Source organism: Streptococcus thoraltensis DSM 12221, from assembly GCF_000380145.1.
Lineage (GTDB): Bacteria > Bacillota > Bacilli > Lactobacillales > Streptococcaceae > Streptococcus > Streptococcus thoraltensis.
In genome coordinates this window covers 1-57,569 of record NZ_KB904590.1, presented here as the reverse complement: position 1 = coordinate 57,569, position 57,569 = coordinate 1, and the positions used below count along the sequence as shown (strand labels likewise).

At 38.4% G+C, this 57,569-nt stretch carries 51 protein-coding genes, 1 tRNA gene and 6 pseudogenes; 49 read left to right on the top strand and 9 right to left on the bottom strand.

The annotated features are described in order from the left end of the window. A pseudogene (locus A3IA_RS13395) lies at positions 1-365 on the top strand (transposase); the annotation flags it as partial. Here the strand turns inward: A3IA_RS13395 and A3IA_RS0103730 are convergent. After that, positions 354-653 (bottom strand): YbaB/EbfC family nucleoid-associated protein, encoded by a 300-nt coding sequence (locus tag A3IA_RS0103730; RefSeq protein ID WP_026217540.1) that lies wholly within the window; start codon positions 651-653, stop codon positions 354-356. The pseudogene A3IA_RS13395 and the gene A3IA_RS0103730 sit on opposite strands and share 12 nt — an antisense overlap. Positions 654-1,008: 355 nt before the next feature. Between A3IA_RS0103730 and A3IA_RS0103725 the strand changes: the two genes are divergently transcribed. After that, entirely contained in the window at positions 1,009-2,670 is a 1,662-nt protein-coding gene (locus A3IA_RS0103725) for a peptide ABC transporter substrate-binding protein (RefSeq protein ID WP_018380008.1), read from the top strand. Between the two features lie 93 nt (positions 2,671-2,763). Here the strand turns inward: A3IA_RS0103725 and A3IA_RS0103720 are convergent, their stop codons facing one another. From A3IA_RS0103720 to A3IA_RS11790, 3 genes and pseudogenes are all read right to left on the bottom strand, one after another. Then, a complete protein-coding gene (locus A3IA_RS0103720; protein WP_083902715.1) occupies positions 2,764-3,267 on the bottom strand; it encodes a DDE-type integrase/transposase/recombinase in 504 nt (167 codons plus the stop codon). A 30-nt stretch (positions 3,268-3,297) separates the two neighbouring features. Further along, positions 3,298-3,564: an IS3 family transposase gene (locus A3IA_RS13390; protein WP_018380006.1), complete on the bottom strand. Its 267-nt coding sequence runs from the start codon at positions 3,562-3,564 to the stop codon at positions 3,298-3,300. A 197-nt stretch (positions 3,565-3,761) separates the two neighbouring features. Then, a pseudogene (locus tag A3IA_RS11790) lies at positions 3,762-4,761 on the bottom strand (transposase). Positions 4,762-5,605: 844 nt separating this feature from the next. Between A3IA_RS11790 and A3IA_RS13660 the strand changes: the two are divergent. Beyond that, positions 5,606-5,755, top strand: a complete 150-nt coding sequence (locus A3IA_RS13660; RefSeq protein ID WP_156802393.1) for an IS3 family transposase — start codon at positions 5,606-5,608, stop codon at positions 5,753-5,755. Between the two features lie 755 nt (positions 5,756-6,510). Here the strand turns inward: A3IA_RS13660 and A3IA_RS0103705 are convergent. Beyond that, positions 6,511-7,857, bottom strand: a complete 1,347-nt coding sequence (locus A3IA_RS0103705; protein WP_018380003.1) for an aspartate kinase — start codon at positions 7,855-7,857, stop codon at positions 6,511-6,513. 733 nt (positions 7,858-8,590) lie between these two features. On the opposite strand from A3IA_RS0103705, the gene fabM reads away from it, so the two are divergent. The 13 genes from fabM to A3IA_RS0103640 all read left to right on the top strand — a co-directional run bounded on the left by fabM (position 8,591) and on the right by A3IA_RS0103640 (position 19,283). Further along, positions 8,591-9,397 carry a trans-2-decenoyl-ACP isomerase gene (gene fabM, locus A3IA_RS0103700; protein WP_018380002.1) on the top strand — a complete coding sequence of 269 codons (807 nt, stop codon included), beginning with the start codon at positions 8,591-8,593 and terminating at the stop codon, positions 9,395-9,397. An 81-nt stretch (positions 9,398-9,478) separates the two neighbouring features. Next, positions 9,479-9,913, top strand: a complete 435-nt coding sequence (fabT, locus tag A3IA_RS0103695) for a fatty acid biosynthesis transcriptional regulator FabT (RefSeq protein ID WP_018380001.1) — start codon at positions 9,479-9,481, stop codon at positions 9,911-9,913. Further along, positions 9,913-10,884, top strand: a complete 972-nt coding sequence (locus A3IA_RS0103690) for a beta-ketoacyl-ACP synthase III (RefSeq protein WP_018380000.1) — start codon at positions 9,913-9,915, stop codon at positions 10,882-10,884. Before fabT ends, A3IA_RS0103690 begins: the two co-directional genes overlap by 1 nt. Before the next feature lie 56 nt (positions 10,885-10,940). Further along, the gene (locus A3IA_RS0103685; RefSeq protein ID WP_018379999.1) at positions 10,941-11,165 is read left to right on the top strand and encodes an acyl carrier protein; all 225 of its coding nucleotides are present in this window, start codon (positions 10,941-10,943) and stop codon (positions 11,163-11,165) included. Positions 11,166-11,362: 197 nt separating this feature from the next. Continuing rightward, positions 11,363-12,328: an enoyl-[acyl-carrier-protein] reductase FabK gene (fabK, locus tag A3IA_RS0103680; protein ID WP_018379998.1), complete on the top strand. Its 966-nt coding sequence runs from the start codon at positions 11,363-11,365 to the stop codon at positions 12,326-12,328. A 14-nt stretch (positions 12,329-12,342) separates the two neighbouring features. Next, entirely contained in the window at positions 12,343-13,287 is a 945-nt protein-coding gene (gene fabD / locus A3IA_RS0103675) for an ACP S-malonyltransferase (protein WP_018379997.1), read from the top strand. Continuing rightward, complete coding sequence (gene fabG, locus A3IA_RS0103670) at positions 13,277-14,011, top strand: 3-oxoacyl-[acyl-carrier-protein] reductase (RefSeq protein ID WP_018379996.1); 735 nt, start codon at positions 13,277-13,279, stop codon at positions 14,009-14,011. Before fabD ends, fabG begins: the two co-directional genes overlap by 11 nt. A gap of 74 nt (positions 14,012-14,085) precedes the next feature. Further along, positions 14,086-15,318, top strand: coding sequence for a beta-ketoacyl-ACP synthase II (fabF, locus tag A3IA_RS0103665; RefSeq protein WP_018379995.1), 1,233 nt, complete (start codon positions 14,086-14,088; stop codon positions 15,316-15,318). 2 nt (positions 15,319-15,320) lie between these two features. Beyond that, positions 15,321-15,794 carry an acetyl-CoA carboxylase biotin carboxyl carrier protein gene (accB, locus tag A3IA_RS0103660; protein ID WP_018379994.1) on the top strand — a complete coding sequence of 158 codons (474 nt, stop codon included), beginning with the start codon at positions 15,321-15,323 and terminating at the stop codon, positions 15,792-15,794. Next, positions 15,791-16,213: a 3-hydroxyacyl-ACP dehydratase FabZ gene (gene fabZ / locus A3IA_RS0103655; RefSeq protein WP_018379993.1), complete on the top strand. Its 423-nt coding sequence runs from the start codon at positions 15,791-15,793 to the stop codon at positions 16,211-16,213. The genes accB and fabZ overlap by 4 nt, the downstream gene beginning before the upstream one ends. Before the next feature lie 49 nt (positions 16,214-16,262). Beyond that, complete coding sequence (accC, locus tag A3IA_RS0103650) at positions 16,263-17,642, top strand: acetyl-CoA carboxylase biotin carboxylase subunit (protein WP_018379992.1); 1,380 nt, start codon at positions 16,263-16,265, stop codon at positions 17,640-17,642. A gap of 11 nt (positions 17,643-17,653) precedes the next feature. Beyond that, positions 17,654-18,520, top strand: coding sequence for an acetyl-CoA carboxylase, carboxyltransferase subunit beta (accD, locus tag A3IA_RS0103645; RefSeq protein WP_018379991.1), 867 nt, complete (start codon positions 17,654-17,656; stop codon positions 18,518-18,520). Next, the gene (locus A3IA_RS0103640; protein WP_018379990.1) at positions 18,513-19,283 is read left to right on the top strand and encodes an acetyl-CoA carboxylase carboxyl transferase subunit alpha; all 771 of its coding nucleotides are present in this window, start codon (positions 18,513-18,515) and stop codon (positions 19,281-19,283) included. The genes accD and A3IA_RS0103640 overlap by 8 nt, the downstream gene beginning before the upstream one ends. A 445-nt stretch (positions 19,284-19,728) precedes the next feature. Here A3IA_RS0103640 and A3IA_RS13385 read toward each other — a convergent pair. Then, positions 19,729-20,302: pseudogene (locus A3IA_RS13385) on the bottom strand (DDE-type integrase/transposase/recombinase); the annotation flags it as partial. Between A3IA_RS13385 and A3IA_RS11785 the strand changes: the two are divergent. From A3IA_RS11785 to A3IA_RS0103535, 23 genes and pseudogenes are all read left to right on the top strand, one after another. Then, positions 20,302-20,493, top strand: coding sequence for a hypothetical protein (locus A3IA_RS11785; RefSeq protein WP_018379989.1), 192 nt, complete (start codon positions 20,302-20,304; stop codon positions 20,491-20,493). The pseudogene A3IA_RS13385 and the gene A3IA_RS11785 sit on opposite strands and share 1 nt — an antisense overlap. Before the next feature lie 99 nt (positions 20,494-20,592). Then, a pseudogene (locus A3IA_RS12505) lies at positions 20,593-20,799 on the top strand (transposase); the annotation flags it as partial. A gap of 228 nt (positions 20,800-21,027) precedes the next feature. Continuing rightward, positions 21,028-22,983, top strand: coding sequence for a BglG family transcription antiterminator (locus A3IA_RS0103630; RefSeq protein WP_018379988.1), 1,956 nt, complete (start codon positions 21,028-21,030; stop codon positions 22,981-22,983). A 23-nt stretch (positions 22,984-23,006) separates the two neighbouring features. After that, positions 23,007-23,480: a PTS sugar transporter subunit IIA gene (locus tag A3IA_RS0103625; RefSeq protein WP_018379987.1), complete on the top strand. Its 474-nt coding sequence runs from the start codon at positions 23,007-23,009 to the stop codon at positions 23,478-23,480. A gap of 18 nt (positions 23,481-23,498) precedes the next feature. Next, positions 23,499-23,798 (top strand): PTS sugar transporter subunit IIB, encoded by a 300-nt coding sequence (locus A3IA_RS0103620; protein ID WP_018379986.1) that lies wholly within the window; start codon positions 23,499-23,501, stop codon positions 23,796-23,798. Positions 23,799-23,826: 28 nt separating this feature from the next. Further along, the gene (locus A3IA_RS0103615) at positions 23,827-25,095 is read left to right on the top strand and encodes a PTS galactitol transporter subunit IIC (protein ID WP_018379985.1); all 1,269 of its coding nucleotides are present in this window, start codon (positions 23,827-23,829) and stop codon (positions 25,093-25,095) included. Between the two features lie 40 nt (positions 25,096-25,135). Beyond that, on the top strand, positions 25,136-26,197 hold the full coding sequence (locus A3IA_RS0103610) for a zinc-binding dehydrogenase (protein WP_018379984.1): 1,062 nt from the start codon (positions 25,136-25,138) through the stop codon (positions 26,195-26,197). Positions 26,198-26,291: 94 nt separating this feature from the next. Then, positions 26,292-28,673 carry a phosphoketolase family protein gene (locus A3IA_RS0103605; RefSeq protein ID WP_018379983.1) on the top strand — a complete coding sequence of 794 codons (2,382 nt, stop codon included), beginning with the start codon at positions 26,292-26,294 and terminating at the stop codon, positions 28,671-28,673. Positions 28,674-28,750: 77 nt separating this feature from the next. Then, positions 28,751-29,578: a rhamnulose-1-phosphate aldolase gene (rhaD, locus tag A3IA_RS0103600; protein ID WP_018379982.1), complete on the top strand. Its 828-nt coding sequence runs from the start codon at positions 28,751-28,753 to the stop codon at positions 29,576-29,578. Positions 29,579-29,609: 31 nt separating this feature from the next. Then, on the top strand, positions 29,610-30,443 hold the full coding sequence (locus A3IA_RS0103595) for a class II fructose-bisphosphate aldolase (RefSeq protein WP_018379981.1): 834 nt from the start codon (positions 29,610-29,612) through the stop codon (positions 30,441-30,443). 9 nt (positions 30,444-30,452) lie between these two features. Beyond that, the gene (locus A3IA_RS0103590; protein ID WP_018379980.1) at positions 30,453-31,145 is read left to right on the top strand and encodes a triose-phosphate isomerase; all 693 of its coding nucleotides are present in this window, start codon (positions 30,453-30,455) and stop codon (positions 31,143-31,145) included. An 11-nt stretch (positions 31,146-31,156) separates the two neighbouring features. Then, a complete protein-coding gene (locus A3IA_RS0103585; RefSeq protein ID WP_018379979.1) occupies positions 31,157-31,678 on the top strand; it encodes a YjbQ family protein in 522 nt (173 codons plus the stop codon). Positions 31,679-32,194: 516 nt separating this feature from the next. After that, positions 32,195-33,634 (top strand): PTS sugar transporter subunit IIC, encoded by a 1,440-nt coding sequence (locus A3IA_RS0103580; RefSeq protein WP_018379978.1) that lies wholly within the window; start codon positions 32,195-32,197, stop codon positions 33,632-33,634. Between the two features lie 37 nt (positions 33,635-33,671). Then, positions 33,672-33,950, top strand: coding sequence for a PTS sugar transporter subunit IIB (locus A3IA_RS0103575; RefSeq protein WP_018379977.1), 279 nt, complete (start codon positions 33,672-33,674; stop codon positions 33,948-33,950). Between the two features lie 56 nt (positions 33,951-34,006). Next, the gene (locus A3IA_RS0103570) at positions 34,007-34,492 is read left to right on the top strand and encodes a PTS sugar transporter subunit IIA (protein WP_018379976.1); all 486 of its coding nucleotides are present in this window, start codon (positions 34,007-34,009) and stop codon (positions 34,490-34,492) included. Positions 34,493-34,613: 121 nt separating this feature from the next. Then, positions 34,614-35,279, top strand: a complete 666-nt coding sequence (locus tag A3IA_RS0103565; protein WP_018379975.1) for a 3-keto-L-gulonate-6-phosphate decarboxylase UlaD — start codon at positions 34,614-34,616, stop codon at positions 35,277-35,279. Between the two features lie 4 nt (positions 35,280-35,283). Next, a complete protein-coding gene (locus A3IA_RS0103560; RefSeq protein WP_018379974.1) occupies positions 35,284-36,147 on the top strand; it encodes an L-ribulose-5-phosphate 3-epimerase in 864 nt (287 codons plus the stop codon). Beyond that, positions 36,147-36,863 (top strand): L-ribulose-5-phosphate 4-epimerase, encoded by a 717-nt coding sequence (locus A3IA_RS0103555; RefSeq protein ID WP_018379973.1) that lies wholly within the window; start codon positions 36,147-36,149, stop codon positions 36,861-36,863. Before A3IA_RS0103560 ends, A3IA_RS0103555 begins: the two co-directional genes overlap by 1 nt. A 152-nt stretch (positions 36,864-37,015) precedes the next feature. After that, positions 37,016-38,686, top strand: a complete 1,671-nt coding sequence (locus tag A3IA_RS0103550) for a BglG family transcription antiterminator (RefSeq protein ID WP_018379972.1) — start codon at positions 37,016-37,018, stop codon at positions 38,684-38,686. Between the two features lie 258 nt (positions 38,687-38,944). Continuing rightward, complete coding sequence (gene ulaG, locus A3IA_RS0103545; protein WP_018379971.1) at positions 38,945-40,036, top strand: L-ascorbate 6-phosphate lactonase; 1,092 nt, start codon at positions 38,945-38,947, stop codon at positions 40,034-40,036. A gap of 958 nt (positions 40,037-40,994) precedes the next feature. Beyond that, positions 40,995-41,345, top strand: coding sequence for a MurR/RpiR family transcriptional regulator (locus A3IA_RS12500; RefSeq protein ID WP_018379970.1), 351 nt, complete (start codon positions 40,995-40,997; stop codon positions 41,343-41,345). Then, positions 41,252-42,127, top strand: a pseudogene (locus A3IA_RS11780) (glycoside hydrolase family 1 protein); the annotation flags it as partial. The gene A3IA_RS12500 and the pseudogene A3IA_RS11780, both read left to right, overlap by 94 nt. A gap of 10 nt (positions 42,128-42,137) precedes the next feature. Next, complete coding sequence (locus A3IA_RS0103535) at positions 42,138-42,917, top strand: sulfite exporter TauE/SafE family protein (RefSeq protein WP_018379968.1); 780 nt, start codon at positions 42,138-42,140, stop codon at positions 42,915-42,917. A gap of 181 nt (positions 42,918-43,098) precedes the next feature. Here A3IA_RS0103535 and A3IA_RS12495 read toward each other — a convergent pair. Continuing rightward, a pseudogene (locus A3IA_RS12495) lies at positions 43,099-44,550 on the bottom strand (IS3 family transposase). A gap of 128 nt (positions 44,551-44,678) precedes the next feature. After that, entirely contained in the window at positions 44,679-45,929 is a 1,251-nt protein-coding gene (locus A3IA_RS0103515; protein ID WP_018379965.1) for a threonine/serine exporter family protein, read from the bottom strand. A gap of 264 nt (positions 45,930-46,193) precedes the next feature. Here A3IA_RS0103515 and A3IA_RS0103510 point away from each other — a divergent pair, with 264 nt between their 5' ends. The 10 genes from A3IA_RS0103510 to A3IA_RS0103465 all read left to right on the top strand — a co-directional run bounded on the left by A3IA_RS0103510 (position 46,194) and on the right by A3IA_RS0103465 (position 57,037). Continuing rightward, entirely contained in the window at positions 46,194-47,291 is a 1,098-nt protein-coding gene (locus A3IA_RS0103510) for an iron-containing alcohol dehydrogenase family protein (protein WP_018379964.1), read from the top strand. Between the two features lie 183 nt (positions 47,292-47,474). Then, positions 47,475-48,056 carry a DNA-directed RNA polymerase subunit delta gene (gene rpoE / locus A3IA_RS0103505; protein ID WP_018379963.1) on the top strand — a complete coding sequence of 194 codons (582 nt, stop codon included), beginning with the start codon at positions 47,475-47,477 and terminating at the stop codon, positions 48,054-48,056. Between the two features lie 784 nt (positions 48,057-48,840). Beyond that, complete coding sequence (locus tag A3IA_RS0103500) at positions 48,841-50,451, top strand: CTP synthase (RefSeq protein WP_018379962.1); 1,611 nt, start codon at positions 48,841-48,843, stop codon at positions 50,449-50,451. Positions 50,452-50,606: 155 nt separating this feature from the next. Further along, complete coding sequence (locus A3IA_RS0103495; protein WP_018379961.1) at positions 50,607-52,364, top strand: sensor histidine kinase; 1,758 nt, start codon at positions 50,607-50,609, stop codon at positions 52,362-52,364. Further along, the gene (locus A3IA_RS0103490) at positions 52,364-53,089 is read left to right on the top strand and encodes a LytR/AlgR family response regulator transcription factor (protein WP_018379960.1); all 726 of its coding nucleotides are present in this window, start codon (positions 52,364-52,366) and stop codon (positions 53,087-53,089) included. The genes A3IA_RS0103495 and A3IA_RS0103490 overlap by 1 nt, the downstream gene beginning before the upstream one ends. A 134-nt stretch (positions 53,090-53,223) precedes the next feature. Next, positions 53,224-53,676 (top strand): antiholin-like murein hydrolase modulator LrgA, encoded by a 453-nt coding sequence (lrgA, locus tag A3IA_RS0103485; protein ID WP_018379959.1) that lies wholly within the window; start codon positions 53,224-53,226, stop codon positions 53,674-53,676. Positions 53,677-53,688: 12 nt separating this feature from the next. Continuing rightward, positions 53,689-54,396 carry an antiholin-like protein LrgB gene (gene lrgB, locus A3IA_RS0103480; protein ID WP_018379958.1) on the top strand — a complete coding sequence of 236 codons (708 nt, stop codon included), beginning with the start codon at positions 53,689-53,691 and terminating at the stop codon, positions 54,394-54,396. A gap of 341 nt (positions 54,397-54,737) precedes the next feature. Beyond that, complete coding sequence (locus A3IA_RS0103475; RefSeq protein ID WP_018379957.1) at positions 54,738-55,658, top strand: alpha/beta hydrolase; 921 nt, start codon at positions 54,738-54,740, stop codon at positions 55,656-55,658. Between the two features lie 51 nt (positions 55,659-55,709). After that, positions 55,710-55,795: transfer RNA gene (locus A3IA_RS0103470), tRNA-Leu, on the top strand. 360 nt (positions 55,796-56,155) lie between these two features. After that, the gene (locus A3IA_RS0103465; protein ID WP_018379956.1) at positions 56,156-57,037 is read left to right on the top strand and encodes a class II fructose-bisphosphate aldolase; all 882 of its coding nucleotides are present in this window, start codon (positions 56,156-56,158) and stop codon (positions 57,035-57,037) included. A gap of 278 nt (positions 57,038-57,315) precedes the next feature. Here A3IA_RS0103465 and A3IA_RS11765 read toward each other — a convergent pair. After that, positions 57,316-57,569 (bottom strand): IS30 family transposase (locus A3IA_RS11765; RefSeq protein ID WP_018379955.1); only part of this gene is annotated, 254 nt, incomplete at its 5' end.

Here is a 57,569-nt window from a genome sequence, read left to right as displayed (position 1 = left end):
CACCCACCATATTTGGAAGCACTATCTAGAAATCTGTGAAGATATCCGCCATCAAAGAGGGATGAAAGAGCTTTACCAGAAACGTAAAGAGACAATAGAGCGCCTCTTTGGGACGGCTAAGGAGTATCACAATCTACGTTACACGAGAGAAAAAGGAAAGTCCAAAATGGAAGATAAGGTTGGGCTAACTTTGGCGTGTTTAAATATCAAAAAATTGGTTAAAATGATGGCAGGGAAGCCTTTTTATTTTGGTCAAATTCAGTTTGATTCCCCATTTTTCACTTCAAAAATAGGAGACATCAAAAAAGACAAACCTACAAAAGCAAGTTTGTCTTCAATCTGTTTTGTTAGCATTAGAATGGTAATTTATTGGCGAAAGCTCCCATTGTTTTTTGGGTAGCAGCATCAATTTGACTAAGGGCATCGTTGATAGCTTGTGCTGTCATATCTTGAAGTGTTTCTACGTCTTCAGGATCAACCACAGCTTCAGCGAAAGTGATATTGGTTAATTTTTTATCACCTGAAAACTCAACCACAACCAAGTCTTGAGCTGATTTACCAGTGAAAGTAGTAGCAGCAAGCTCCTCTTGTTTCTTCTCCATTTGCTTTTGGAGTTTCTGCGCTTGCTTCATCATGTTTTGCATGTTCATCATAAGATTTTCTAGATTCCTTTCTTATTAAGGGGTTAGACCTTATTTGTAAATTAATCCAATTAACGGTAAGTTTTAATGGATGTCCATCTGTTATTATATCATGTTTGGGCAGTAGCTCAAAATCGGTAGAAACCGCTTTGAAAAGTTTCTTTATTATAGATTATAAGTCTATATGAGTAGTTTATGTGATTATAGGTAATTTTAGTTTTTAAATATAAAATAGAAATAAAATTCAGAAAATTACTAAAAAAGTATTCCTTTTTAAAAAAAGTTGTGCTAAACTATCTAACATATTAATTTTTAGAAAATTTTGTCTGTTCAATGGTGGGATGGATAAATGATAGGAGTTATGAGTATGTCATTATTTAATAAACCTACTTGGAAACGCTTAAGATATGGAGCTGTAGCCTTTGCGTCTGCAGCAGTTTTGGTGGCCTGTGGTAACAGTAATGCTTCAAAGTCTGCTGATGGCGAAAAAGATACTATTAATTGGTATGTTCCAACTGATATTTCGACTTTGGATATTTCAAAAAATACAGACCAGTACTCAAATGTAGCTATTGGAAACTCTGGAGGTAATTTGTTACGTTTGGATGGAAAAAATGGTACTCGTCCAGACTTGGCTAAAAAAGTTGATGTCTCTAAAGATGGCTTAACTTACACGGCGACACTTCGTGATGGTCTCAAATGGTCGGATGGGAGTGATTTGACTGCGGAAGACTTTGTCTACTCATGGCAACGCATCGTGGATCCTAAAACAGCCTCAGAGTATGCTTATTTACCTGTGGAAGCTCACTTAGAGAATGCGGATAAGATTAACAATGGAGAGGAAAAAGACCTCAACAAACTTGGTGTCAAAGCAGATGGAAAGAAGGTTATCTTCACTTTAACTGATCCTTCACCGCAATTTATGAATTATCTTGCTTTCTCTAACTTCTTACCACAGAAAAAATCATTTGTAGAAGAAGCTGGTGAAAATTATGCAACAACCTCAAAAGATATGCTTTATTCTGGACCTTACAAAGTTGAGGGTTGGAACGGATCAAACGGTGGGTTCAAACTAGTGAAAAACAAAGAGTACTGGGATGCTAAAAATGTGGACACTGAAACTGTTAATGTTGATGTTATAAAGAAACCAGATACCGCAGTGCAAATGTATAAACAAGGTGACTTAGACTTTGCAGATATATCAGGAACTTCAGCTATTTACAATGCTAATAAGAAAAATAAAGATGTAGTTGATGTACCATCTGCTCGTACAACTTACATCGTTTATAATCAGACAGGCGAAGTAAAATCATTGATGAATGACAAAGTTCGTCAGGCGCTTAACTTAGCAACTGACCGTGAAGGCATCGTTGAAGCAGCAGTGGATACAGGATCAATTCCTGCGACAGCTCTTGCACCGACTGGGCTTCAAACGCTTACGAATGGGAAAGATTTGACAGAATTCGTAGCTCCCGGTTACAAGTATGATGCTAAAGAAGCAACAAAACTTTTCAAGGAAGGCTTGAGCGAACTTGGTCAGGATTCGTTGACATTGACATTGACAGCTGATTCAGATTCACCAGCAACTAAAAATGCAGTTGACTACCTCAAGAGTACATGGGAAGAAGCCCTTCCAGGCTTAACTGTTGAAGAAAAATTTGTGACTTTCAAACAACGTCTTGAAGATACAAAGAACCAAAACTTTGAGGTTGCTCTTGTTTCATGGGGCGGTGACTACCCAGAAGGTTCAACTTTTTACGGACTCTTCACTTCAGATGCAGCCTATAACTATGGGAAGTTCTCAAATGCTGATTATGACAAAGCTTACCAATCAGCAATTACTGAGAATGCCATGGATCCTAAAAAAGCAGCTGAAAACTATAAACAAGCAGAAAAAGTGTTGTATGACAATGCTCTTTACAACCCAATTTACTACCTCAATTCACAAGGTCTTCAAAATCCAAACGTGAAAGAATTGGTACGTAATTCAACTGGTTTGACAGTAGACTTTGTTCACGCGCATAAATAAAGTTAAAACGTTAGATTGAAAAATCTAACATTAGACCGAAGAACAAATATCTTTTTGGCATTGCGTCTCAGTAATGGGATAGGAGAAACATTTTTATGCGACCAGTTTTCTGTATTGAACAGAAGAGTGGTCATTTAATTGCTGTTGAATTCGAGTTTCATTATAAAGTGTGATGTACTTTTTAACAATATTTGTCATGCTATCTTTAGTTAAGTTTCTCCATTTATGGAGATAGAAGGTTTCAGACTTTAGGACGGAATGGAACCATTCAATACAGGCATTATCTGCTGGTGTTCCTTTACGGGACATGGAGCGGATGATGTCTTTTTCGATACACGTCTGATAATATGCTACTGAACCTTGGTCATTGTGTAAGAGTGCTCCTTGAAGCAAATCTAACTGATTTAAAGTGTCTAATATAACATTTGTGTCCTGAGTATCTGAAATGGTGCAATCTACAATCTCGCGGTTGTACAAATCCATAATGGACGAGAGATAGAGTTTACATTTTCCAAAATAGAGATAGGTAATATCTGTAACCAATCTTTGAAGAGGTTGGTTGGTTTGGGACTCTCTATTGAACTTGTTTTCTGTGATATAGTAAGGTTTACCAAGTTTTGGGACTTTCTATGTTTTCATACGGCAAAGCCAACTATTTTGTTTCATGACACGATAGACCTTTTTGTGATTAACTGTCAAACCATATCTGCTTTTGAGAAGTTGTGTAATAGTTCGATAACCATAGATATAACCGTTTTTCAAGGCATTAGTCACAATCTTCTCAGTGATATCACCAATCGTTTTGGCCTTTATTTGTTCAGATTTCCAGCGATAGTAGGTGGTTTTTGACACATCAAAACAATCCAAAATCATCGCGATTGGATAGTCATCCACAAGCTTGATAAGGGCTCTTTTCTACCATTTGTCAAGTTTATCAAGGATTTAAGAGAAAAATATTTTCCAGACAGTAGCTATTTCGAGGCTACTGTCTTATTTTTGACACTTATTTAGTTAAAAAAGGGAAGGCCAAAACAACACCTAATGTTGGAAATTTTCTGATAAGGTGTTACAATACTAGGGCATAGACGACTTTAATGATTTTGGGTCGAAGTATAATCGTAAAGTTTGTTATGCGTTATGAGGTAATACATTGTCCTGATGAGGCGATGTATAGAGGCAATTGCATGTGGCTTAGTTGAAGTCATCTGCGATTGTCTTTTTCATGTCTCATAGAAGTCTGCGATATGACAGGGCTTGGTGTGGCTAGGTGCAGCGATATTGTGAATACACTTGCACAAAATCTTTCTAGCGTAAGGGTTACCACGCTTGGTGATGTGCTCCTTGGCTAAAAAGTTCCCAGATTCATAGTGGCTAAGATCAATCCTGATAAAGGCGTTGATTTGATTGGCAGATTGAAAGCGGCGAATGTCACCGAGTTCACCAATAATACTTGTTGCAGTAGTTTTTGCGATACCAGGGATAGAAGGAAGAATCTCGTATTCTGGTAATGGTTGAGCGAATGTGACCATTTCGTCCAGAACAGTTTGTCTCCGATTAGATAGTCTGATCAGTTCTTGTGCATAGTAACGGACCTCTTCAATCATTGGTGAGGATTTCTTGACCGCAGAGTAAGACTGTTTGGCAAGTTCAGTAAGTTTTTCAACCAGATAAGCGACGCGCTTTTCAGAGATACGTTTTGAAGTCGACTGACAGATGCTGTGCATTAACTCATTGTTCGTTCGATTTAAGACAAAATCCTTGCACGGAAAAGCCATGACTAAGTTCCAGTATTGTTCACCGGTTGGTGTTGATAAGAGGCTTTCTAACTCTGGGAAAGTGACCTGCAACACCTTGTGTAGGCGGTTCTTGGTACGGACAATATTTTCTGTTAGGTTTTGATAGAAACGGCTTAAATTACGTAAAAGCTAATAGACTTCCTCTTGCACATAGGACGGTTTTCAAATCGTTTAGGAGAGGAGAAAAACCAGTCATGTCGTTTGACATAGTATAGCCATGAACCTCCTTACCATTGACCAAAATCGTCACTTCCAAAATTGCTTTACTGACATCACTTCCAAATACTGCTCGCATGATCTTACCACTTTTGTCTTGAATGATTTCTTGTTTTAGTGATGTCATTTTCAATACTCGACGTTTAGCGTCCCGCATACTTTGATAGGTGTCTTGCCAGTTTTTGTTACGGTGTCAAGCGTCAAAAAGCCCCACGACTTAACAAGACGCCTCTACTTTAACATAACGAAAAAGTAGTGGGTACTCTCTCCCGTCGGAGATTTCCTCACTACTAATCTTAATATGTTTGATGAAATTGAGTTATGACGATAAATTGAGAATCTCTGAGTAAAGAAAAAATGGGGTATCATGGCCTCAGATTAGTAAGACTTATGGTGTTAATCTTTCCGATTTTAAATACATGGTAAAACTCATAGATAGATATGGTACTGAAATTGTTAGAAAAAGATAAAATAACGATTATCCACCCGACTCCACCCGACTTAAAATAGGAAATGATAGATAAAGTTCTGCTTGAGGGGTAAACGCTGGTCAGGTCTATCTGGACTATGCTCTTCCAAATCGTGGTATGCTTCTAAACTGAATAGCGACATACAAGAAAAACGGGCATACTATTCTTGAAAAGACAAGAGGGAGACCAAAGGAATGGAGATGTCGGTGCAAGAAAATCTGGGAAGAAATAACTGAATTGGAACGTCTCCAGCACGAAAATGAGTATCTTAGAGCGGAGATTACCGTGATAAAAAAGATGAGAGAATATCGCCTGAGGGACGAAGCAATGCACAAAGAGCGGCATAAATTATTCAAGAATTAATTGTCTAATTTGCCCTAACTACCCGACTTGAACTCCTTGATTTATCGCGTTCAACTTATTACTATCAGGTGAAGCGACTATCTAAAGGAGCTGATTCAAGAAATCTACGATGAGCATAAGGGTAATTATGGCTATCGTTGCATTCGCCTAGAGCTAAGAAATCGTGGCTTTATCATTAACCACTTCGAAAGAAGCATATTGTTAAGTGGTGAACGCTTCAAGGGACGTAGTGAGCTCTGACAGTTGAAGGAAATTTCAGAAAGATAGAAGAAACCTAGTTTGATTTTTTGCTCAAGCTGGGAGCTTAGAGTCTAATCCATCTAACTTGAATTCAAATTTATACCAGCCATGACAAGTTGAATACTTCTTAATTTTGGGGTATGGCTTACTTAAAAATCAATTGAAAAATAAATAGAAGGTAAGTCATAAAGAATACTGTGCATAAGATAAGTAATAGAATTGAAAATATTATATCTAGAAGTTTTGATGTAACAATGGTTTCAAGGAGCAAAAACGAAACAAAAAGCGAGGCAAAAATTGGTTTCATAGTCTAAAAAGGGAGCATTTCCGCAATTGGACGATGATCCTTATATATATTCCTATTGCCAAAACAAACTGAGGGTATCAGAAACTCATTCATTACTATTCTGCTTGGAATTATTTCAAGGAAATTGTCAAGATAGAACTAGAAAGTGAAGAGGACTCTACAACCTACGTCAAAGGTAAGACAGATGTCTAAACTGTTTTTGGTATACGTAGGGGTTGTACTGGACGAAATTAGGTCGTCCAAACGGAAATTTCTTCTTTAGAATCATGAGCTTCAGGAAATAAGTCAAACAATTGGCTTTAAGAGTGATCAGAAAGCAAAAACCACACAGTGATTTCAATCTTGAAAGTAATCAAGATCGTATAATCACAGTATGGTTTTATTTGAGGATTGGCTTGTTTCCATCGTCGTGACTGGTAGTGTTTTATAGCATTTAGTCAATTAGCTTTTAGAAAAACGCTGAGTAGAGGGCTTTGATCGCTTCTTTTTCTTGTTGGGTTTTAATAACAAACATGATTGAAACTTCACTTGAGCCTTGTGAAATCATTTCCAAGTTGATATTTTTTTCAGATAGGGCTTTTGCGGCAGAAGCAGTAATACCAATATGGTTTTTCATGTGTTCTCCTACAATCATAATGATTGAGAGGTTTTTTTCGATTTCAAGTTCATCCACATGAAGCTCATTTTGCAGATAGTCAATTATCTTCGCTTCTTTTTCTGCTGTTAATTCGCGCTCTCTAAGCACAATGGACATATCATCAATTCCTGTTGGGATGTGTTCCCAGCGTATGTTAAGTTCTTCTAAAATTTGTAATACTTTACGACCAAATCCGATTTCTCTGTTCATTAGGTATTTAGAGATATTGATACTAACAAACTTGTCATCTCCTGAAATACCAACGACAGGTAACTTTAAGTTTTCATGTTTTAGAATTACTTTTGTACCTGGGTGGTCAGGATTATTGGTATTTTTTATGACGAGAGGGATTTTGGCGCGATAAACAGGAATAAGAGCTTCATCGTGTAAAACTGAGAAACCTGCATAGGCTAATTCCCGCATCTCTTTGTAAGTTAATTCACTAATTGAATGTGGTTCATGAACAACACCTGGATGAGCTGAGAAGATGCCATTAACATCGGTGAAGTTTTCATAAAGATCAGCATGTGTTCCCGCCGCAATTAATGAGCCAGTGATATCTGAACCACCACGAGAAAAGGTACAAATATCGTTATCGAGTGTTACTCCGAAAAATCCTGGAATGATATAAATATGTTGGCTGTGAGTTATTTTTTCGATGTGTTCGTAACTCGTTGGTAATAATCGAGCATTTTGTGGCTCACTTGATACAAAAAGTCCAACTTCACTAGGATGTAAGTAGACAGCATCTAGACCGTTTTCTCTAAAGTAAGCCGCAATTAATTTTGCATTGTTATCCTCTCCGGCAGCCAGAAAGGTATCGTATAGATAGGGATTGTTTTCAATAGGAAGGGTTGTTAAATGTTCAATGGCATTTTGAATCGTGTCAATGATTGCTAGATCAAGATTTAGCTCAATCGCTATATCACGATACCTCTGAACAATCCATTTTTTGTCTTCAGTAGTGTCTTCTTGATTAGTATAATGGTTGTAGTAATCGATAAGAGCATCCGTTACTTTGGTGTCTTTTGCATGTCGCTTACCTGGAGCAGATACAACGATAAAGCGTCTTTCTGTATCACTTTTGACGATATTGAGAACTTTTTGCAATTGTTCAGCTGAAGCCAGTGAGCTACCACCAAATTTTGTAACTTTCATAATGTACTCCTCAGTAAAGTGTATTAGGGAAATTATAACAAATTTCAGATAATTTACAAGATTTAATTTCATATCTCCACGCTAGATGCATGAAACAGATATTTCCGAATTATAGTGCAGGTGATAATTCCTTTTAGAGAGTTATCTCTAGTAAGAATTCGAAAAGATATTACTTATTTTAGGAAAATCTGAACATTAAAATTCATAAAATTTCTCTTTCACGCTAAAAATCTCTCATGCGTTTGTTCTATTCATATCCCATTGTATGAATAAATTAAGCGCAAGTGGGAGAGTATTTTAAATTTCAGCCGAATTTATCTGGGGTCACTTCAGGGGGAAGGGAATAAGCAGGTAATCTTGTTTCAATGGCTTTTGCAAAAGACTGATTTTATCATTTTCAAAACGTGGTCAATTTGACATTTTTTTAGTTGTGACATCAATCGACCATTATAGCCTACTAATGCTCCTTTGACTTTTTCGATATAAGATTTAACCTCATAAAATTAGGGCAATTGGGCTCTTTTGAAGGCTATGCCTCCATCATAAGTAGAAGTAGGTATGACCGTATAATCAATTGGAAAATCAGTATTACTTACAGGAACAGACTGCTTCGAAAGGTTAAATAACTTGATTTATTAAAGTAAAAAAGATTGTTTTTTTAATTGAAAAACTATTTTTTTATGATATACTTTGATAATAAAACTATTTAATATTCAAACAAAAAGAGGTGGAAATGATTTATCATACAATTCGATTTACAGTGACTGATAATGTTGGCAGTTTAATGTTTACAAGGGCTCAAGCAAACAATGGTTTTAATATTCCGATGTGTCTTGAAATACTAGATGTTTTGACAAGTATTGATAATGATCCAAATATTCAAATGTTAGTCATTGAGGCTGAAGGTTCTGTTTTTTCAGTCGGCGGTGATTTGCTGGAGATGGAAAGAGCGGTAGCTGAAGATGATGTGGAATCCTTAGTAGACATAGCGAGGTATGTGCAGGATATTGCATTTAAACTTAAACAACTTCCCAAACCTGTCATCATGTGTACAGATGGGGCTGTTGCCGGTGCGGCATTTAACTTGGCTTTAGCATCAGACTTTTGTATTGCTAGTGATAAATCTAAGTTTATTCAAGCCTTTGTAAATGTTGGTTTGGCTCCGGATGCTGGAGGGCTATTTTTACTCACCCGTTCGCTAGGCATCAACCGTGCAACTCAATTGGCGATGACGGGGGAAGCTGTTTCAGCTGAAAAAGCTGAGGAGTATGGTTTTGTTTATAAATCTTGCGAATCGGAAAAGTTGGGGAAAACCCGAGATCGGCTCATAAAACGTTTGAAACGTGGTTCGTTCAATTCTTATGCAGCCATAAAGCAGTTGGTCTGGGCGAGCTTCTTTTCTGACTGGGAAAGCTATGCTGCTAAGGAATTATCTTGGCAGGAACGATTGGCTTTTCAGGATGACTTTAAAGAAGGCGTTAAAGCGCATGCTGAAAGAAGACGGCCTGCTTTTACAGGCAATGGTTTATTCGATAGATGAGCGGTTGATTCCAGAAAATCCTTGCAAAATAATTTTACCTTTGATATAATTTGATAGTCAAACTTTATGGAGGTTATTGCGGTGGATTACAAGGAAATCAATGATTACCTAGTAGGTATTTTTAACAATATACTCATTATTGAAGAAGCTAGCTTGAAAACGAGCCGTTTCAATGATGTTTCGATTAAAGAAATGCATACTATTGATGAAATCGGCAATACCCCAAACGCGACTCCTAGTGATATTGCTAAGGCTCTAATGGTGACACTAGGGACGGTTACAACTAGTTTGAATAAGCTAGAGAAAAAAGGTTATATCATTCGGACAAGGTCTAATAAGGACCGTCGTGTTGTCCATTTAAGTCTTTCTCAAAAAGGGCGGCTCTTGTTTCGTTTACACCAAAAATTTCATATGAATATGGTGAAACAAATTACGGATGGTTTTGATGAGGAAGAGTTTGCAATAATGAGTCGTGGTTTGAAAAATTTGAATCAGTTTTTGGAGGACCTTAAATAATGGGTTTTGCAAAAATTTCACAGGTAGCTCACTATGCTCCCAAAAATATTGTTACCAATAATGATTTATCTCAAATCCTAGATACGAGTGACGAATGGATTACTAGTAGAACAGGAATTAAACGGCGTCACATTTCTCAAAGTGAGGAAACCAGTGATTTGGCAACTAAGGTAGCTGAAGCTTTACTGGAGAAATCGGCTTTGAATGCTGATGAGCTAGACTTTATTATCGTTGCGACTATTACGCCAGATAGTAATATGCCTTCTGTGGCTGCTAAAGTTCAAGGTAATGTTGGTGCTGACAAGGCTTTTGCATTTGATGTGACAGCAGCTTGCAGTGGTTTTGTGTTTGCACTTGCCACAGCAGAGAAGTTCATCGCATCTGGTTCGTATCAGAAAGGTCTTGTTATCGGAGCGGAAGTCATGTCTAAGGTTCTTGATTGGACAGATCGATCGACAGCTGTCATCTTTGGTGATGGAGCTGGCGGAGTGCTCTTAGAGACTTCAGATGAACGACATTTTTTTGCTGAATCCTTGAATGCAAAGGGGAATCAGTGGGAAAGTCTACAATCAGGGACAAATGGTTTAGCATCTCCTTTTAGTCAGATTGTGGCACAAGAGTCTTCTTATTTGAAGATGGATGGGAGAGCGGTTTTTGATTTTACAATCAAAACGGTATCGAAAAGTATTGCTCAGTTGTTGGATGATAATGAAGATTTAGAGATTGATTATTTCTTGTTGCATCAGGCTAACGTCAGAATTCTTGATAAGATGGCTAGAAAGATTTCGGTAGATCGTAATAAGTTTTTGGCTAATATGCAAGATTATGGTAATACTAGCGGTGCAAGCATTCCAATTTTACTGTCCGAAAATGTAGAGCAAGGATTAATCAAATTAGATGGTTCGCAAACTGTTTTTCTTTCCGCTTTTGGTGGAGGTTTGACATGGGGAAATCTAATTGTTAAAATTTAGTTAACTTTGTGCAAGTTGCACATTTATATATTATTTATTTTCTAAGGAGAAAAATCATGGCAGTATTTGATAAAGTACAAGAAATTATCGCAGAAGAACTTGGTAAAGACGCAGAAGAAGTGAAAATGGAAACAACTTTCGATGATCTTGATGCCGATTCACTTGATGTATTCCAAGTAATCTCTGAAATTGAAGATGAGTTTGATATTCAAATCGAAACTGAAGAAGGTCTCAATACTGTGGGAGACTTGGTTGCTTACGTTGAAGAAAAAACAAAATAGATTCTAGAGACTGAGAACAACTCAGTCCCTGAGGTCGGTGAGTGAAATTTTGATTATTGACTGTTAGCCGGCTTATGGGAGTGGGACGATAAAATTATGATAGTATTCTATCTGATTTGTCTCCCGCTCCTTCTTATTTTAGATATATAATTTGATTATCAAATCATTTAAAACAGAAAGTATTGTTAAAATAGTTTATGAAAACACGTATTACAGAGCTTTTAAATATTAAATATCCCATTTTTCAGGGTGGCATGGCTTGGGTTGCAGACGGCGATCTTGCTGGTGCCGTCTCTAAAGCTGGTGGCCTAGGAATCATCGGTGGCGGAAATGCACCAAAAGAAGTTGTTAAAGCTAATATTGATAAAATTAAATCAATAACAGATAAGCCTTTTGGTGTTAATATCATGCTGTTATCGCCTTTTGCTGATGATATTGTTGATTTAGTGATTGAAGAAGGTGTTAAGGTTGTAACGACTGGTGCTGGTAATCCGGGTAAGTATATGGAGCGTCTACACGAGGCAGGAGTGACTGTCATTCCAGTTGTACCTAGTGTTGCTTTAGCAAAAAGAATGCAAAAATTAGGGGCAGATGCTGTTATTGCTGAAGGTATGGAAGCAGGTGGTCATATTGGCAAATTGACAACTATGGCTTTGGTTCGACAAGTTGCTGAGGCTCTTGATATTCCTGTTATTGCGGCAGGTGGTATTGCAGACGGTCATGGGATGGCAGCTGGTTTCATGCTGGGAGCAGATGCTGTTCAAGTTGGCACACGTTTTGTAGTAGCTAAAGAATCTAACGCACATCAAGCCTTCAAAGAGAAAGTCTTGAAAGCAAAAGATNTTGATACCGTAGTTTCAGCTTCGGTCGTTGGACATCCTGTTCGTGCGATTAAGAATAAATTAGCAACTGCTTACAGCCAAGCTGAAAAAGATTATCTTGCTGGAAAAAAATCAGTTGAAGAAATTGAAGAATTGGGGGCGGGAGCTCTTCGTAATGCAGTTGTTGATGGTGATGTTGTCAACGGTTCGGTGATGGCTGGGCAAATTGCTGGTTTAGTCACGAAAGAAGAAACTTGTGCTGAAATTTTAGAAGATTTGTATTCAGGCGCTAAGGCGGTCATTACTGAAGAGGCAAAACGTTGGACAAATCTTCTAGATTAAACTAAGGAGAAAAGATGACAAAAACTGCTTTTTTATTTGCGGGTCAAGGGGCACAAACTTTAGGAATGGCTCGTGACCTGTATGAGCATTTTGAGATTATTAAAGAAACTTTTGACCAAGCAAGTCAGGTTTTAGGGTATGATATTCGTTCTTTGATTGATGACAATCAAGATAAGTTGAATCAGACTAGATATACCCAACCTGCTATCTTAACGACTTCCGTCGCTATTTACAGACTTTTAATGGAAAAAGGGATAAGTCCAGATATTGTAGCAGGACTGTCTTTAGGAGAGTATTCAGCCCTGGTTGCTGCTGGTGGTTTAGATTTTGAAACGGCTTTAAGAGTGGTTGCTAAGCGTGGCCAGTTGATGGAGGAAGCAGCTCCTACTGGCATCGGAAAAATGGTTGCCATTATGAATACGGATGTCTCGCTAATTGAAGACGCTTGTCAAAAAGCCTCTGATTTAGGTGTTGTTAGTCCTGCTAATTACAATACACCTCAGCAAATCGTTATTGGCGGTGAGATTGCTGCAGTTGATAAGGTTCTTGCTATTTTAAAAGAAGCGGGTGTCAAACGTATGATTCCGCTTCAAGTATCAGGCCCTTTTCATACAGCATTGCTCCAAAAAGCTAGCCAAGGTTTAGCGCAAGTTTTAGAAAAAGTGACGTTTAACGATTTTAAGATTCCTTTAGTTGGCAATACAGAAGCTAAAATGATGAAAAAAGATGACGTGAAGTCTTTGTTAGCACGTCAAGTTATGGAACCTGTTAGGTTTTATGAATCGATTGCTGAAATTCAGGCATTTGGTGTTGACCGAGTGATTGAAATTGGTCCTGGAAAAGTTTTGTCAGGATTTATCAAAAAAATTGATAAGAGCCTTCCAACTATATCGGTTAATGATCTAGCGAGCTTGGAACAATTGCTCAATCAAATAAGTGAGGAAAAAAATGGAAATTAAAGCTAAAAATGTTTTTGTAACGGGATCCACTCGAGGGATTGGTTTAGGTATTGCTCATGAATTTGCACGTCGTGGTGCCAATGTTGTTTTAAATGGGCGTTCAGAGATTTCAGAGGAACTTTTGAGTCAGTTTGTTGACTATGGTGTTAAAGTCATCGGGATTTCAGGTGATATTTCACAGGAGGCTGAGGCAAAACGCATGGTTGAAGAAGCTATTTCAGAGCTTGGCAGTCTTGATGTTTTGGTTAATAACGCTGGAATTACTAATGATAAATTGATGTTGAAAATGACTGAAGCTGACTTTGAGAAGGTTCTAAAGATTAATCTGACAGGTGCCTTTAATATGACACAGGCTGTTTTAAAACCTATGACCAAGGCGCGTCAGGGTGCCATTATTAACATATCGTCTGTGGTTGGTTTAACGGGCAATGTTGGTCAAGCTAACTATGCAGCGTCCAAAGCTGGCTTAATTGGATTTTCAAAATCAGTGGCTAAAGAAGTCGCTGCTCGTGGAGTGAGGGTAAATGTTATTGCCCCTGGCTTTATCGAATCAGATATGACGGATGTTGTCCCTGAGAAAATGAAGGATGCGATCTTAGGACAGATTCCAATGAAGCGTATCGGTAAGGCAGAAGAAGTTGCTCAAGTAGTTGCCTTCTTAGCAGAACAAGAGTATTTAACAGGTCAAATTATCGCTATTGATGGTGGTATGACCATGATTTAAATGTCTTTCTATTTACTAAAGTAAGAGTGATTTGAATGAGTATAACCGTTTAAAGACGGACTAAAGGAGGATTTATGTCAACGAATCGTGTCGTTATTACAGGGTATGGTGTGACATCACCTATCGGAAATACACCTCAAGAGTTTTGGAAAAACTTAGAATCTGGTACAATTGGTATAAAACCAATTACAAAATTTGATACTTCAGAAATTCCAGTGCATAATGCTGGGGAGATTCAGGATTTTCCATTCGATAAGTATTTTGTTCGTAAGGATAAGAACCGTATGGACATGTATTCACTTTATGCTATCTATGCGACTTTAGAGGCTTTGGAAAATGCTGGTCTTGATATGGATACGGTTGATCGTAATCGTGTTGGGGTTATAGTTTCTTCTGGTATCGGTGGTCTTCAAGAAATGCAGGAGCAAATTATCCGTATGCATGAAAAAGGCATGAGACGTATCCAGCCGATGTTTATTCCGAAAGCTCTTTCTAATATGGGGGCTGGGAATATTGCCCTTCGTATTGGTGCTAACGGTGTTTGTAAGTCAATTACAACGGCTTGCGCCTCTGCTAATGATGCTATTGGAGAAGCCTTCCGTGAAATCAAGTTTGGTTTTCAGGATGTTGTTTTAGCTGGTGGTTCTGAAAGTGCGATTAATGAAATTGGTATTGGTGGCTTTAACGCTTTGACGGCTTTGTCGACAACAGAAGATCCTGCACGTTCAGCTATCCCATTTGATAAGGACCGTAATGGTTTTGTGATGGGTGAAGGTTCAGGAGTATTGGTTGTAGAAAGTTTAGAGCATGCCCAAAAACGTGGAGCGACTATCTTAGCTGAGCTTGTTGGATACGGTACTACCTGTGATGCGTACCATCAGACTAGTCCATCTCCAGACGGATCAGGTGCTGCTAAAGCAATGAAATTAGCTATTTCAGAAGCAGGTATTGAACCAAGTGATGTGGATTATGTTAATGCCCATGGTACTTCAACACAAGCAAATGAACAGGGGGAAAGTCAAGCCATTGTCGCTGTTTTAGGCAAAGATGTGCCTGTGTCATCAACCAAATCATTTACAGGACATCTATTAGGGGCGGCTGGTGCAGTCGAGGCAATTGCAACCATTGAAAGTATACGTCACGGCTTTATTCACATGACAGCCGGTACAAAAGAATTATCAGAAGATATAGAAGCCAATGTTGTGATGGGACAAGGACTTAAAGCAGATATTCGCTATGCAATTTCCAATACCTTTGGATTCGGTGGGCATAATGCTGTTCTTGCTTTCAAACGTTGGGAGGATTAAAGGTGAATCTTTCAGAAATTAAAGACTTGATGAGTCAGTTTGATGAATCTAGTCTTCGTGAGTTTTCGTTTAAACAAGATGGCAATGAATTGCGCTTTAGTAAGAATGAGCGTCAAGAAACTCCTGTATCAGCGCAAGCTAGCGCTGTTTCAGAGTTGGCTAATCATGCAGTGGTTGCTTCAGATATTAAATCGGAAGTGGCTGTGGATAAGGATGAGTTAGTGTTAACTCAAACTGCAGAAGGGGAGCTTGTAGAAAGTCCCTTAGTTGGTGTGGCTTATTTGGCACCAGCGCCTGAGAAAGCTAATTTTGTCTCAGTAGGTGATTCAGTTAAAAAGGGGCAAACCTTGATGATTATTGAGGCTATGAAAGTTATGAATGAAGTGCCTGCGCCACGTGATGGTGTGGTTACGGAAATTTTAGTTTCTGATGAAGATGTGATTGAGTATGGACAAGGATTGGTGCGTATTAAATGATTGATATTAAGGCGATTCGTGAAGCTTTACCACACCGTTATCCTATGCTTTTGGTTGACCGTGTTTTGGAAACTAGTGATGATGAGATTGTTGCTATCAAAAATGTTACGATTAATGAACCTTTCTTCAATGGGCATTTTCCAGATTACCCAGTAATGCCGGGCGTTTTGATTATGGAAGCTTTAGCGCAAACGGCTGGTGTTTTGGAATTATCTAAAGAAGAAAACAAGGGTAAGTTAGTTTTCTACGCTGGCATGGATAAAGTTAAGTTTAAGAAGCAGGTGGTTCCTGGAGATCAGTTGGTCATGACTGCAAAATTTATTAAACGTCGCGGTAACATTGCTGTTGTGGAAGCAAAAGCTGAAGTTGAAGGTCAATTGGCTGCCAGCGGAGTGCTTACCTTTGCTATTCGTGACTAGAACTTTTGACAAGTCTATTGGCATGGGCTTGTGGTAAAGGAGAAATCAAATGTTTAAAAAGCTACTGATTGCTAATCGTGGTGAAATTGCGGTGCGCATTATTCGAGCAGCGCGTGAATTAGGTATTGCTACGGTTGCTATTTATTCGGAAGCTGACAAGGATGCCCTTCATACCATTTTGGCTGATGAGGCTATCTGTATTGGGCCGGCACGTTCAACAGACTCTTATTTGAATATGAGCTCTGTACTGTCGGCTGCCATTGTTACTGGAGCTGAAGCCATTCATCCAGGCTTTGGCTTTTTAAGTGAAAATGCTAAGTTTGCCACCATGTGTAAGGAGATGAATATCATCTTCATTGGTCCTTCCGCACAGATTATGGACAAGATGGGGGATAAGATTAATGCACGTCGTGAGATGATTGCGGCGGGTGTTCCGGTTATCCCGGGGTCTGATGGTGAAGTTCACACCGCTGATGAGGCTTTAGCAATTGCTAACCAAATTGGTTATCCGGTTATGTTAAAAGCATCAGCTGGTGGCGGTGGTAAAGGGATTCGTAAGGTAGAAAAAGAGTATGAGTTGGCTGCAGCATTTGAATCAGCATCACAAGAAGCCTTAGCTGCCTTTGGTAATGGTGCCATGTATATTGAAAAAGTGGTCTATCCTGCTCGCCATATTGAAGTTCAGATTTTAGGTGATTGTTTTGGAAATATCATCCACCTAGGAGAGCGCGATTGTTCTTTACAGAGAAATAACCAAAAGGTTTTAGAGGAAAGTCCGTCTGTTGCTATCGGAAAGACACTTCGTAAAGAGCTTGGTCTTGCTGCTGTTCGTGCGGCTAAAGCGGTTTCTTATGTTAATGCTGGGACTATCGAATTTCTCTTGGATGAGCAGTCAGGAAACTTTTACTTTATGGAAATGAACACTCGTGTTCAAGTAGAGCATCCTGTGACTGAATTTGTAACGGGTATTGACATTGTTAAAGAACAGATTCGAATTGCTGCAGGTCAAAAACTATCAGTTACACAAGATGAGGTGATTATTCGTGGTCATGCCATTGAGTGTCGGATCAATGCTGAAAATCCTAGATTTAACTTTGCACCAAGTCCTGGTAAGATTACAGATTTGCATCTGCCAGCTGGTGGTGTTGGTTTGCGCGTTGATTCTGCCGTTTACAATGGCTACACTATCCCGCCCTACTACGATAGTATGATTGCTAAAATCATTGTGCATGGGGAAAATCGTTTCGATGCTTTGATGAAGATGCAACGTGCTCTTTATGAATTTGAAGTAGAAGGTTTGGTGACTAACGCAGACTTCCAATTGGATTTGATTTCCGATCAACATGTGATTGCTGGTGATTATGATACCTCGTTTTTGATGGAGCATTTTTTACCAGGGTATCAGGAAGAAGAGACCTTGACTGACTAGAAAGGTGATGTATGGGTTTATTTGATAAGAAGGATAAGTACTTTAGAATTAATCCGAACCGTTCTTTTAAGGGAAACAATGCGCCAAAGCCTGAGGTTCCTGATGAACTTTTTGCTAAGTGTCCTGCATGTAAGCATTTGATTTACCAAAAGGATTTGGGCTTGGCTAAAATTTGTCCGACTTGTTCTTACAATTTTAGAATTTCAGCTTTAGAGCGTTTAGCGATTACGGCTGATGAAGGCACGTTTGAGGAATTATTTTCTGGCATTGAAACAAAGGATCCTTTAGGTTTTCCAAAATACCAAGAAAAATTGACCCAGGCACGAGAAAAAACAGGACTTGATGAGGCTGTTTTGACAGGCTTGGCTGAGATTAAAGGACAAAAAACGGCTCTGGCTATCATGGACGCTAATTTTATTATGGCTTCTATGGGGACGGTTGTGGGTGAAAAAATTACCCGTTTATTTGAATTAGCTATTAAGGAGAAACTGCCCGTCGTTATTTTTACGGCTTCTGGTGGTGCAAGGATGCAAGAGGGGATTATGAGTCTTATGCAGATGGCTAAGGTATCTGCAGCTGTGAAGCGTCATTCAAAAGCGGGGCTCTTTTATTTGACTGTTTTAACCGATCCGACAACAGGGGGAGTGACAGCCAGTTTTGCTATGCAAGGGGATATTATTTTAGCCGAACCTCAAACACTTGTGGGTTTTGCAGGACGTCGCGTCATTGAAACGACTGTGAAACAAGATTTGCCAGAGGGTTTTCAAAAGGCAGAGTTTCTTTTAGAACACGGTTTTGTGGATAAGATTGTCAAACGGACAGATTTGCCACAAGTGATTGAGAAATTATTAGCCTTTCATGGAGGGTATCATGAGTGATGTGTCAAGAATTTTGAAAGAAGCGCGTGATCAACATCGTATGACCACTTTGGATTATGCCGAGACGCTATTTGAAGATTTTATCCAATTGCATGGAGACCGTCAGTTTGCTGATGATGGGGCTGTAGTAGCGGGACTTGCTCGTTTGGCTGGTCAACCAGTGACGGTTATTGGGATTCAAAAAGGTAAGAATTTGCAAGACAATCTTCATCGTAATTTTGGTCAGCCCCATCCTGAAGGCTATCGTAAAGCTTTGCGCTTTATGAAGCAAGCTGAGAAGTTTGGTCGTCCCGTTATCACGTTTATCAATACAGCTGGGGCTTATCCTGGTGTCGGTGCAGAAGAACGTGGTCAGGGTGAAGCCATCGCTCGAAATCTGCTTGATATGAGCGATCTCAAGGTTCCCATTATCGCGATTATCATCGGTGAAGGTGGTTCTGGTGGTGCTTTGGCCTTGGCTGTTGCTGATCGTGTTTGGATGCTAGAGCATGCCATGTATGCTGTTTTGAGTCCAGAGGGCTTTGCTTCGATTTTATGGAAGGATGGCAGTCGTGCCCCAGAAGCGGCAGAGCTTATGAAAATCACAGCGGGAGAATTACTCAATATGGGTGTCGTTGATAAAGTCATTCCTGAGCATGGGTATTTTTCAAGTGAAATAGCTGACATGCTAAAAGAAAATTTGATAAAAGAATTAGCTTACCTTAAACAGTTACCTTTAGAACAACTGCTGGAAGAAAGGTATGAGAGGTTTAGGAAGTATTGATGGAACATCCTTGAGAAATCAGGGATGTTCAGCGCTTTGTCAACTGTAGTGGAAATCATGAGGGAGAACCAGGTTGAGCTGCTCCCTGTCAAGTCAAGTATATAATGAAATAATAAAAGATTAAACAACGGTCTTGCCCCTCTTGAAATGAGGAACAAGGCCGTTATTGCGTTCTTGAAGATGTAGGATTCAATGTCTGTGACTAAGTCTTCAAAGGTCTTGTAAGTTTTATAGTCTTTTGAATTAACTTTGGTACATGGTCAGTTTCGACTTGCCCTACTCATAGTCAATGAAAATCCAAAGCTGACTAGGTGACGCTGGTGCAGATAGAACGGAAGTTCATCAAATCAAGTCAGCAAGGTCTGCTTTTGATTTTCGAAGAGTATTAAGTACTGTTCTGTGTCTTTCTGTTCCTTGTTTAAAAGTTAATTCATTTGACTATCTAATCACAGCACTTCGTTTTAAAGTGACTAAAGAAGTTCTCAATCGGCGCATTGTCGATGCATTTCTAAACACGGGACATTGAGCGTGTTATCTGGTTGTGTGTCATTAACATACGATACTTTTTTTAAGTTTACTGAGAGCACCTATCACTACGAAGAAGTGGTTTAATACTCAGGGCTTTGACTAGTGTTGCCACAACCACAGGGGATTGTCATTGTGTTGACTGATATGATAGGCTACGATAGAACCATCATAAAGATTATTAATGGCACTTGAGTAAACTTTACCCTCATAAAGGTGACATCTGTGCATTATTTCTGATTTGGTGCTTCAGCAATGACATTCCGATTAAGGAGATTCTCCTCAATGTTCACAAAACTAGTTTTTGTACAGAAACCATGAGAACGACGAATCCGCTTCTTATTATAGTTCACCCCAAGATGACAGTTTACAAATCGTGTCATCCGACGATAGCCAAAGACTCTATGTTCACGGTGAAAATCTTTTATGTGACTCATAAGCTCCGTATTTATCTCCTTTACAGCCGTTTCCTCAAATTTAGAGAATTGGGCATATGATTAAGTTAGGATATTTATCAGGTATCCAGAAGGGTTGGGAGTATAGATTTGAGTATCTCAAACACAGTCAAACAGCGACTGAATTCCAACTGGAAATTCAGGTGTATAAGACGAATTCCTCTGATTTTGCTCCACAAAAAGGGTTCTACGTCAACGAGGCTATCACCAGTTATAGTCAAATGAATTAACTTTGAGACAAAGAACTGAGACGCGGGCAGGACTTGAGTAGGGCAAGGCGAAAGTGACGGTGTCTCAACCTTAATTCAAAAGACTATAAAATAAAAAAACAATCGCTTTTATCTGAAGAAGGCAATCGCATTTTTGCTCAGCGCAAGGTTGATGTAGAACCTGTCTTTGGACAGATAAAGGCTTGTTTAGGTTACAAACGCTGCAACTTAAGAGAGAAGCGCCAAGTAACAATTGATATGGGATTGGTTCTCATAGCCAGTAACCTTCTCAAACATAATCAGAAAAGAGACTCACTCAAAACGTGAGTCTCTATTTTTATTACCTGAGAAATTTTTGTATCCCAGATTCTTTGATTTCGTTGCATAAAAAATACTAGATCTATCTGATTCTATTCAAAATTTCTAAGGTTATTATCGATAGGTCTTAAGTGTAGAAAAAATTTCTATACTTCCACATTTATGTGGAAGTGAAAAGGCTTACATTAGAGAGTGTTTCTATTTATAATTTAATCATACTAAAGGAAAGGAAATAGTATGAAACATCGTCAATTAAGTATTTTACATGATTTGATTGTTTCTGATACGTATTTGACGGCAAAAGTTCTGTCTGAAAAATACTCTGTTTCAACAAAAACTATCTATAACGATCTTGAAGAACTTAAGGCGATTTTTGATGATGTTAGTGATAATTTGGAAAAAATCCCTAGAAAAGGCATTCTCTTGTCTATGTCTGATGGGCGAAAGAAACGACTGCTTAATAATGCTCAAAAACATTTTGGAGAAACTCCAACAATTCGAGCTGTTATCTCAAAAGAGTTACTTTTATTAAATTATTTAGCTTTTGAAACGGAGGAATTAGACATTATTGATTTCTCTGTTGAGTACTATATTAGTGAGAGTTCTATCAGGCGTGGTTTAGAAAATCTTGAAGAAAGTTTTTCTAGCTATGACATCCACCTTGAACGTAGTCATGGAAAATATAAATTAACTGGCGATGAACAAGAAATTCGCAAATATTTAAGAAACTATTTTATTGAAAATTTAAATCTTTCAATTTCAGACTTGAGCCAAAATAGTCAGTTTAATACTTTTTTTTCAAAAGAAGAAATTAATTTTGTAATAGCAACCCTACACCATCTTTCAGCATCCTATAAATTTATTATTGATGAACAATACAAACTGTATTTACTTTTGGATTTACTAATATCGATGAAACGGTCCAATATGAAGAAACTTATTACTAGAGAGACTCATATTGATTTGATTACTAATCTTATTTATTACGAAGTATATAGTTTTGCAACTGATTTATATAGAGAGCTTGTTTTGATTGATGATTCGGTAATACCTGAAGGTGAAATTATTCATTTGGTATATTCACTTTTGTCAGTAGGCTATGAAAAAAGTGATGTTATTGATAGTGAGCATCTAGTTGCTACTGTTAAGCAATTTATTACGAGAGTAGGTGAACTACTGGGAGTAAATTTATCGACTGATGACCACCTTTTTAGAATGCTATTGTGTCATATTCAGCCGATGGTATTCCGCTTAAAGAATCGAATTGTTATTAACAATGATATTACTGAGGAGATTAAGAAAAAATACAATGTTTTATATAACATTGTTTGGCTATCTAGCAAAGAACTATCTGATGTATTTGAGATTGTCTTAACAGATGGTGAGATTGCTCTATTGACAGTTCACTTTGAAATATCTCTTGAAAAACTTGCTAAACCCCTGACGATCTATTTAGTTGCCCCACAAGGAATTGCAACCACTGAGTTAATTATGAATTCCTTAAATAGGATTATTTCAAATTTTGATCGGTTAATAAAAATTGAAAGTAAAAAACTAACACCTGAAAAAATTGCTCATGCTGATCTAATTATTAGTTCAATATATATCGATAATCCTAGTAATAAATTTGTGTTTATTAGCCCTATTCTCACAAGTACGGATTTTACTATTATTCAAAATCGCTATTCTCATTTACTTGAGGGAAGTCGCAGGATGTTATCTGTTATTGAAAATGAATCAATGTATACTCAGTCTTTAGTTCAAAAGCTGTTAGGGAATTCAATCATCATAAATCTGGATGTTAAAGATGTCAATAGTTGTTTGGATTTTATGGTCAGTATGTCTTCAGAGAATAATCAATCGAATACAGAATTCATCAAGTCGATAAAATACCGAGAGAAGTTGGGAAGTACGAGTTTGTATACTGGTGTAGCACTCCCCCATGCGGATCCTTCAGTAGTAAAAGAGTCGCAATTAATCATGGCGACCTTAAGAAAGCCGATTCGTTGGGGAAGTAATATGGTTAAAGTTATCATGTTAATCTCTATATCAGAGGCTGATGAGTTGCTATACAAAGATGCCTTGATTAGTCTGTATTCAAAAATTGATGACACAACATATATTGACAAGCTCTGGCATGCTGAAAATAGCGAAGAATTTTTATCGTTACTAGTAGAAAATGAGATGGATTAATAATTATAGAAAGGGAAACAAAGATGTCAGAAACTATTACCTTAGAACAATATGTATTGCCAGAATTTGTATTCTTGGGCGAATCTTTCAAAACAAAAAATGAATTATTTGAAAAAATCTATTCTAAAGCTTTCGACTTAAAGTATGTTCGTGAAGACTTTCTAGAAAGAATTAAAGAGCGCGAAAAAAACTTTCCAACAGGATTACAACTGGAAGATATGGGAGTTGCAATTCCACATACTGATGCTGAATGTGTATTAAAAGAATTCGTTGCAGTAGTCACTACAGATTCTGTCGAGTTTAAGAGTATGGAGGATGCTAATCAAAGTGTTCCAGTGGAAATTGCATTTATTCTTGGTTTGAATGAGCCACATGCACAGTTAGAAATGCTTCAATCTTTGATGGGATTGTTGCAAAATAAAGAAATTCTAGCAGACTTGAAAAATGCAAAAACATCTGAAGAAGTTATGACGTTAATTAAAACAAATCATTTATAAAATAAGGAGAAAATTGTTATGTCAAAAGTAAAAGTACTAGTCGCTTGTGGAGCTGGAATAGCAACATCAACTGTCGTCTTGAAAAAAATTGAAGATCTATTTTTAAAAAATAATATTGATGCACAAATTACCCAAATTAAAATTGCGGAAGCAGCATCATTACAAGATTCAAATGATATGTTGATTACAACAACGATGTTACCAACTGAGTATCGAATTCCTGCTATTAAAGCAATGGCATTCTTGACAGGTATTAATCAGGCTAAGGTTGAACAAGAAATTCTTGATGCTGTGGCCAAAATTCAAGAAGACGCATAATAAATAATATTTCATAAAGGAGACATCAATGGATACATTAACTAATGTTGTTCAAGGAATTTTGAATATGGGCTCAAGTGTAGTCCTTCCGATTATTATCTTTATTCTTGCAATGGTTTTCCGAGTGCCGCTACGTAAAGCAATTGTGTCTGGATTGACTGTCGGTATTGGAATGTTGGGGATTAGTTTGGTTCTCGGTTTATTATCTGATAACGTTGGTCCGGCTGCCCAAGCGATGGTCGAACGTTTCGGTTTAAATCTTACCATTGTTGATGCTGGCTGGCCTGCTGTATCTGCCGCTACTTGGTCACAACCAATTGCAGCTGTAATGATTCCAGTTATCTTAGTTGTAAACCTAATAATGTTAGCGTTTAACTTAACAAAAACACTTAACATTGATATTTGGAACTATTGGCATATGAGTGCAGCAGCAGCAACAGGTTATATTATTACAGGTAATTTCTTCTGGGGAATCGTTTGTGGTGTTATTTATACTGTAATTGTACAAATTGTTGCGGATAAAACAGCGCCGTATGTTCAAGAATACTATGGTCTTGAGGGGGTCTCAATCACAACTGGTTCTGCGCAAGGTTATGCGATTATTGGTATTCCTGTCGCATGGTTGGTAAGTAAAATTCCAGGAATTGGTGACTTGGATGTGGATCCCGAAACAATCCAAAAACGTTTTGGTATCTTTGGAGAACCAATGATTATGGGGATTATTATTGGTGGTGCCATGGCTATCCTTGGTGGATATGACATTACACGTATTCTTCAAACGGCTATGGCAATGGGTGCTGTTATGTTTATCTTGCCACGTATGGTTAAAATCCTGATGGAGGGCTTGATTCCGATTCAAGAGGCGGCTCAAGCAATGTTGCAAAAACGTTATGGGGATCGTGAAATTTTTCTTGGGATGGATGCGGCGCTTGCAACAGGATCGCCTGCAGCTCTTTCAACCGGTTTGTTAATGGTTCCAATTACACTTTTGATTGCTGTCTTGCTTCCAGGAAATCGTGTTCTTCCATTTGCTGACTTAGCAACAATTCCGTTTTTTGCAGCTCTTGTTGTTCCAACACGTAAAAGTAATATTCTTCACTCAGTAATTTCACTTACAGTAGTTATTACTTTTGCACTTTGGATGGCAACTGACTTTGCACCAGTATTGACGCAAATGGCTGAAGGGGTGGTTAAGTTCCCTAAAGGTGCATCTCAAATTTCAAACTTTGATACAGGTGGTAATATTCTTAACTGGATTTTTGTACCACTATCGAATCTTGTTAAAGGAATCTTTTAATAACTGATTATTACAAATAAAAGTTGGAGGAAAATCACAAATGAGTATTCCAGAAAAAATGATGGGGGTTTTTAAAACAGCCCCGGGTTATGATCAAATGGACTTCTATGAATTGGACGTTCCTAAAATTGCAGGTGACAAAGTATTGATTAAAGTAGCTTATACAGGAATTTGTGGATCTGACATTCACACTTTTAAAGGAGAATACATTAATCCTAAAGAACCTGTAGTTCTAGGTCATGAGTTTGCTGGTGAAGTTGTAGCAGTCGGTGAACAGGTGACGAGAGTTAAGGTTGGTGATCGTGTAACAAGTGAGACCACTTTTGAAACAAGTACAGATATCTATACACACAATCGTCTTTACAATCTTGCGATGAAACGCAAAGGTATTGGCTCTCAACAAAACGGATCAATGGCAAATTATGTGATGACACGTGAAGAAAGCGTACATATTTTGCCAGATACCTTAAGTTATGAGGGGGCGGCTATGACTGAGCCACTTGCTTGCTGCGTACATGCTATGTATCAAAAATCTCAATTGAGTTTGCATGACAAAATCATTATTATGGGACCAGGACCGATTGGTTTGCTGTTGTTGCAAATTGCAAAACATATTGGAGCGTTTGTCATCATGACTGGTATTACCCAGGATGCCGAACGTTTAGCGTTTGCGAAAGAACTTGGTGCGGATGTTGTAGTTGATACTTTAACGGAAGATTTAGAAGCGATTGTCATGGAACACACTGATGGATATGGTGTTGATAAAGCCTATGATGCATCTGGTGCGGTACCTGCTGTCAAACAAGTGTTGAAATTGATGAAGAAACAAGGACGTTTCGTACAAGTTGGACTATTTGCTAAAAATAACGTAGAAATTGATACGAATTCTATTATCCAACGTGAGATTGAATACGTTGGTAGTCGTTCACAAAACCCGTTTGACTGGCCAATTGCCATTCATTTACTGAATAATGGTGCTATTGCTATTGATAAAATGATTACTAAAAAATTCCCATTAGATAAATGGCGCGAAGCCTTCGAATCCGTGATGAGTGGTAAAGAATATAAAGTATTGATTGAGTCAAATCCAGGAGAATTTTGATAACTAATGAAGCTTGTGAGTAATTCGAATTACGAAAAAACTCACAAGTTTTGCTTAACAATATATTTGTCTAAAAAATCACAAGGAGAAAAATATGTCATTCGATTTCAATTCAAAAGAGTATTTAGGAAAAGTCGATGCCTGGTGGCGTGCGGCTAACTATCTATCCGCAGCGCAAATGTATTTAAAAGATAATTCACTATTAAAACGTGATGTTAAAGCAGAAGATCTGAAAGCCCATCCAATCGGTCACTGGGGAACAGTTCCTGGACAAAACTTTATCTATGCTCATCTGAACCGTGTTATCAATAAATATGATGCCGATATCTTCTATATTGAAGGACCTGGTCATGGGGGTCAAGTCATGGTTTCAAATGCCTATCTTGATGGCTCTTACACTGAATTAAATCCAGAAATCACACAAACAGAAGAAGGCTTTACAAAACTCTGTAAAATCTTCTCTTTCCCAGGAGGTATCGCCTCACATGCAGCTCCTGAAACACCAGGATCTATCCATGAAGGTGGAGAATTAGGGTACGCTCTTTCTCATGCGACAGGTGCTATTTTAGATAATCCAGATGTGATTGCAGCGACAGTTATCGGTGATGGAGAAGCTGAAACAGGTCCTCTGATGGCCGGTTGGTTATCAAATACTTTCATCAATCCCGTCTCTGACGGTGCTGTTTTACCAATTCTTTACCTCAATGGTGGTAAAATCCATAACCCAACAATTTTGGAGCGAAAAAGCGATGATGAATTGGAACAGTTCTTCTCAGGTCTTGGTTGGAAACCTATTTTTGCGGATGTAACAGCAGTAAGCAAGGATGTTGAAAAGTCTCATGCCATCTTTGCCGAAAAATTAGATCAAGCTATCGAAACCATCCGTTCTATCCAAGCTAAAGCGCGCCAAAACTCAGCAGAAGACGCCACACAACCAGCTTGGCCAGTACTTGTGGCTCGTATTCCAAAAGGTTGGACGGGTCCAGAATGCTGGGAAGGAGCTCCAATCGCTGGAGGATGGCGCGCTCACCAAGTGCCAATTCCGGTAGATTCGCACCATATGGAACATGTAGATGCCCTTCTTGATTGGTTGAAAGCTTATCGCCCAGAAGAACTTTTTGATGAGGAAGGCCGCTTGGTTTCAGAAATTGCAGAGATTGCACCAAAAGGTGATCGCCGTATGGGAATGAACCCAGTCACAAATGCTGGCATTGTCAAAGCTATTGACACAGCGGATTGGAAAAAACGTGCCTTTGAAATCGAGACACCAGGTGCTATTATGGCTCAAGATATGATTGAGTTTGGTAAATATGCGGCGGATTTAGTGGAAACAAATCCAGATACTTTCCGTATCTTTGGTCCGGACGAAACCAAATTCAATCGTCTTCAGGAAGTCTTCACTAAAACCAATCGTCAATGGCTAGGACGTCGTGACGAAAGCTATGATGAATGGATTTCACCATCTGGTCGGGTTATTGATTCACAATTGTCAGAACACCAAGCAGAAGGCTTCTTAGAAGGTTACGTTTTAACTGGGCGTCATGGCTTCTTTGCTTCCTATGAATCTTTCTTCCGTGTTGTAGATTCTATGATTACACAACATTTCAAGTGGTTGCGTAAGTCAAAAACACATACCACATGGCGCAAAAACTATCCACCGCTCAACTTGATTGCCACCTCAACTGTTTTCCAACAGGACCACAATGGCTATACTCACCAAGACCCAGGTCTATTGACCCATTTGGCTGAAAAAACACCAGAATTCATCCGAGAGTACTTACCAGCCGATACCAACAGTCTCTTGGCAGTAGCTGATAGAGCTTTCAAGGATGAAGATGTGATTAACTTACTGGTTACTTCGAAGCACCCACGACCACAATTCTACTCGGTTGAAGAAGCAGAAGAGTTGGTTGACAAGGGGTATAAGGTTATTGATTGGGCTTCTACTGTTTCAGCAGATGAAGAACCAGATGTTGTTTTTGCGGCAGCTGGCACTGAACCTAACCTTGAAGTTTTGGCAGGTATCTCCATCCTTCACAAAGCCTTTCCAGAGCTAAAAATCCGTTTTGTTAACGTAGTAGATGTCTTGAAACTTCGTCATCCAAGTGTTGATTCTCGGGGACTTTCAGATGATGAATTTGATAAAGTCTTTGCAACCGACAAGCCAGTTATTTTTGGATTCCATGGTTATGAAGGCATGATTCGTGATATCTTCTTTAATCGTCATAACCACAACCTTCGTGTGCATGGTTATCGTGAAAATGGTGATATTACAACACCGTTTGATATGCGTGTGATGTCAGAGTTGGATCGCTTCCATATTGCCCAAGATGCAGCAGATGCGGTTTATGGTGCAGAAGCAGAAGCTTTCAAAAGTGAGATGGATGATAAGGTCGCTTATCATAAAGCATATATCCGTGAACATGGTGATGACATCCCAGAAGTTCAAGAATGGAAATGGGAGAATATTAATTGATATAAACTTCTTATGAAAGTAACCTCTTGCTTAAATGCAGGAGGTTTTCGGGTATTTGATGTTGAAGAGGTATTATTATGGGTTATCCAAAGTATATTGAAGAATTAATAGAAGTTACGAATGATATGTGGTTACAAGGTTGGAATGAATATAATGGAGGCAATGTTAGTTATCGACTAAGTAAAGCAGAGATTGAAAATTTAGAGACTGATTTAAGTAATACAGATTTTCGTATCTCTTCAGAAAGTGAAGAGGTTAAAGTTATTCCAATTCCTCAAAATATACAAGGTCATTATTTATTAATTACAGCTACTTTTAGCCATTTTAGAAAATTAAAGCATCAAGTATCAGTTGATTCAGGCATTATTCGTTTAACTGATAAAGGATATGTCAAAGTTGCAGGATTTAACACAGGCAAAAATCCAACAAGTGAAATTTTTATGCATATCTTAGCACATTCAACTCGAATGAAATATGACAAAAATAGTAGAGTGGTAATCCATAATCACGCTAATAATATTGTCCTATACTCTCTTTTGAATGGTATTACGAGTGAAAGTCTTACGATTGATCTATGGTCTGTTTTAACAGAATCAATTGTTGTTTTTCCAGATGGTATCGGAGTTCTTGCATGGGATGTTCCGGGAACAGAAAGTTTAGGGAGGGCAACGGCTAAATTATTACATGAACATAGACTTGTCGTTTGGTCGCAGCATGGGGTGTTATCAACTGGTAGGGATTATCAAGACTGCTTTGGATTGATTGAAACAGCTAACAAAGCAGCAGGAATATCTTTGAAGCTACAGCAAATAAGTGGCAAACCTGTCTCAGAAAATAATGTTTTGACTAAAGATAATTTACGTGACGTTTGTCGTGTTTTGGGTGTTGATGGTAAGTACTTGTAGCTATTAATGGTTATTTAAGAAAGGACAGCTAATGAAAGTTTCTTCTAAATATTTGTATGAAGTTGCCAAAAAAGAAAATTTTGCTATTCCTCATGCTAATTTTATTGACTCGGATTCTGCTCGTGCCTATGTAAAGGTAGCAGAAAGGAGGGGGTTACCTCTTTTATTAGCTTATGCTCAATCACATAGTTCTATTCTTTCATTGGAAGAAGCCGCAGCGATTGGAAATTACTATGCAGACTCTGTATCGGTGCCTGTAGTCTTGCATTTGGATCATGGTACTGACTTTGAATTTATTAAGCGAGCCATTGACTTAGGTTTTACCTCAGTGATGATTGATGCTTCACAGGAATCTTTTGAAGACAATATTGCTATTACCAATAAAGTGGTTGAGTATGCTCATGAACGTGGTATTGTGGTAGAAGCTGAGTTGGGTCATGTGGGAGCAAATGACACCTCAGAAGCCGAACACTTGACAGACTCTGTTTATACTGAAGTTGAGGATGTTCAAGGATTTATGGAGGCAACTAATGTTGATTCCTTGGCTGTATCCATCGGAACTGCCCATGGTGTTTATAAGGGGGTTCCGAAAATTAATTTTGCTCGTCTTCATGAAATTGCTGAGCTGACAACTGTTCCCTTAGTTTTGCATGGAGGTTCTTCTTCGGGTGATGAAAACCTTGGTCGCTGTGCTCATGAGGGTATCACAAAAATCAATATCTACACAGACTTTATTGTTGCAGCGCAAAGAGCTGTACAAGCAATGGATACAGATGATTATATTGTTTCCCGAAAAGCTGTAGAAAAAGCGATGGAAGATGTTCTAGAACATTACTATGATATCTTTGGAACACAAAAAATTTAGGAGTAAATCATGAGTAAAGTAGAAGTAAAGACACCATTTTTTATATTTAATCCCAAATCTTACTTATATGGAGATGACATTGTTGAAATGGCTGAAGTTGCTGAAGAAATGGCACAAGCTCACCCAGAGGCATCTGTTTTTATAACGTGTCCATTTGCGGATATTAGTCGCGTAGTAGCGGTTACTGATAAGGCGTTTGTTTCTGCCCAACATTTAGATGGCATTGTGCCGGGCCGTGGTATGGGACATATCCTACCTGAATCTTTGAAAGCAGCTGGTGTGCAAGCAAGCTTTATCAATCATGCAGAGCATCCCTTGACATTTAGTGAATTGGTTAAAGCTGTAGAACGTGCTAATGAATTAGATATTGTGACAGTGGTTTGTGCGGATTCCCTCAAAGAAGCCCGAGCAATTGCGAGTCTAGAGCCAGATATTATTCTTTGCGAACCAACAGAGTTGATTGGTACGGGTAATACCAGTGATGAAGCCTATATAACGAGTACAAATGAAGCCATTAAAGCCGTGTCACCGAACACTTTAGTTATGCAAGCAGCAGGTATTTCAAGTGCTGATGATGTTTATAATGTCATTAAGTTAGGTGCGGATGGAACTGGCTGTACCAGCGGAATTACAGAAGCTTCAAATTCAAAACAAATGTTGCGTGACATGGTAGAAGCAGCTGTTAAAGCTAGTAGAGTATAAGGAGAATTTAAATGAAACTTCACAAAGCAACCTTTACACTAGATACGGAGGCTGGTAAGGCTACTTATGTGGATATTACACCACAACTTCGTCAGATTGTGAAAGAAAGTGGGATTCAAGATGGCCTTTTAGCGATGATTTCTCCTCACACGACCTGCGCAGTTTTCTTTGAAGAATTTGCTCATGATTATACTGAAGAAGGGGATGAATCGCTTCAAGCAGATCTTAATCATGTTTTGGAAAAAATTATTCCAGCCCATACTAGTGCTGACACCTATATTTACCCCGGAGAAGCTCATTATCAAGCAGTCGAATCTTGGCCAAATGCAGCTGATTATTTACCGGATGGGGATCGTAAAGCTTTATGGAATGGTGATGCTCACTTGGCTGCCACATTAATTGGTTCTAGCCAATTCGTTGATATTACCAATGGAGATTTGGGTACCGGAAGCACAGGCTATTTCTATTTTGTAGATTATGATAAAACACGAGAACGAATACGCAAATGTCAAGTGACTGTATTTGGAGAATAGTTTGGATTATAATATTTTTAGTTCTTTATGCCGATGTTTTTAGTATTAATACCCGGTAAAAACTGTCTAGTAGATAGTTTTGGATTGAAGGCAAGCATCCTTTTGGAGGTTTGTTTTTCAATATACCTCGTTATTGGACGCTTACGTTCAATCTTATATAGTCTTTCCTCTTTCTATGTTGTCCTATCAAGTATGATATTCCTTAGTTGTACAGAGGAGGGGCTAAGCTCAGAAAGTGAAAAAGGCGGATAAACTCTTTTTCTTTGTTGGTGTTCTCGTTGGTTATCTACTTGCCTCTACACGGTGTCAGTTGCTTTGCCTTTAAACGATGTAAGCTCCATGTCACATAGATATATTGTTTTAGCTCTGTAAAATACAGGGCTTTTTAATCTGTCAAAATCCCTCCCTCCCATTTTTGAACACTTTCTTGTGTGATTCTTGGTCTTTTTTGAAGCGCTTCCAAATTTTATAATATAGACATAAATAACACATCACATATGGAAAGAGGTAGTCATTATGGATATACTCCTAGCTCCCCTTAATTGGTTTTCGCAAAATATTTTGCAAAACCCCGCATTTTTTGTAGGACTTTTAGTTCTTATTGGATATTTACTTTTGAAGAAACCTTTGCATGATGTTTTTGCAGGTTTTATTAAAGCGACAGTTGGTTATTTAATTTTGAACGTTGGTGCAGGCGGTTTGGTCAATACTTTTCGACCAATTCTGGTTGCCTTGGCTGAAAAATTCAAATTAGAAGCCGCAGTTATCGATCCTTATTTCGGTCTAGCAGCAGCTAATGCTAAGCTGGAAACCATGGGATTTATCAGTGTTGCGACTACAGCTTTGCTCATTGGATTTGGAATCAATATCCTCATGGTTGCTCTTCGTAAAGTGACAAAAGTTAGAACACTCTTTATTACAGGGCATATTATGGTTCAACAAGCAGCGACCATTTCAGTATTCGTGTTATTACTGATACCTCAGTTTCAAAATGCTTTTGGAGCATGGGCAGTAGGAATTATATGTGGTCTTTACTGGGCGGTTAGTTCAAATATGACTGTTGAAGCAACACAACGATTGACAGGTGGTGGAGGCTTTGCCATTGGTCACCAACAACAATTTGCCATTTGGTTTGTTGACAAAGTTGCCCCATTTTTTGGTAAAAAAGAAGAAAATTTGGATAACTTAAAATTACCAACTTTCTTGAATATTTTCCATGATACTGTTGTGGCTTCAGCTACATTGATGTTGGTCTTCTTTGGAGGAATTCTTGCCGTACTTGGCCCAGAAATCATGTCCAATGCAGAATTGATTGGTGCAGGCGCTTATGTTCCTGAAAAGCAAGCTTTCTTCATGTATGTTCTTCAAACAGCTCTAACATTCTCTGTCTACCTTTTCATTTTGATGCAAGGGGTTCGTATGTTTGTTGCTGAATTAACCAACGCCTTTCAAGGGATTTCAAATAAATTACTTCCCGGTTCATTTCCAGCGGTTGACGTTGCAGCCTCTTACGGATTTGGGTCATCAAATGCTGTTTTATCAGGATTTGCTTTTGGTTTGATTGGGCAATTAATTACGATTGCATTGTTAGTTATCTTTAGAAACCCTATTTTAATCATTACTGGATTTGTTCCTGTGTTCTTCGATAATGCTGCTATCGCCGTTTACGCTGATAAACGTGGTGGTTGGAAAGCAGCAGTAGCCCTCTCATTTATCTCAGGTATATTACAAGTGGCTCTTGGTGCAGTAGCCGTGGGATTGCTTGGCTTGACAGGAGGGTATCACGGCAATATCGATTTAGTGCTTCCATGGTTGCCAATTGGCTATCTCTTTAAATACCTTGGTGTGATTGGTTATGTAATCGCTTGTTTATTCTTCTTGATTATTCCGCAGCTTCAATATGCTAAAGCAAAAGATAAAGAGGCTTACTATCGTGGCGATGCTCAAGGTGAGTAATGATTAATAATATTGTGAAATTTGAAAGGAAAAAATAATGGTAAAAGTATTAACAGCGTGTGGAAATGGTATGGGATCTTCAATGGTTATCAAAATGAAGGTCGAAAAAGCTCTTCGTGAATTAGGAGTTACGGATATTCAATCAGCCTCCTGTTCAGTTGGTGAAGCAAAAGGATTGGCTTCTGGTTATGATATTGTGGTCGCATCAAATCATCTCATTCATGAATTAGATGGAAGAACAAATGGAAAACTTGTCGGACTTGATAATCTTATGGATGACAATGAAATTAAAACAAAATTGAGCGAGATTCTATAAAAAGAAGAAGGGTTGGGTAACCAACCCTTATCCTATAAATGATTTGAGGAGAACAGATGAATTTACAACAATCTTTTAAAGAAAATAATTCTATTAGACTGGGTTTGAATGCAGATAGCTGGCAAGAAGCTGTCAAACTAGCTGTTCAACCCCTTATTGATAGCGGTGCTGTCAGTTCCGAATATTATGATGCTATCATTGCCTCCACTGAAAAATATGGTCCCTATTATGTTTTGATGCCTGGGATGGCTATGCCCCATGCGGAAGCTGGTAATGGCGTTTTTAAAGACGCCTTTGCCCTGATTACTTTAACTAATCCTGTTGTTTTTTCTGATGGAAAAGAAGCATCTGTTTTTATTACGTTAGCGGCGACCGATCCTGCTATTCATACCACTGTGGCTATTCCACAAATTGTAGCTCTCTTTGAACTTGACAATGCTATTGATCGTTTATTGGCTTGTCAAACTCCAGAAGAAGTTTTACAACTGGTTGAAGCCTCAAAAGACAGTCCATATTTAGAAGGTCTAGATTTGGATAGTTAATAAACAAAAAAGAAATTTCCCAAGCATATAGAAAGGATAAGGCTTTTACGAAATATTTAGAGTGAAGGTTGATTAGTTTTAGAAGCTCCTCTAGATATTTTTCAAGTCTGGTAATTTAATAATGACAAAATCAATTCCAAATTTACAAGTCGCCTTGGATCACTCAGATTTACAAGGAGCAATTCAAGCTGCAGTAGCGGTTGGGCATGAAGTCGATGTTATCGAGGCAGGGACAGTTTGTTTGCTACAAGTTGGTAGTGAGTTAGTAGAGGTATTAAGAAGTTTATTCCCTGAAAAAATAATTGTTGCTGATACGAAATGTGCTGACGCAGGAGGAACTGTTGCTAAAAACAACGCCAATCGCGGCGCAGACTGGATGACGTGTATTTGTTGTGCAACCATTCCAACTATGGAGGCAGCTTTAAAAGCTATTAAAGAAGTTCGTGGTGATTGCGGTGAAATTCAAATTGAACTATATGGCGATTGGACCTTTGAACAAGCTCAGCAGTGGCTTGATGCAGGTATCTCCCAAGCAATCTACCACCAATCACGTGACGCGCTTCTTGCTGGCGAAACTTGGGGTGAAAAAGATCTTAATAAAGTAAAAAAACTCATTGAGATGGGATTCAGAGTTTCTGTCACTGGGGGACTAAATATTGACACTTTGAAGTTGTTCCAAGGCGTTGATGTCTTTACTTTTATTGCTGGTCGAGGTATCACCGAAGCGGAAAATCCTGCAAAAGCAGCTCGTGATTTCAAAGAAGAAATCCGCCGTATTTGGGGGTGATTTGATGAACCGTCCGATTGGTATTTACGAAAAGGCTACACCAAAGGATTTTTCATGGAGAGAGCGGTTAAACTTTGCCAAAGAACTGGGTTTTGATTTTGTGGAGATGTCCATTGATGAGACTGATAGTCGATTGGCAAGGCTTGACTGGTCAAAAGAGGAACGTCTAGAGCTTGTTAAAGCCATTTTTGATACAGGTATTCGTATCCCCACCATCTGCTTTTCAGGTCACAGACGCTTTCCACTAGGCTCTAATGATCCTGATATTGAAGCTAAATCCCTTGAACTGATGAAAAAATGTATTCGTTTAGCTCAAGATTTAGGTGTTAGAACGATTCAATTAGCAGGTTATGATGTTTATTATGAAGAAAAATCTTCTCAAACGCGAGAAAGATTTATAAAAAACCTCAGACGTGCTTGCGATTGGGCTGAAGCAGCACAGGTGATTTTAGCGATTGAAATCATGGATGATCCTTTTATTAATTCCATCGAAAAATACTTAGCCATTGAAAAAGAAATTGATTCTCCATACCTTTTTGTTTATCCAGATACAGGAAACGTTTCGGCTTGGCATAATGATTTATGGAGTGAATTTTACAATGGACATCGCTCTATTGCCGCCCTTCATATGAAAGATACATACCCTGTCACTGAGAAATCAAGTGGTCAATTCAGAGACGTTCCATTTGGTAAGGGATGTGTGGATTGGGAGGAAATGTTTGCGGTTATTAAGCGCAGCAATTATAAGGGACCATTCTTGATTGAAATGTGGTCTGAAAATTGTGAAACGATTGAGGAAACGAAGGCTGCTATCAAAGAGGCTCAAGATTTTCTATACCCATTGATGAAGAAAGCAGAGGTTATCTAATGCCAAAAAATTTACAGGAAATGAGAGAACGCGTCTGTCAAGCCAATAAATCTTTGCCAGAGCACGGTTTGGTAAAATTTACTTGGGGGAATGTTTCTGAAGTTTGTCGAGAACTTGGTCGGATTGTTATCAAACCGTCTGGAGTTGACTACGATCTCTTGACGCCAGAAAATATGGTGGTTACTGATTTAGATGGTAATGTTGTGGAGGGAGAGTTAAACCCATCTTCTGATTTACCCACCCATGTAGAACTTTATAAAGCTTGGCCAGAAGTTGGAGGCATTGTTCATACGCATTCAACGGAGGCAGTTGGTTGGGCTCAAGCTGGTCGTGATATTCCTTTTTATGGAACAACCCATGCTGATTATTTTTATGGTCCTGTTCCTTGCGCTCGCTCTTTGAGTCAAGAAGAAGTAGATTCAGCGTATGAAAAAGAGACTGGAGCGGTCATTATTGAAGAATTTGAAAGACGTGGTCTAGACCCAGTGGCTGTTCCTGGTATTGTCGTTCGTAATCATGGACCATTCACTTGGGGGAAAGACCCAGCTCAGGCTGTCTATCATTCAGTAGTGTTAGAGGAAGTAGCAAAAATGAATCGCCTGACAGAAGGTATTAATCCACAAGTTGAGCCTGCACCTCAATATATTTTAGATAAACATTATCTAAGAAAACATGGACCTAATGCTTATTACGGGCAGAAAGATGACAATCACTGATGTCATAAAAGTTTAAGGAGCAACTAATTGATTTGCTCCTATTTGTCTTTTATTGCTCTTTATAAAAGTTTGTATTGTGGAATTTTTCTTAGAAAACTAAATCCTACTTTTTGATAGGGTATAATTAAGTTCAAAAAGAAAGAGGTGGCCTTTTGTTATTGGATAAAAAGAGTTATGATTTGCTGGCATATCTGTTAGTACTGGAGCAGCATCAAACAGTCAGTCACATTGCCGAGCAGCTTGAGCAGTCTCGTCGTAAAATTTATTACCATTTGGAAAAAATTAACGATTCACTGCCTAGTGATGTTGAACCGATTACTAGTATTCCTAGATTGGGTATTTTACTAAGCCCAGAACAAAAGGCTGCTTGCCAAGAACTTTTACATCAAACGGATTCTTATTTTTATGTGATGAGTGCTGATGAGCGTTTAATGTTGACTACCTTAGCTATTGCAACTAGCAAAAATCGAATGACGATTGATCAATTAATCACTATCTGCGAGGTATCTAGGAATACGGTACTAAGTGATTTAAATCAGTTGAGAAATCGATTAAGTGAGGCAGGTTTAGGGATAAAATTATCAGTTACAAAAGCCAAGGGCTATCATTTTGAAGGACATCCCCTAGCTTTTATACAGTATTTTTATGGTATTTTGCTATCTTTAGACCAAATGGCATCGAATCATTTTGCAGCTATCGTTTTTGAGCAATTGAAAATCATAAATCAACCGCATCTCTTAGTGTCCGATGCTCTTCACAAGTTCATTAGCCACCACTTTGCGCAAGCTGAATTAAAGTTGGGTAAAACCTTGAATCAAAGAGAACGACACTTCTTTGTCAATAGTCTTCCTTATCTTCTATTAGCTTATCGAAAGTTGGAGTGCCCAAAGAGTTTTAGAGAGCTATTATCACAAGAGCTGGCGCCAGTTCGGAAACGGTTGGAATTTCAATTGGTACAAGAGATGAATCTAGCTGTTCAAAAGCAATTTGATCTAACACTAGAAGCTCTTGAAATCGACATTATTACGCTGCTTCTGCTCTCATTTCGAAAGGATAAGGATTCCCATCTAGAAAGTAGTGATTATGCTAGTTTAAGGCAATCCTTGGTTTCTTATCTCAATTATTTTCAAGAGCATTTTGGTAGTCAATTCGTCAATAGAGAAGATTTGGAAAAGCAACTCTTAATGCATTGTAAGTCACTTCTCTACCGTAAGCAATATGGCATTCCTAGCTATAATCCCCTAACAGATACGATTAAGGAAAAATACGAACGACTCTATACGATGGTTGCTTCAACTATATATCTATTAGAGGGGGAATGGCAAGTCAGTTTAAGTGACGATGAAATTGCTTTTCTAGTCATTCACATAGGAGGGGCGATTCGGCGACATAAGGATAATTATCATCAGAAAAAGACAGTTATCGTTAGCGATGATGGGATTGCTATACAGAAATTTTTATTAAACCGAACGCAACGCTTTATTCCTTCCTTGAAAATTGAAGCCGTTTTTACCACAGAACAATTTCAAAGTGTCGCTGATCTTCTCGAAATAAGCTTTATCATTACCACTCAGGATAGCTTAGAGACGGATCTTCCTGTTGTTTTTGTTAATCCGCTAATGAGCGATGATGACATCCTTAAACTGCTTAGAATCACTCAAGGTAATTATCAGCCGTGGGATACACAAGGTATTCAGGAAAAAATTAGGGGTTGTATTGAGCAATTTGCCCCTAATTGCAAGCAGACAGATCAATTCATTAAGTCGCTTGAAGAAGTTATTTATCAAGAATTGATTTCAGATTTAATTTCCTATGGAAAATAATAAAATGTAACCTTAGGGCACAATAGTATATGAAAAAGAGGATTAGGTAAAACCATTCATTACGATATGTGCAATTTTTATAAGACAGAATCTGGTATCGTTGTGCCAGATTATTTTGATGGAAAAAATTGGAAGACGCATTAATTGTTGGATAAAAGTCTAGTTTTGAACACTTTTTTGTGTGCTTCTTGGTCTTTTTTGCCAAGACAGATAGGCATATACTTAACTTATCAAGGAATTTAAATTGGAGGAAACTTTATGCCAAATGTTAAAGATATAACCCGTGAATCATGGATTTTAGCGACATTTCCAGAATGGGGAACATGGTTGAATGAAGAAATTGAAGAAGAAGTTGTTGCAGAAGGTAACTTTGCTATGTGGTGGCTAGGCAACTGTGGTGTTTGGATAAAAACACCTGGTGGAGCCAATGTGGTCATGGACCTCTGGGCAAATCGAGGAAAGGCTACTAAAAAGGTTAAAGACATGATTTGGGGACACCAAATGGCTAATATGGCTGGAGTACGCAAATTACAACCGAATTTACGCGTACAACCAATGGTCATTGATCCCTTTGCTATTAATGAGTTAGACTATTATTTGGTATCTCATGTTCACTCAGATCACATGGATATTTCTACATCCGCAGCTATTCTTAATAATCCAAAACTCGACCACGTAAAATTTGTAGGCCCAAGCGGTTGTGCTGATATTTGGAAAGGTTGGGGTGTTCCTGAAGATCGTATTCAGGTCATCAAACCTGGTGAAAGTTTTGAATTTAAAGACATCAAAGTAACTGCAGTAGAATCCTTTGACAGAACTTGTTTGGTAACACTTCCTATTGAAGGCTATGAAGAAAACGGTAATAGTTTATCAGGACTTCCAGTCAGTGATGAGCTTATGGCAAGTAAGGCTGTTAACTACATCTTTGAAACACCTGGTGGAACTATTTATCACGGTGCTGATTCACATTTCTCAAATTATTTTGCTAAACATGGCCGTGATTTTAAAATTGACGTTGCGATTAATAATTATGGGGACAATCCAATCGGAATTCAAGATAAAATGACCTCTATTGATCTTCTTCGCATGGCGGAAAATCTTGGTGCTGAAGTTATTATTCCAGTTCACTACGATATTTGGTCAAACTTTATGGCTTCAACTGATGAAATCCTAGAACTTTGGAAAATGCGAAAAGAACGATTGCAATACAAGTTCCATCCTTTTATCTGGGAAGTCGGTGGAAAATACACTTATCCACAAGATAAAGACCGCATAGAATACCATCACCCACGTGGCTTCGATGATTACTTCTTAGAAGATTCAGATATTCAGTTTAAAGCTTTATTGTAAGCAATAGGAAAGTCCAGTTCAACGAATTGGGCTTTTTTGGGCTTCAATTTGTAAAATGAAGCTAGATAGAAAAAAGTCATCTATGTTAGACACAGATAAACACCATACTTGTCTGAGAGGAACTGATTCAAATGACCTATACGCATCTTGCCACAAAACGCAGTAGTTATACGTTTTAACGCCGCAGGTTTTTATTTGTTTTTATCAAGAAGTCTTACTTCTCTGGAAATAGAAGTTAGCTAAAGGGGATTATAGGTCTATAAAGTTGTTTGATGAGGTCATCAAATTATTGAAATAAGGACGCGTAACAGCTTGTGGTATGCATAGGAATGCCAGATTCAGTATGTTATAGTCTTTTGTTTGAATTACCCTTTGATACATGGTCACTTTCAGCTTGTCCTACTCACAGTTTTCGAAAATCAAAAGCAGACCTTGTTGACTTGATTTGATGAACTTTAGTTCTATCTGAATCGGCGTCGCCTAGTCTGCTTTGGATTTTCATTGAGTATCAAGCACTGTCCGCATCTTTTTTTGTTCCTTGTCTGAAAGTTAATTTATTTGACTATATTGAGGGTGATGACGGTGTTTATCCTTGCGATTTTATGCTCTCGATGACTATATATTAAAGAAATGGCAATTCAGCTAGATCAGCAGGAATCAAGAACGGCTTTAGATGTGTTAGAGATTTATAATAATAAAAATAGATGATGAATGCTTATTTCAAGGGAAAATAGGAATTAGTTCCTTGATTTTTTAGGTATTGAATTATCCGCCCCTCTTTATCTTAATCAATCTAAAAACAGAGAATTATCAGTTAAATTGCGTTATAATGGCGGTATATATGTATTTGCAAAGAATGCTATCAATACGATTTATAGGACTCTTTAGATTAAAAAATGGAAACGTTGTAGTCGGCTAAATTAATCTGTTCGCGTATAAATCAACAGGAGGAAGTTGAGTGCTATTATTTGAAAGATTATCGGATCAAAGTCATATGACAGAATTGGAAAAAAGTATTGCTAACTATTTTTTAAATGTAGGTCATCATCTCGATAAAAAAAGTTCACGTTCCATTGCAAGTGAGCTATTCGTATCGCCATCAACTATTAGTCGTTTTTGTCAATTAGTCGGTTATTCTGGTTTTAATCAATTCAAGGAGTCCTATCTAAAGGATTTGAAATATCTAGATAGTCATTTTCAAGAGATTAATCCGATAATGAAATTAATGTCCTTCGTTCTTGGTTGCAAATGGGTATTCATGCTAATGATGACCAAACAAAATTTCAAGCTGTGCACCATTTATTTGTAGCTTCTGCTAAAGCTGTCAAACTTTGTCATCAAATTATTCCTGAAGCGAAAATTGGCAATATGGTCATGTACGCTCCCAGTTATGCTATGACAGCAAAACCTGAAGATGTTATGGCTAATATCATCTATAAACGTCAGGTTGAATTTTATCTTGATGTCATGGTGAAAGGGTATTATCCTAGCTATAAACTCAAAGAATTTGAACGCCACAATATGACCATAAGTATGGAAGAGAATGATTTAAACATTATTCAAGAAGGGTGTGTTGATTTTATAGGATTTTCCTATTATATGTCGACAATGTCTACAACAGATACAAGTGTTGCAAAGACTCCAGGCAACAACATGATGGGATACAAAAATCCCAATCTTGATGTTTCTGAATGGGGGTGGACATTGGATCCTTTAGGATTGAGAATTGCACTTTGCGAAATGTATGAACGTTATCATGTTCCGCTCTTTATTGTTGAGAATGGTTTAGGTGCAGTTGATGAACTAACTGAAGATTTAGTAATCAATGATGATTATCGAATTGATTATTTAACAAGTCATATTAAAGCAATGAAGGATGCTGTGGAGTTAGATGGAATCGATTTAATGGGATATACCCCTTGGGGCTGTATTGACTTAGTTGCATGGTCAACAGGAGAAATGAAAAAACGATATGGCTTTATTTATGTAGATGTAGACGATCGAGGACAAGGGACGTTTAAGCGTTATAAAAAGAAATCGTTTGACTGGTACCAACAGGTGATTACAACTAATGGTGATGTGATAGATTAGAAGGAGCATTATGATTGCACTATTGTATGGATTAATTGTTCTTTTAGCAACAGCTATAGGGGCTACGACTGGAGCAGGTGGGGGAGCCATTATTAAACCAGTTTTTGATTTAATTGGGATGGATAATGTGACGACAATAGGCATTTATTCGACAGTCGCGGTTTTTTCAATGTGCCTTTCTTCTCTTTACAAACATTCCAAATCTGGACAAGGCTTTGACAAGGTGATTATGCTATTGCTTGCAATAGGCTCTTTATCAGGTGGTTATCTGGGAGATTATTTATTTAAGATTGTTACACAATCCATAAATAACAGTAACGTAACTGCTATACAGTCAATCTTATTATTTTTGGTACTATTAGCCGTTTTAATGTTTACCTCTCAAAAAGAAAAATTTCCAAGACTATATATTAGGAATAACATAGCAATAGTTATCTTCGGATTAATAGCTGGAACATTATCCGTCTTTATTGGAATTGGTGGTGGACCACTTAATATCATTATTTTACTGGGTTTCATGTCTATGACGGCAAAAGAAGCTACAGCCTATTCTATTGGTATGATATTCTTCGCCCAATTTCCTAAAATTATTAGTATTCTAATGTTTAACCAAACTTCCACAGTCGAGCCAATTATCATCCCGATTATTGTTGTAACAGCTACCCTAGGGGGATACATAGGAACAAAAATCAATCATTACTTTTCAGAAAGACAAGTAACGACCATGTATACATTACTGATGACCGGTTTATTGATAACATGTGTCGTTAATATTATACAGAACATGTAATGTTTATTTATTAAACAAAAGGTCTATTAAACAACATGGAAGTTCCATCAATGATTAGTAATAGATAATTAAATTTTGGGAATAAACAAAAATGAACAGCTCCCTGTCAAGTGGACAGTGAAATAATAAAAGATTAAGCAAGGGTCTTGTTCCTCATTTCAAGTGGGGCAAGGCTCTTGTGCTACTCTTGAAAAGGTCTGTCATTCTAAAAGTAGATGTAGGATTTAATGTCTGTGACTAAGTCTTCAAAGGTTTTGTAAGTTTTAAAAGCACAACACTTCGTATTAAAGTGCCCGAAGAGGTTCTCAATTGGTGCATTATCAATGCACTTGCCAATACGTGACATAAATTGAGTAATCTGATACTGTCTAGTAACCATGTGATATTCTTGCGAAGTATACTGTGATTCACTATGAAGAAGTTGTTTAATACCCAGTGCTTTGGCTAGTGTTGCCATCCCCAGTGGATTGTTATTATGTTGGCTGATATGGGTAGGATACGATAGAAACATCATAGAGATTGTTAATGGCACTTGAGCCCCCCAATCCGTAGGTCATAAATGTGACATCGGTGCACCATTTCTGGCGCCCCAGCAGTGCCATTCCGATTAAGGAGATTCTCCTCAACGTTCACAAAACTAGTTTTTGTATGGTAGCCATTAGAACGACGAAGAATACATTGAGAGCCTAGAATACGCAGAAAACGACGAATTCGCTTCTCATTATAATTCACCCCAATATGACGGTTCACAAATCGCGTCATCCGACGATAGCCCAAAATGCCATTGTACTTGGTGTCTAAGTCTTTAATCATTAACAATCGTTCTCGGTTGTTTTTTCATTATCCGTCTCTTGATGGTTTAGTCATTTGTAGTAACCCGAACGAGAAACACCTAGAATAAGTCACCATTGACTAATAAAGATTTCTTTTTTCTCGTTAGAATAATCCTTAATGGCTTGAAAATACGTAAGCGACGACCAAGTCTTACCGTCGGTTTCGACGTTTGATTTCTTCTAGCTTTTTTAGCAGACCAACTTCCGCTTCGATATAACGGTTACGTTCCTTAAACTATTTTGGGTTATAACTTTTCTTTGAGAGTGAGATTTGGCTTACTGTCAAGCCCGTTACCACGGTGGTCTTCTAACCCTTGACTGTCCTCTTCTCCTTCTCGAACTTTCTCACCCAAGAGTAGACCCAATGGTAGGAAGTCCCATACCTCTCAATCTCTGTCCAGTAGTCCTTATGATGGGAAATCGTGACGTTGACAATCTCAATGCGTTCTTCAAATCTTGTCTGACGTCCATGTTTCATTTTGGGAAATCCTTTTCTAGTCGCCTTCAGTTCTTTACCACTAGTATGACGTTTTATTCATTTTTGAGAATGCTTCGGCTAGAAATATAGCTTTGTCACAATATTGTATTGACTTGTTTTAGCTTCCAGATAGTCACGGATAGCTTGTTGTTCTTTCAAGACTTGACTGTAATGCTTCCAAGTTCGGTGGTTCCTCAATCCTTCAGTACACCCCTTGTTTGTATCTTTGAGTCCAGTCTCTAATGGCTGTGTCACTGATAATATCAGTTTGAGTCAGTTGACGCATTAATTTTTTATGTTTTAGATAGAGTTCTACAATCATCTGCTTTTCCGCTCCTTATATCAGACTTTTTTTGACATACGAAAACTCCCCTCATAGCTTTCGGTGAAATTTTTATTTTTTCACTGTCTACCATAAGGGGAGTAGGAGTTATATCATAAGACGCCATTTCATTTTTTCTTCTTTTTAAAGAGTGATAAGGGAAATTGTTGCATGATACTAATAGCGATAGTAATAGCAAAGGCTGTTATAAAAGATGTTCTCATGTGTGTCATGGCTAGTTCGTGTGAGCCCGTCAACATGAAGTAAATGCCACGGTAGAAACTTAATCCAGGAATCAAGGGAAACATACTGGTTGCGAGGAAAATAGTCATAGGTGTCTTTCGTCTAGCAGCTAGGATTTTTGAAATCAAAGTAGCAAAGAGACCGGGAATGAAAATTGCGATGATATCCATTCCGAAGTTCTCTTTCAAAATCAGATAAAGCAACCAAGAGATGGCACCGATGATGCCAATATCAAGCAAATAACGTTTAGGGACATTATAGGTGATTGAAAAAGCAACAGTACCAACCCCCGCAGACACTGTCCGTATCAAAAAACCAATCGCCGTAACAGTCTCGGTTGAGAAAGTTCCCGTCATTTGATCTGCAAAGGGAAGGATTTCAGTCGTACCAGCTACGCCAGCTGAAATAGAGATACAGGTCATGAGCGCAGACATAAGTAGGGTAAAACCGATTGAGAAATTATTGTGGGAAATCTCTCGAATGGCATTGACGAAGAACCCCCCTGGTACCATAATCATCAAGGCACCTAAGAGAATGATACTCTTTGTCTCTCCAAGTCCGAGAAAATAAAATAAGTTGACGGATAAACTGACTATAGAACTAGCTAGAATGGTTGTTAGAAAGGGAGTGTGAATACGAGATGAACCCACTTGGATAAACCAACCAGCTAGAAGACCAGCGATAGCAGCTGTTAAAGAATCGATGGGCGAGCTTCCCAGTGCTAGAGAGAAACCACCAGCACCAAAGAAATAGGCTGCCAAAATAGTCCAGATAGAGTAGAGGGATCTGTCATTGATTTCTTTTAAACGGTGAAAGACATATGAAGGGGTTACCTTGTTCTTTTTCGAAAGGCTCCTAGAAAGAGCGTTGACAGCCTCTAGTTTACCTAAATCAATGGCAGTCTCATTGACATTCATAACCTTTGATTCCTGATACCCCAGTTGATTGGTGCCTGAGGCGATGATGCCTTGATTGACCACGTAAACCTCAAATTGCTCAATATCTAAAGAGTCTGCAATATGGTTCATAGTAGTTTCAATGCGGAAAACTTCAGCACCTGACTCCATGAGGATACGTCCAGCAAAGAGGACGGCATCTATTTCATTTTTAAGGGTAGCAACTGGACGTCGTTTCATTTGCTTTCTGGCTCCTATTTCTTAAAATATCCCAAAAGTAAAGGGAAATCGCTCTAAGATTTTGACTCTACTTTTACTGTTTGTCCTTCTAGAGACAAATTGTATCTATCATTATAAAAGGTGACTTCCCTTTTGACAATGCTTAAACCAAAATTCTTTAAAAAATTTAAAAATCCCTTGATTTTATAAACAGAAGTGGTAAGATAGAGGATAACATTTTGAATTTTTGGATAATTCAAAAAATAATTTTTCAAGGAGAGCGTTATGACAACTAATAATATGTCCAACTACAGTTACGGAGTGGATTGCTTTCAGGAAATTCCGCAAGTTCTGAAGTCCTACCATGTTAGGAGCGTAGCGCTCATTGGTGGAGAGAAGGCTTTAGCCACCTCAGCTGACCAAGTGGTCGCTATCTTAGAAGAAAATGGCTATGAAGTGACTGGTCAGTTTATTTATGGGACAGATTCGACACAGTCAAATATCGACAAACTTGTCGCTAATCCAGATGTAGCTCGTGCAGATATTATCTTTGGATTTGGTGGGGGGCGTGCGCTGGATACTGCCAAAATGGTGGCACATGAGTTAGCAAAAGATATTATGACCTTCCCAACTATTTGTTCTAATTGCTCAGCAGGAACAGCTATTGCCGTGATTTACAAAGATGATCATAGTCTTCTTAAATACGGCTATCCTGAAACGCCAGTTCATATCTTTATCAACACTAAAGTGATTGCAGAGGCACCAGCCAAGTATTTCTGGGCAGGCATTGGAGATGGCATTTCTAAAGCTCCTGAGGTTGATCGTGCTGCTTATGAATATGAACAGCGTGGTGGTAAATTGTCACATACAGGTGTTTTAGGTCGTGCAGTAGCTCTCTCTTCAAAAAATGCTTTCTATGAATATGGTCAAGAGGGTTTGCAAGATGTTGAAAATAATAGACCGTCAAAAGCGGTAGAGGAAATTGCTCTAGCTATCCTTGTTTCTACAGGCTATGCCTCAAACTTGGTTAACCAACCTGATTTTTATTTCAACTCTTGCCATGCCCATGCTTTTTACAACGGAACGACAATTGTTCAGCGTGAAGGTGAGCATCTTCATGGTGCGGTGGTATCCTTTGGCGTCATGGTTCTTCATGCTTACTTTGATGAGATGAAAGAGTTGAGTAAAGTGGCTCATTTCAATAAATCACTGGGTTTACCAGTAACTTTGGCAGATATAGGCTTGACAGAGACAGATGTTGCAGCAGTGCTTGAGTTGGCGTTAACAACCAATGAGTATAAACACACACCATTTGAAGCGGAGCGTTTTACAGGAGCCATCCTAAAAGCAAATCAAGTGGGACAATCTTTAGTGGCAGTCTGAACTTATTCAGAAAAAAAGACTAACATTACTTACAAATCTTCCTTAATATAGGCTTAGCTGATGAATTAAGGAAAGCATTTCACAAGGGATTGCTTATTTATTGAGAATTCACAATAAAAGTTTTGACGAAAGACCTTTTTTAGCGTAGAATAGAAAGGAATGATAACATAAGGAGAATAGACCTTGGAATTAGAAGTATTTGCTGGTCAAGAAAAGAGCGAACTTTCAATGATTGAAGTTGCTCGTGCAATTTTAGAAGAACGTGGTCGCGACAATGAAATGTATTTCAGCGACATGGTGAATGAGATCCAAGTCTACCTTGGAAAAACGGATGCTGACATTCGTGAGTCTCTTCCATATTTCTACTCAGATTTGAACATTGATGGAAGTTTTATCCCACTAGGTGACAACCGCTGGGGACTTCGTTCATGGTACGCTATCGATGAAATTGACGAAGAAATCCTTACCTTTGAAGAAGAAGGTGAAGACGCACCAAAACGTAAGAAAAAACGTGTTAATGCCTTTATGGATGGTGATGAAGATGCCATCGATTACAACGCTGATGATCCAGAAGATGAAGACTACACAGCTGAAACAGAAGCAATCGAGTATGATGAAGAAAATCCAGATGATGAAAAATCAGAGGTTGAGTCATACGATTCTGAGTTGAATGAAATTATCGCTGATGATGATGTTGTTGAAGAAGACGTTGAGTTAAACGAAGAAGATGACGAATTTTCAGACGACGAAGACGTTGAAGAATAAACGTAACCTGTCAGTCACATCAAATGCATGAAAAAATTATGCTTTTGGTATAGTGATTTTTCATCAACAACATAATCTTTTTCAGCAAAGTTTTATAGTATAACCAAGCTGACATCAAGCAAATGATTCTGTTTGAATGTAAAAACAGTGAACATATCTAAAAAATGCATGTATCTAAAAATGGTTACATGCATTTTCTTTATGCGCATGTCGTAAATAGGTATCACGACAAACACATGAAACAGTTATTTCTGAATGATACCACAGTTAAAAATAGACGATTTTGTAGTTTTTCCATAGTAAAATCTACAGAAAAAAGAATACAGCTCGTTGAGATACCTGAACGTTGAAAAGCAGAAAAACCTTATTTTTACCCTACAAATCTTTCATACGTTTGCCCTGAAATAAACGCTTGATTCGGTTGACAAATCCCTAACTTTTATTTATATTAGTTTATGGGCACCTCTTTAGAGGTCAGATAAAGCTCCCTAGTTATTACTAGGGGGCATTTTTATTTTGATTTGGAAAAAAGATAGTAAGACAATGTTTTAGCTTTGCCTTCTGTCCTTTCTAGTCAGTCTACCCTATTATAGTCTTTTGCATTAACTTTGATACTTGGTCACTGTCGACTTGCCGTACTCAAGCACTGTTCTGCGTCTTTTCTGTTCCTTGTTCTGCAAGTTAATTTATTTGACTATATATTGTGAGCTTGGCGCAATTAACCTCGTTTGAGAGATTAGTTGTCGTCATTATTTATTTTTTTAAACGAAGGAGTTTCGCGTTAATGACAAAGTATATTTTTGTTACTGGTGGTGTGGTATCCTCTATTGGTAAAGGGATTGTGGCAGCCAGTCTTGGTCGCCTGCTAAAAAATCGTGGTCTTAAAGTCACCATTCAAAAGTTTGATCCTTATATCAATATCGACCCGGGAACAATGAGTCCTTACCAACATGGTGAAGTTTATGTGACAGACGATGGTGCTGAAACTGATCTAGATCTTGGTCACTACGAGCGTTTTATTGATATTAACCTTAATAAATACTCAAACGTTACAACGGGTAAAATCTACAGTGAAGTTCTCCGTAAAGAGCGTAAAGGGGAATACTTAGGAGCAACCGTTCAGGTTATTCCTCATATTACAGATGCTTTGAAGGAAAAAATCAAACGCGCTGCAACAACAACAGATTCAGACGTTATCATTACCGAAGTTGGTGGTACGGTTGGGGATATTGAAAGTCTTCCTTTTCTTGAAGCCCTCCGCCAGATGAAGGCTGATGTTGGTTCAGACAATGTCATGTATATCCATACAACTCTTCTGCCGTATCTCAAGGCGGCGGGTGAAATGAAAACTAAGCCAACCCAACATTCTGTTAAAGAACTTCGTGGTCTTGGTATTCAACCCAATATGTTAGTCATTCGTACAGAACAACCTGTTGAGCAAGGCGTTAAAAATAAATTGGCACAATTCTGTGACGTTGAGCCAGAAGCTGTTATCGAGTCAATGGATGTGGAACACATCTATCAAGTGCCACTTAATATGCAAAAGCAAGGGATGGATCAAATCGTTTGCGATCACTTAAAAATCGATGCACCAAAAGCAGATATGAGCGAATGGTCAGCAATGGTTGATAAGGTTCTTAATCTTAAGAAAACAACTAAGATTGCCTTAGTTGGTAAATACGTTGAATTGCCAGACGCTTACTTATCAGTTGTCGAAGCGCTTAAACATTCAGGGTATGTCAATGACTCAGCTATTGATCTCAACTGGATTAATGCCAATGATGTGACTGCTGAAAATGTTGCTGAATTACTTGGTAATGCTGATGGTATCATTGTACCGGGCGGATTTGGTCAACGTGGCACAGAAGGTAAAATTCAAGCCATCCGCTATGCGCGTGAGAATGATGTTCCAATGTTGGGAGTCTGTCTTGGAATGCAGTTAACCTGTGTTGAGTTTGCTCGGCACGTCCTTAATATGGACGGTGCCAACTCAGCTGAATTGGATCCAAAAACACCATATCCAATTATTGATATCATGCGTGATCAAATTGATATTGAAGATATGGGTGGAACACTTCGTCTTGGTCTTTACCCATGTAAATTGAAACCAGGATCAAAAGCAGCCGCAGCTTACAATAACCAAGAAGTGGTGCAACGTCGTCACCGTCACCGCTATGAATTTAACACGACATTCCGAGAAGATTTTGAAAAAGCTGGTTTTGTCTTCTCAGGAGTTTCTCCTGATAACCGTCTTATGGAAATTGTTGAAATTCCAGAAAACAAATTCTTTGTGGCAGCGCAATACCATCCGGAATTACAAAGTCGTCCAAATCATGCTGAAGAGCTTTACACCGCCTTTGTTACTGCAGCTGTGGAAAATCGCGGTGAACAGTGATTTGAATTTGACAAAACATTAGTGCTATAATAATACTCAAAGAAAATCAATATCAGAAGAAGCAGGTTAAGAAAGTTTAGGCTAGCGTATAGTTTTTAACTAAAACTAGCTTTCTTTTGATTGTAGATGAGTATCATCTTGAAAAGAGGTTGGTTATGGCATCTTTATTGCTCCCTTTGCTGGAACGTGTGGGGCTCATCATTTTATTGGCTAATCTATTAATGATTAGCCCTTTTTATAAGAAGATGATGTATCACCGTAAGGAAACAAAGGCTAAATGGCTTCTGATTGCAACTTTCAGTGTATTTGCAATTATTTCTAATTTTACAGGTGTCCTAGTGACATCGCCTACGAGCATTGATAGTGGTAATGCAGTCAGCTTGACGTCTCACGCTTCGATCGCTAATACTAGAACTTTAACAATCGGAATGTCAGGGTTGATTGGTGGTCCTTTTGTCGGCATTTTTGTTGGTTTGATTTCAGGGACTGTTCGTTGGCTACAGGGAGGAAGCGTTCCTTATACTTATTTTATTTCCTCACTTTTAATCGGTCTTTTATCAGGTTTTGTTGGGCGTATCAGCTTGCGTAAAAATACTTACCCAGCCATTTGGCAAGGTAGTCTTTGCGGTGCCATGATGGAGATGGTCCAGATGCTTTGTATCTTAATTTTTCTTCCCAATAAGGCTAATGCTATCGCCTTGATTGAAACCATTGCACTGCCTATGGTTTTGGTTAATGCTTTAGGAACCGGCATTTTCCTCTCAATCATCTTGGGAACCCTTCGTCAGGAAGAGAGCATGAAAGCTATCCAGACCCATGATGTTTTGGAGCTGGCTAATACGACTTTGCCTTATTTTAGACAAGGATTGACCCCTGAGTCTGCGGTCAAGGCTGCTGAGGAAATTAAACGGTTTATGCGAGTATCAGCAGTTAGTGTGACCAATCGCCAGTCGATTTTAGCTCACGTTGGAGCGGCTAGTGACCATCATATTCCTACAAAGAAGATTATCACTGACTTGTCCAAAGAAGTGATTGAAACAGGTGAAATTCATGTGGTAAGACACAAATATGATATCGGTTGCCACTATCCTGATTGCCCTTTATCTGCAGCAATTGTGGTTCCTTTAATTGTTAAGGAAAAAGTTCTTGGCACTTTTAAAATGTATTTTACCAATGCAGATGATTTAACCTATGTTGAAGAACAGTTGGCAGCTGGTTTGGGAAATATCTTTTCATCGCAACTAGAATTAGGTCAGATGGCCTTGGAGCAAGGACTGTTAAAGGATGCAGAAATCAAGTCCCTTCAAGCCCAAGTCAATCCTCATTTCCTGTTTAATGCTATTAATACCATTTCTGCTTTGATGCGTATTGACAACGAAAAAGCGCGCCATCTGCTCCTGCAACTAGGAAAATATTTCCGCTCTAATATCAAAAGCACTCGTCAAAATGTGATTAGTGTTGAGGATGAATTAGCCCATTTGCAAGCCTATTTATCCATTGAACAGGCTAGGTTCCCCAATCGTTACCAGATTGATATTGACGTTTCAGAAGACTTATATCAGTCGGGGATTCCACCCTTTGTGATTCAGATTTTAGTGGAAAATGCTCTAAAACATGCCTTTTCAGGGCGCAAAAAAGACAATCATGTTTGGGTACGTTTGACTCAAGTTGATCAGAGTCATCTATCGTTGGAAGTCCGTGATAATGGTTCTGGTATTTCTAAAGAACTTCAAGACAAACTAGGTAAGGAAGTAGTGCCTTCGCAAAGAGGAACAGGATCAGCCCTGGAAAATCTCAATCGCCGTCTTGTAAGCTTGTATGGAGAAAAGGCTCAGTTTGCAATTGAGTCCAACCAATCGGGAACCTGCTTCAAAATGATTTTGCCCAATAGACCAGTAGAGGAGAGTGTATGATGAAAGTAGTTGTCATTGATGATGAACCCTTAGCACGTATGGAGTTGTCATACTTGCTCGAACAGACCAATGATGTGGAACAAATTTGGGAAGGTGAGTCTATTGACGATGCCTTCCAGTTGATTTTAACCCATCAGCCAGATCTGCTTTTTCTTGATATTCATTTGACGGATGAGAGCGGACTCGATTTAGCAAAGAGACTAAGCAAGGTTCCGCAGGCGCCTTTGATTGTCTTTGCGACAGCTTATGATAATCATGCTGTAGAAGCTTTTGAGGTCAATGCCTTAGACTATATTCTCAAACCTTTTGAACAGGATAGAATTCAACGAACTATCAACAAAGCTAAACAGACGCTATCGGCTGAAGTGGAACATTTAGAAAAGACATCTGGAAAGTCTAGTCAACGTCTAACGGTTGAGACGGATGAACGCATCTACTTGATCCCTTTTGAGGATATTATTTACTGTGAGGTGCAGGGAAAAGAAACAACCGTTTATACCAAAACAACCAGTCATACAAGCCATACCAGCCTATCAGCTATGGAAAAGATGCTAACAACAGACCGATTCATGAAAGTTCATCGAAGCTATTTGATTAATCAGGATCAAATCAAAGAAATTCAACCTTGGTTCAACCAAACCTACCAAATTACCATGACCAATGGAGGCAAGGTTCCCGTTAGCCGATCTTACTTGAAAGGGTTTAAGGAACGTTTAGGCTTATAAAGTGCATTTTAGGAAGCTAAAACTGCATTTCATACCAAAAAGAAAGCGTTTTACACCAAAAAGAGCCGATCAGCTCTTTTTTTAGTTATACTTAAACCATCAAAAGCAAGACGAAAAGTTAAAAGGAGTTAGCCATGAAAAAACATTACTCAGTTCTCTACCAAAGCGTTGTCCTCGGTCTTATCGTTCTTATCTCAAAAGTGATTGAAACCTTCCTTCCATTTACAATGCCATCTTCAGTTATCGGCCTTATCTTATTATTCTTGGCACTGACTTTCAAAGTTATCAAGTTAGAACAAGTTGAAAAAGCTGGAACAGCTTTGGTTGATAATATTGGTCTCTTCTTTGTGCCAGCGGGCATTTCAGTGATGAATTCCTTTGGGATTTTAAAAGCTCACTTCATTCTCAATATTCTTTTAATCTTCATTTCAACTTTGATTCTCTTAGTAGCAACTGGTTGGATGACTCAAGTGCTTATGGCGGCAAATCCTGTTACTCTTGTGACAACTGTCAAACAGTATTTTGCTAAGAAAAAACCAAGCGTTCAAAACAGATTAAAAACAAGCGACTCATACTGGAATAACTAAGGAGGTAATGACATGGATGCATTTATAGACGTTTTAAAAGAATCTCCGATGTTCGGTGTATTACTTACCATCAGCACTTTTTTCATCGGCCAAGTCCTCTTTAAAAAATCCAAGGGTTTCTTCCTTTTTGCCCCTCTCTTTGTTGGAATGGTCTTGGGGATTGCGACACTTTTAGCAACAGGCATTAGGTTTGAAGAGTATAATAAGGGTGGTCAAATTGTTAGTTTCTTCCTTGAACCAGCGACTATCGCCTTCGCTATTCCCCTTTACAAAAGACGTGATGTCCTAAAAAAATATTGGTTTCAAATTGTTGGTGGGATAACTTTGGGAAGTGTCGTTGCCGTCTATGGTATTTATATGGTCTCAACCATTATGGGTTTAGGACGTCAAGTGACAGCCTCAATGTTACCACAAGCAGCAACAACAGCAATTGCTATGCCAACGTCAGTAGCTCTTGGTGGATCGGGTGAATTAACATCACTAGCTTGTATCTTAAATGCTGTTATCATCTATGCCTTGGCAAAACCACTCTTGAAAGGCTTTAAAATCAAAGATCCAATCGCGCGTGGCATCGCCCTTGGAACTGCTGGGCATTCACTAGGTGCCTCAGTTGCGCAGGACATGGGAGAAGTAGAAGCGTCAATGGCCTCTATCGCTCTGGTACTTGTCGGTGTCATTGTTACCGTTGTTGTCCCAATCTTTGGAAGTATCTTAATGTAAGAAGAAGGTATAGGCACACAGATTGAAGAAAAAGTTCATTTTGGACATTTTTCTCCAATCTTTTTTCGTTATCATCAACACCCCCAGAAAACTCGGAAATATAGTCTTTTGAATTAACTTTGGTACATCGTCACTTTCGACTTGCTATACGCGAGTACTGTCTGCGTCTTTCGTTCCTTGTCTGAAAGCTAATTCATTTGACTATAACAGTGTTTCTAAAAGGTTGATTGCCATTGATCACCCTGCAAGATTTCCCGAATGATAAAATTTTCAGGGATTTTTCTAGATTTTGGGTGCTACAGGCTCTTTTCATTTTGGAAAATTCTCTGTACAATAAGAGTATGAAAAAATGGATTATTACTCTCATCACCCTGTTTACACTTGTTTTGTTGATTACTGCTGGCGCCAGTGCTTACTTTTTCCACGTGGCACAAATTCGTGCTAAAAAAGATTTTATCAACAACAAGCCTCGTACACCAGAAAGTTCACTTTATAAAGACGAACAAGCGTTTAATCAATTACCTAAAGAAAAGCGTTACATAACTAATCAAGGGCTAAAACAAGTCGCCTGGTATGTCCCAGCTGAGAAAAACTCAGATAAGACAGTCGTTGTCGTTCATGGATTTACCAATGATAAATCGGACATGAAACCGTACGCCTATTTGTTCCATCAGTTGGGCTACAACGTTCTTATGCCTGATAACGTCGCCCACGGAGAAAGCCAAGGAAAAATTATCGGCTATGGTTGGAACGACAAAGATAATGTCATCAAGTGGACAAATAACCTGACTACTGAAAATCCTAATCAAAAAATCACTCTTTTTGGCGTTTCCATGGGTGCTGCAACGGTTATGATGGCTAGTGGTGAAGCACTTCCTAAACAAGTGACAACTATAATAGAAGATTGTGGCTATACAAGCGTCTGGGATGAGCTTTCTTATCAAGGTAAAGAGATGTACAATTTACCGCAGTTTCCAATTCTATATGGAGTGTCAGGAATTTCTAAGCTCTTAGCTGGCTTTACCTATGGTCAAGCGAGTTCGCTTAAACAGTTAGCAAAAAATGACTTGCCAGTATTATTTATCCATGGAGATGCTGATAAGTTTGTTCCGACAGACATGGTATATGATAATTTTGAAGCTAGCAAAGGCTCCAAAGAACTTTACATCGCAAAAGGCGCCAAACATGCCAAATCTTTTGAAAAAGACCCACAAACCTATCGCAAAAAAATTGAAGATTTTTTGAAAAAATATCAAAAATAGTGTTGACACATTTCTTAACAGCTGATATAATAATTCTTGTTGTTAAGAACAGCGGAAATGGCGGAATTGGCAGACGCGCAGGACTAAGGATCCTGTGACCGCTTTAGGTCGTGGGGGTTCAAGTCCCCCTTTCCGCATTGCAAACCAGGTCTTTGACTTGGTTTTTATTTTTGTCGGTCAGAGAAAAAGGTCAAAATAGTTATAGTCAAATGGATTAACTTTCAGAACAAGGAACAGAAAAGATGCGGACCGTACTTGAGTACGGCAAGTCGACAGTGACGATGTATCAAAGCTAATTCATTTGACTATATTTTTTATTATGTTAAGAACAGCTGTTGGCACAAAGTTTTATAATAGGGAAAGAATAGGGATATATTTCTCATTTTTTTATTAGAAAACGCTTAACTTAGAAGAAAACTGGTTTTTTAACCTTATTTGTGCTAGAATATAGAGCGTAAAGGGGAATAATCCCCAAAAATATAGAGGAGGCCTTTATAATGGCAATCGTTTCAGCAGAAAAATTCGTCCAAGCAGCTCGTGACAACGGCTATGCTGTAGGTGGATTTAACACTAACAACCTTGAATGGACACAAGCTATCTTGCGTGCAGCAGAAGCTAAACAAGCTCCAGTTCTTATCCAAACTTCAATGGGTGCTGCTAAATACATGGGTGGTTACAAAGTGTGTCAATCACTTATTGCTAACCTTGTAGAGTCAATGGGTATCACTGTACCAGTTGCTATTCATCTTGACCACGGTCACTACGAAGATGCACTTGAGTGTATCGAAGTGGGTTACACTTCAATCATGTTTGATGGTTCACACCTTCCAATCGAAGAAAACCTTGAAAAAGCTAAAGAAGTTGTTGCTTTAGCACATGCTAAAGGTGTTTCTGTAGAAGCTGAAGTTGGTACAATCGGTGGTGAAGAAGATGGTATCATCGGTAGCGGTGAACTTGCACCAATTGAAGATGCTAAAGCTATGGTTGAAACTGGAATTGACTTCTTAGCTGCTGGTATCGGTAACATCCACGGTCCATACCCAGAAAACTGGACAGGTCTTGACCTTGACCACTTGCAAAAATTGACAGAAGCTGTACCTGGTTTCCCAATCGTGCTTCACGGTGGATCAGGAATTCCTGATGATCAAATCAAAGCAGCTATCAAGCTTGGTGTTGCTAAAGTTAACGTTAATACTGAAAGCCAAATCGCCTTCTCTAACGCAACACGTGCATTTGCTCGTGCCTACGATGCAGACGAAGCTACTTACGATGCTAAGAAACTCTTCGACCCACGTAAGTTCCTTGCTGACGGAATCAAAGCTGTTCAAGGTGCTGTTGAAGAACGTATCGACGTCTTTGGTTCAGCAGACAAAGCTTAATTTAACATCAGTTATATTATCTAAAACCAGCCGTAAGGTTGGTTTTTTGCCGTTACAGACTTAGAATTGTAGATAAATTTATACTCTTCGAAAATCAAAAGCAGACCTTGTTGACTTGATTTGATGACCTTCAGTTCTATCTGCTATCTGTGTCGCCTGGTCTATTTTTGATTTTCATTGAGTATTAAAATACAGTCTTTTGAATTAACATTAATACATGGTCACTTTCGACATAGTCAAGACATTATCACTTTCGGATGGCAAAATTCAAGTCCAAGTTAGCCAGCGTATAACACCTCTCTGGGAGTTTTGTAATCTAATACTTTCTTAGGATAGTTATTGATCCAATTTTCAATGAATGTGACCTGTTTTTGGGTCGCATTTTTACTTCCCTTTGGTAACCAACGTCGAATCAAACGATTATGGTTCTCATTGGTCCCTCTCTCCCAAGAGGCATACGGGTGGGTATAGTAAATGTGCTCAGGGTCAAAAACCTCAGATAAGCGACTAAATTCCGTTCCGTTGTCAGCCG

Bases quoted from the DNA above. Each gene is read 5' to 3' on its own strand.
- A3IA_RS0103515 (WP_018379965.1), bottom strand. From the start codon at position 45,929: ATGAAACGACGTCCAGTTGCTACCCTTAAAAATGAAATAGATGCCGTC.
- fabG (WP_018379996.1), top strand. From the start codon at position 13,277: ATGGAAATTAAAGCTAAAAATGTTTTTGTAACGGGATCCACTCGAGGG.
- ulaG (WP_018379971.1), top strand. From the start codon at position 38,945: ATGCCAAATGTTAAAGATATAACCCGTGAATCATGGATTTTAGCGACA.
- A3IA_RS0103690 (WP_018380000.1), top strand. From the start codon at position 9,913: ATGGGTTTTGCAAAAATTTCACAGGTAGCTCACTATGCTCCCAAAAAT.
- lrgB (WP_018379958.1), top strand. From the start codon at position 53,689: ATGGATGCATTTATAGACGTTTTAAAAGAATCTCCGATGTTCGGTGTA.
- A3IA_RS0103590 (WP_018379980.1), top strand. From the start codon at position 30,453: ATGAGTAAAGTAGAAGTAAAGACACCATTTTTTATATTTAATCCCAAA.
- A3IA_RS0103615 (WP_018379985.1), top strand. From the start codon at position 23,827: ATGGATACATTAACTAATGTTGTTCAAGGAATTTTGAATATGGGCTCA.
- A3IA_RS0103575 (WP_018379977.1), top strand. From the start codon at position 33,672: ATGGTAAAAGTATTAACAGCGTGTGGAAATGGTATGGGATCTTCAATG.
- A3IA_RS0103625 (WP_018379987.1), top strand. From the start codon at position 23,007: ATGTCAGAAACTATTACCTTAGAACAATATGTATTGCCAGAATTTGTA.
- A3IA_RS0103610 (WP_018379984.1), top strand. From the start codon at position 25,136: ATGAGTATTCCAGAAAAAATGATGGGGGTTTTTAAAACAGCCCCGGGT.
- A3IA_RS0103465 (WP_018379956.1), top strand. From the start codon at position 56,156: ATGGCAATCGTTTCAGCAGAAAAATTCGTCCAAGCAGCTCGTGACAAC.
- fabF (WP_018379995.1), top strand. From the start codon at position 14,086: ATGTCAACGAATCGTGTCGTTATTACAGGGTATGGTGTGACATCACCT.
- A3IA_RS0103555 (WP_018379973.1), top strand. From the start codon at position 36,147: ATGCCAAAAAATTTACAGGAAATGAGAGAACGCGTCTGTCAAGCCAAT.
- A3IA_RS0103570 (WP_018379976.1), top strand. From the start codon at position 34,007: ATGAATTTACAACAATCTTTTAAAGAAAATAATTCTATTAGACTGGGT.
- A3IA_RS0103500 (WP_018379962.1), top strand. From the start codon at position 48,841: ATGACAAAGTATATTTTTGTTACTGGTGGTGTGGTATCCTCTATTGGT.
- A3IA_RS0103560 (WP_018379974.1), top strand. From the start codon at position 35,284: ATGAACCGTCCGATTGGTATTTACGAAAAGGCTACACCAAAGGATTTT.
- A3IA_RS0103580 (WP_018379978.1), top strand. From the start codon at position 32,195: ATGGATATACTCCTAGCTCCCCTTAATTGGTTTTCGCAAAATATTTTG.
- accD (WP_018379991.1), top strand. From the start codon at position 17,654: ATGGGTTTATTTGATAAGAAGGATAAGTACTTTAGAATTAATCCGAAC.
- fabD (WP_018379997.1), top strand. From the start codon at position 12,343: ATGACAAAAACTGCTTTTTTATTTGCGGGTCAAGGGGCACAAACTTTA.
- A3IA_RS0103605 (WP_018379983.1), top strand. From the start codon at position 26,292: ATGTCATTCGATTTCAATTCAAAAGAGTATTTAGGAAAAGTCGATGCC.
- fabZ (WP_018379993.1), top strand. From the start codon at position 15,791: ATGATTGATATTAAGGCGATTCGTGAAGCTTTACCACACCGTTATCCT.
- A3IA_RS0103620 (WP_018379986.1), top strand. From the start codon at position 23,499: ATGTCAAAAGTAAAAGTACTAGTCGCTTGTGGAGCTGGAATAGCAACA.
- A3IA_RS0103475 (WP_018379957.1), top strand. From the start codon at position 54,738: ATGAAAAAATGGATTATTACTCTCATCACCCTGTTTACACTTGTTTTG.
- fabM (WP_018380002.1), top strand. From the start codon at position 8,591: ATGATTTATCATACAATTCGATTTACAGTGACTGATAATGTTGGCAGT.
- A3IA_RS0103630 (WP_018379988.1), top strand. From the start codon at position 21,028: ATGAAACATCGTCAATTAAGTATTTTACATGATTTGATTGTTTCTGAT.
- rhaD (WP_018379982.1), top strand. From the start codon at position 28,751: ATGGGTTATCCAAAGTATATTGAAGAATTAATAGAAGTTACGAATGAT.
- A3IA_RS0103685 (WP_018379999.1), top strand. From the start codon at position 10,941: ATGGCAGTATTTGATAAAGTACAAGAAATTATCGCAGAAGAACTTGGT.
- A3IA_RS11785 (WP_018379989.1), top strand. From the start codon at position 20,302: ATGATTAAGTTAGGATATTTATCAGGTATCCAGAAGGGTTGGGAGTAT.
- A3IA_RS0103585 (WP_018379979.1), top strand. From the start codon at position 31,157: ATGAAACTTCACAAAGCAACCTTTACACTAGATACGGAGGCTGGTAAG.
- A3IA_RS0103725 (WP_018380008.1), top strand. From the start codon at position 1,009: ATGTCATTATTTAATAAACCTACTTGGAAACGCTTAAGATATGGAGCT.
- A3IA_RS0103730 (WP_026217540.1), bottom strand. From the start codon at position 653: ATGATGAACATGCAAAACATGATGAAGCAAGCGCAGAAACTCCAAAAG.
- lrgA (WP_018379959.1), top strand. From the start codon at position 53,224: ATGAAAAAACATTACTCAGTTCTCTACCAAAGCGTTGTCCTCGGTCTT.
- accC (WP_018379992.1), top strand. From the start codon at position 16,263: ATGTTTAAAAAGCTACTGATTGCTAATCGTGGTGAAATTGCGGTGCGC.
- A3IA_RS0103640 (WP_018379990.1), top strand. From the start codon at position 18,513: ATGAGTGATGTGTCAAGAATTTTGAAAGAAGCGCGTGATCAACATCGT.
- A3IA_RS0103510 (WP_018379964.1), top strand. From the start codon at position 46,194: ATGACAACTAATAATATGTCCAACTACAGTTACGGAGTGGATTGCTTT.
- A3IA_RS0103565 (WP_018379975.1), top strand. From the start codon at position 34,614: ATGACAAAATCAATTCCAAATTTACAAGTCGCCTTGGATCACTCAGAT.
- A3IA_RS0103490 (WP_018379960.1), top strand. From the start codon at position 52,364: ATGAAAGTAGTTGTCATTGATGATGAACCCTTAGCACGTATGGAGTTG.
- A3IA_RS0103705 (WP_018380003.1), bottom strand. From the start codon at position 7,857: ATGAAAGTTACAAAATTTGGTGGTAGCTCACTGGCTTCAGCTGAACAA.
- A3IA_RS0103535 (WP_018379968.1), top strand. From the start codon at position 42,138: ATGATTGCACTATTGTATGGATTAATTGTTCTTTTAGCAACAGCTATA.
- A3IA_RS0103595 (WP_018379981.1), top strand. From the start codon at position 29,610: ATGAAAGTTTCTTCTAAATATTTGTATGAAGTTGCCAAAAAAGAAAAT.
- A3IA_RS0103495 (WP_018379961.1), top strand. From the start codon at position 50,607: ATGGCATCTTTATTGCTCCCTTTGCTGGAACGTGTGGGGCTCATCATT.